The 57,671-nt window shown below is 38.3% G+C and carries 55 protein-coding genes and 3 tRNA genes (2 of these 58 cut by a window edge); 25 read left to right on the top strand and 33 right to left on the bottom strand.

Annotated elements, in window-relative coordinates; genetic code table 11:
* From L4F91_RS07780 to L4F91_RS07800, 5 genes are all read right to left on the bottom strand, one after another.
* A protein-coding gene (locus L4F91_RS07780; RefSeq protein ID WP_250349901.1) for a hypothetical protein crosses the window boundary here: on the bottom strand, positions 1–329 show its 5' portion. Its footprint begins 346 nt before the window's first position; the window shows 329 of its 675 coding nt (coding positions 1–329); its start codon is at positions 327–329; its stop codon lies off the left edge, out of view.
* A gap of 122 nt (positions 330–451) precedes the next feature.
* Complete coding sequence (locus L4F91_RS07785) at positions 452–1,099, bottom strand: DUF3560 domain-containing protein (protein ID WP_395895812.1); 648 nt, start codon at positions 1,097–1,099, stop codon at positions 452–454.
* Positions 1,100–1,732: 633 nt separating this feature from the next.
* On the bottom strand, positions 1,733–2,131 hold the full coding sequence (locus L4F91_RS07790) for a heme utilization protein (protein ID WP_250363256.1): 399 nt from the start codon (positions 2,129–2,131) through the stop codon (positions 1,733–1,735).
* An 80-nt stretch (positions 2,132–2,211) separates the two neighbouring features.
* On the bottom strand, positions 2,212–2,676 hold the full coding sequence (locus tag L4F91_RS07795; protein ID WP_395895814.1) for an STY4534 family ICE replication protein: 465 nt from the start codon (positions 2,674–2,676) through the stop codon (positions 2,212–2,214).
* Positions 2,677–3,430: 754 nt separating this feature from the next.
* Positions 3,431–5,461, bottom strand: a complete 2,031-nt coding sequence (locus tag L4F91_RS07800) for a DNA topoisomerase III (RefSeq protein WP_395895816.1) — start codon at positions 5,459–5,461, stop codon at positions 3,431–3,433.
* Between the two features lie 131 nt (positions 5,462–5,592).
* Between L4F91_RS07800 and L4F91_RS07805 the strand changes: the two genes are divergently transcribed.
* Complete coding sequence (locus tag L4F91_RS07805) at positions 5,593–6,219, top strand: plasmid fertility inhibition factor family protein (protein ID WP_395895818.1); 627 nt, start codon at positions 5,593–5,595, stop codon at positions 6,217–6,219.
* Here the strand turns inward: L4F91_RS07805 and L4F91_RS07810 are convergent.
* The 14 genes from L4F91_RS07810 to L4F91_RS07875 all read right to left on the bottom strand — a co-directional run bounded on the left by L4F91_RS07810 (position 6,197) and on the right by L4F91_RS07875 (position 16,250).
* The gene (locus L4F91_RS07810) at positions 6,197–6,490 is read right to left on the bottom strand and encodes a hypothetical protein (RefSeq protein ID WP_395895820.1); all 294 of its coding nucleotides are present in this window, start codon (positions 6,488–6,490) and stop codon (positions 6,197–6,199) included. The two genes, L4F91_RS07805 and L4F91_RS07810, sit on opposite strands and share 23 nt — an antisense overlap.
* Before the next feature lie 139 nt (positions 6,491–6,629).
* A complete protein-coding gene (locus L4F91_RS07815) occupies positions 6,630–7,109 on the bottom strand; it encodes a hypothetical protein (RefSeq protein ID WP_395895822.1) in 480 nt (159 codons plus the stop codon).
* Positions 7,110–7,139: 30 nt separating this feature from the next.
* Positions 7,140–7,652 (bottom strand): single-stranded DNA-binding protein, encoded by a 513-nt coding sequence (ssb, locus tag L4F91_RS07820; RefSeq protein WP_395895824.1) that lies wholly within the window; start codon positions 7,650–7,652, stop codon positions 7,140–7,142.
* Positions 7,653–7,852: 200 nt separating this feature from the next.
* Positions 7,853–8,194 (bottom strand): hypothetical protein, encoded by a 342-nt coding sequence (locus tag L4F91_RS07825; RefSeq protein ID WP_035689393.1) that lies wholly within the window; start codon positions 8,192–8,194, stop codon positions 7,853–7,855.
* 178 nt (positions 8,195–8,372) lie between these two features.
* A complete protein-coding gene (locus L4F91_RS07830) occupies positions 8,373–8,894 on the bottom strand; it encodes a DUF3158 family protein (protein ID WP_250349890.1) in 522 nt (173 codons plus the stop codon).
* A gap of 34 nt (positions 8,895–8,928) precedes the next feature.
* Entirely contained in the window at positions 8,929–9,681 is a 753-nt protein-coding gene (locus L4F91_RS07835) for a PFL_4669 family integrating conjugative element protein (RefSeq protein ID WP_250363264.1), read from the bottom strand.
* Positions 9,682–10,003: 322 nt separating this feature from the next.
* Positions 10,004–11,230: an STY4528 family pathogenicity island replication protein gene (locus L4F91_RS07840; protein ID WP_395895827.1), complete on the bottom strand. Its 1,227-nt coding sequence runs from the start codon at positions 11,228–11,230 to the stop codon at positions 10,004–10,006.
* 150 nt (positions 11,231–11,380) lie between these two features.
* Positions 11,381–11,932: a DUF2857 domain-containing protein gene (locus tag L4F91_RS07845; protein ID WP_395895829.1), complete on the bottom strand. Its 552-nt coding sequence runs from the start codon at positions 11,930–11,932 to the stop codon at positions 11,381–11,383.
* 10 nt (positions 11,933–11,942) lie between these two features.
* Positions 11,943–13,649 carry a ParB family protein gene (locus L4F91_RS07850; protein WP_395895831.1) on the bottom strand — a complete coding sequence of 569 codons (1,707 nt, stop codon included), beginning with the start codon at positions 13,647–13,649 and terminating at the stop codon, positions 11,943–11,945.
* Positions 13,639–15,015 (bottom strand): replicative DNA helicase, encoded by a 1,377-nt coding sequence (gene dnaB / locus L4F91_RS07855; protein ID WP_250349885.1) that lies wholly within the window; start codon positions 15,013–15,015, stop codon positions 13,639–13,641. The genes L4F91_RS07850 and dnaB overlap by 11 nt, the downstream gene beginning before the upstream one ends.
* Positions 15,008–15,850 carry a ParA family protein gene (locus tag L4F91_RS07860; RefSeq protein ID WP_250349884.1) on the bottom strand — a complete coding sequence of 281 codons (843 nt, stop codon included), beginning with the start codon at positions 15,848–15,850 and terminating at the stop codon, positions 15,008–15,010. Before L4F91_RS07860 ends, dnaB begins: the two co-directional genes overlap by 8 nt.
* A 123-nt stretch (positions 15,851–15,973) precedes the next feature.
* A tRNA-Leu gene (locus L4F91_RS07865) sits at positions 15,974–16,060 on the bottom strand.
* Between the two features lie 29 nt (positions 16,061–16,089).
* Positions 16,090–16,163: transfer RNA gene (locus L4F91_RS07870), tRNA-Cys, on the bottom strand.
* A gap of 11 nt (positions 16,164–16,174) precedes the next feature.
* Positions 16,175–16,250 (bottom strand) — tRNA-Gly (locus L4F91_RS07875).
* 324 nt (positions 16,251–16,574) lie between these two features.
* Between L4F91_RS07875 and L4F91_RS07880 the strand changes: the two genes are divergently transcribed.
* From L4F91_RS07880 to trxA, 3 genes are all read left to right on the top strand, one after another.
* Entirely contained in the window at positions 16,575–17,687 is a 1,113-nt protein-coding gene (locus L4F91_RS07880; RefSeq protein ID WP_265762701.1) for a methionine biosynthesis PLP-dependent protein, read from the top strand.
* A gap of 15 nt (positions 17,688–17,702) precedes the next feature.
* Entirely contained in the window at positions 17,703–18,698 is a 996-nt protein-coding gene (locus L4F91_RS07885; RefSeq protein WP_265777876.1) for a 2-hydroxyacid dehydrogenase, read from the top strand.
* Positions 18,699–18,806: 108 nt separating this feature from the next.
* A complete protein-coding gene (gene trxA, locus L4F91_RS07890) occupies positions 18,807–19,130 on the top strand; it encodes a thioredoxin (RefSeq protein ID WP_250349717.1) in 324 nt (107 codons plus the stop codon).
* 117 nt (positions 19,131–19,247) lie between these two features.
* On the opposite strand, the gene L4F91_RS07895 is transcribed toward trxA, so the two are convergent.
* Positions 19,248–20,963, bottom strand: coding sequence for a protein-disulfide reductase DsbD (locus tag L4F91_RS07895; RefSeq protein WP_395895834.1), 1,716 nt, complete (start codon positions 20,961–20,963; stop codon positions 19,248–19,250).
* A 239-nt stretch (positions 20,964–21,202) separates the two neighbouring features.
* Between L4F91_RS07895 and L4F91_RS07900 the strand changes: the two genes are divergently transcribed.
* From L4F91_RS07900 to L4F91_RS07925, 6 genes are all read left to right on the top strand, one after another.
* Complete coding sequence (locus L4F91_RS07900; RefSeq protein WP_103852717.1) at positions 21,203–21,469, top strand: type B 50S ribosomal protein L31; 267 nt, start codon at positions 21,203–21,205, stop codon at positions 21,467–21,469.
* Between the two features lie 9 nt (positions 21,470–21,478).
* Positions 21,479–21,622: a type B 50S ribosomal protein L36 gene (ykgO, locus tag L4F91_RS07905; RefSeq protein ID WP_017806982.1), complete on the top strand. Its 144-nt coding sequence runs from the start codon at positions 21,479–21,481 to the stop codon at positions 21,620–21,622.
* A gap of 224 nt (positions 21,623–21,846) precedes the next feature.
* Positions 21,847–22,560, top strand: coding sequence for a two-component system response regulator ArcA (arcA, locus tag L4F91_RS07910; protein WP_250349715.1), 714 nt, complete (start codon positions 21,847–21,849; stop codon positions 22,558–22,560).
* 140 nt (positions 22,561–22,700) lie between these two features.
* Complete coding sequence (gene lolB / locus L4F91_RS07915; protein WP_395895838.1) at positions 22,701–23,330, top strand: lipoprotein insertase outer membrane protein LolB; 630 nt, start codon at positions 22,701–22,703, stop codon at positions 23,328–23,330.
* Positions 23,330–24,223, top strand: coding sequence for a 4-(cytidine 5'-diphospho)-2-C-methyl-D-erythritol kinase (ispE, locus tag L4F91_RS07920; RefSeq protein ID WP_395895840.1), 894 nt, complete (start codon positions 23,330–23,332; stop codon positions 24,221–24,223). Before lolB ends, ispE begins: the two co-directional genes overlap by 1 nt.
* 51 nt (positions 24,224–24,274) lie before the next feature.
* The gene (locus L4F91_RS07925) at positions 24,275–25,222 is read left to right on the top strand and encodes a ribose-phosphate pyrophosphokinase (protein WP_250349712.1); all 948 of its coding nucleotides are present in this window, start codon (positions 24,275–24,277) and stop codon (positions 25,220–25,222) included.
* A gap of 118 nt (positions 25,223–25,340) precedes the next feature.
* Here the strand turns inward: L4F91_RS07925 and miaB are convergent, their stop codons facing one another.
* Positions 25,341–26,765 carry a tRNA (N6-isopentenyl adenosine(37)-C2)-methylthiotransferase MiaB gene (gene miaB, locus L4F91_RS07930; protein WP_250349711.1) on the bottom strand — a complete coding sequence of 475 codons (1,425 nt, stop codon included), beginning with the start codon at positions 26,763–26,765 and terminating at the stop codon, positions 25,341–25,343.
* Between the two features lie 200 nt (positions 26,766–26,965).
* Here miaB and L4F91_RS07935 point away from each other — a divergent pair, with 200 nt between their 5' ends.
* On the top strand, positions 26,966–28,138 hold the full coding sequence (locus tag L4F91_RS07935) for an FAD-dependent monooxygenase (protein WP_250349710.1): 1,173 nt from the start codon (positions 26,966–26,968) through the stop codon (positions 28,136–28,138).
* A gap of 46 nt (positions 28,139–28,184) precedes the next feature.
* Here L4F91_RS07935 and cpdA read toward each other — a convergent pair whose 3' ends face one another.
* The 9 genes from cpdA to thrA form a co-directional block, all read right to left on the bottom strand.
* Positions 28,185–29,015 (bottom strand): 3',5'-cyclic-AMP phosphodiesterase, encoded by an 831-nt coding sequence (gene cpdA / locus L4F91_RS07940; RefSeq protein ID WP_265762696.1) that lies wholly within the window; start codon positions 29,013–29,015, stop codon positions 28,185–28,187.
* 143 nt (positions 29,016–29,158) lie between these two features.
* Positions 29,159–29,788: an ADP-ribose diphosphatase gene (gene nudF / locus L4F91_RS07945; RefSeq protein WP_395895844.1), complete on the bottom strand. Its 630-nt coding sequence runs from the start codon at positions 29,786–29,788 to the stop codon at positions 29,159–29,161.
* A gap of 120 nt (positions 29,789–29,908) precedes the next feature.
* A complete protein-coding gene (gene psiE, locus L4F91_RS07950) occupies positions 29,909–30,316 on the bottom strand; it encodes a phosphate-starvation-inducible protein PsiE (protein ID WP_250363416.1) in 408 nt (135 codons plus the stop codon).
* Positions 30,317–30,326: 10 nt separating this feature from the next.
* Positions 30,327–31,013 carry a M15 family metallopeptidase gene (locus L4F91_RS07955; RefSeq protein ID WP_395895846.1) on the bottom strand — a complete coding sequence of 229 codons (687 nt, stop codon included), beginning with the start codon at positions 31,011–31,013 and terminating at the stop codon, positions 30,327–30,329.
* A gap of 9 nt (positions 31,014–31,022) precedes the next feature.
* Positions 31,023–32,159: a succinyl-diaminopimelate desuccinylase gene (gene dapE / locus L4F91_RS07960; protein ID WP_395895848.1), complete on the bottom strand. Its 1,137-nt coding sequence runs from the start codon at positions 32,157–32,159 to the stop codon at positions 31,023–31,025.
* Between the two features lie 13 nt (positions 32,160–32,172).
* Positions 32,173–32,520, bottom strand: a complete 348-nt coding sequence (locus tag L4F91_RS07965; RefSeq protein ID WP_395895850.1) for an ArsC family reductase — start codon at positions 32,518–32,520, stop codon at positions 32,173–32,175.
* 179 nt (positions 32,521–32,699) lie between these two features.
* Positions 32,700–33,974: a threonine synthase gene (thrC, locus tag L4F91_RS07970; RefSeq protein ID WP_395895852.1), complete on the bottom strand. Its 1,275-nt coding sequence runs from the start codon at positions 33,972–33,974 to the stop codon at positions 32,700–32,702.
* Positions 33,975–34,156: 182 nt separating this feature from the next.
* Complete coding sequence (gene thrB, locus L4F91_RS07975) at positions 34,157–35,101, bottom strand: homoserine kinase (RefSeq protein WP_395895853.1); 945 nt, start codon at positions 35,099–35,101, stop codon at positions 34,157–34,159.
* 9 nt (positions 35,102–35,110) lie between these two features.
* A complete protein-coding gene (gene thrA / locus L4F91_RS07980) occupies positions 35,111–37,558 on the bottom strand; it encodes a bifunctional aspartate kinase/homoserine dehydrogenase I (RefSeq protein ID WP_250363425.1) in 2,448 nt (815 codons plus the stop codon).
* A 290-nt stretch (positions 37,559–37,848) separates the two neighbouring features.
* Here thrA and L4F91_RS07985 point away from each other — a divergent pair, with 290 nt between their 5' ends.
* The 5 genes from L4F91_RS07985 to priC all read left to right on the top strand — a co-directional run bounded on the left by L4F91_RS07985 (position 37,849) and on the right by priC (position 41,839).
* Positions 37,849–38,550: a YggS family pyridoxal phosphate-dependent enzyme gene (locus L4F91_RS07985; protein ID WP_250363426.1), complete on the top strand. Its 702-nt coding sequence runs from the start codon at positions 37,849–37,851 to the stop codon at positions 38,548–38,550.
* A gap of 70 nt (positions 38,551–38,620) precedes the next feature.
* Positions 38,621–39,028, top strand: coding sequence for a lactoylglutathione lyase (gene gloA, locus L4F91_RS07990; RefSeq protein ID WP_250349699.1), 408 nt, complete (start codon positions 38,621–38,623; stop codon positions 39,026–39,028).
* 77 nt (positions 39,029–39,105) lie between these two features.
* Complete coding sequence (rnt, locus tag L4F91_RS07995) at positions 39,106–39,759, top strand: ribonuclease T (protein WP_250351661.1); 654 nt, start codon at positions 39,106–39,108, stop codon at positions 39,757–39,759.
* Between the two features lie 53 nt (positions 39,760–39,812).
* Complete coding sequence (locus L4F91_RS08000) at positions 39,813–41,171, top strand: Na+/H+ antiporter family protein (protein ID WP_250363427.1); 1,359 nt, start codon at positions 39,813–39,815, stop codon at positions 41,169–41,171.
* A 107-nt stretch (positions 41,172–41,278) separates the two neighbouring features.
* On the top strand, positions 41,279–41,839 hold the full coding sequence (gene priC / locus L4F91_RS08005; protein WP_250363428.1) for a primosomal replication protein PriC: 561 nt from the start codon (positions 41,279–41,281) through the stop codon (positions 41,837–41,839).
* A gap of 28 nt (positions 41,840–41,867) precedes the next feature.
* On the opposite strand, the gene L4F91_RS08010 is transcribed toward priC, so the two are convergent.
* Complete coding sequence (locus L4F91_RS08010) at positions 41,868–42,218, bottom strand: helix-turn-helix domain-containing protein (RefSeq protein WP_250349696.1); 351 nt, start codon at positions 42,216–42,218, stop codon at positions 41,868–41,870.
* Between the two features lie 288 nt (positions 42,219–42,506).
* On the opposite strand from L4F91_RS08010, the gene L4F91_RS08015 reads away from it, so the two are divergent.
* The 8 genes from L4F91_RS08015 (at position 42,507) to L4F91_RS08050 (ending at position 52,579) form a co-directional block, all read left to right on the top strand.
* Positions 42,507–43,412, top strand: a complete 906-nt coding sequence (locus L4F91_RS08015; RefSeq protein ID WP_250363429.1) for a YafY family protein — start codon at positions 42,507–42,509, stop codon at positions 43,410–43,412.
* A gap of 25 nt (positions 43,413–43,437) precedes the next feature.
* Positions 43,438–44,391 (top strand): dynamin family protein, encoded by a 954-nt coding sequence (locus tag L4F91_RS08020; RefSeq protein WP_395895857.1) that lies wholly within the window; start codon positions 43,438–43,440, stop codon positions 44,389–44,391.
* 120 nt (positions 44,392–44,511) lie between these two features.
* Positions 44,512–46,824, top strand: a complete 2,313-nt coding sequence (locus L4F91_RS08025; protein ID WP_395895859.1) for a dynamin family protein — start codon at positions 44,512–44,514, stop codon at positions 46,822–46,824.
* A gap of 116 nt (positions 46,825–46,940) precedes the next feature.
* Positions 46,941–47,573: a hypothetical protein gene (locus L4F91_RS08030; protein ID WP_395895861.1), complete on the top strand. Its 633-nt coding sequence runs from the start codon at positions 46,941–46,943 to the stop codon at positions 47,571–47,573.
* Positions 47,574–47,577: 4 nt separating this feature from the next.
* Positions 47,578–50,712, top strand: coding sequence for an ATPase, T2SS/T4P/T4SS family (locus tag L4F91_RS08035; RefSeq protein ID WP_395895863.1), 3,135 nt, complete (start codon positions 47,578–47,580; stop codon positions 50,710–50,712).
* Positions 50,713–50,788: 76 nt separating this feature from the next.
* Positions 50,789–51,439: an HNH/ENDO VII family nuclease gene (locus L4F91_RS08040; RefSeq protein WP_395895865.1), complete on the top strand. Its 651-nt coding sequence runs from the start codon at positions 50,789–50,791 to the stop codon at positions 51,437–51,439.
* Positions 51,440–51,441: 2 nt separating this feature from the next.
* Positions 51,442–51,849, top strand: a complete 408-nt coding sequence (locus tag L4F91_RS08045) for an SMI1/KNR4 family protein (protein WP_250349689.1) — start codon at positions 51,442–51,444, stop codon at positions 51,847–51,849.
* Between the two features lie 67 nt (positions 51,850–51,916).
* Positions 51,917–52,579 carry a hypothetical protein gene (locus L4F91_RS08050; protein ID WP_395895867.1) on the top strand — a complete coding sequence of 221 codons (663 nt, stop codon included), beginning with the start codon at positions 51,917–51,919 and terminating at the stop codon, positions 52,577–52,579.
* 74 nt (positions 52,580–52,653) lie between these two features.
* Here the strand turns inward: L4F91_RS08050 and fabB are convergent, their stop codons facing one another.
* A complete protein-coding gene (gene fabB, locus L4F91_RS08055) occupies positions 52,654–53,874 on the bottom strand; it encodes a beta-ketoacyl-ACP synthase I (RefSeq protein WP_395895869.1) in 1,221 nt (406 codons plus the stop codon).
* Positions 53,875–54,031: 157 nt separating this feature from the next.
* Between fabB and mnmC the strand changes: the two genes are divergently transcribed.
* Entirely contained in the window at positions 54,032–56,083 is a 2,052-nt protein-coding gene (gene mnmC / locus L4F91_RS08060) for a bifunctional tRNA (5-methylaminomethyl-2-thiouridine)(34)-methyltransferase MnmD/FAD-dependent 5-carboxymethylaminomethyl-2-thiouridine(34) oxidoreductase MnmC (RefSeq protein WP_250363434.1), read from the top strand.
* Positions 56,084–56,136: 53 nt separating this feature from the next.
* On the opposite strand, the gene metG is transcribed toward mnmC, so the two are convergent.
* Positions 56,137–57,671 carry the 3' portion of a methionine--tRNA ligase gene (gene metG / locus L4F91_RS08065; protein WP_395895871.1) on the bottom strand. It continues 517 nt past the right edge of the window, so only the last 1,535 of its 2,052 coding nucleotides appear in the window; the start codon falls outside the window, past its right edge — the gene reads right to left on this strand; it ends in the stop codon at positions 56,137–56,139.

Below are 57,671 nucleotides of genomic sequence, written 5' to 3' on the forward strand. Positions count from 1 at the left end.
AAGGCTAAAAGTGCGTGACTGCCATTTAACAATTGTTGACATTGTTGAATAAAGGCTGGGTTTTGCATTGTTTTTTGAAAACAAGCATGTTCTGGCTCAAACGCCTGAATACACGCAAAATCCATACTCATTGATTCATCACATTCAATCTCACGTTGACATTGTGATAATTGACGATAAAACCCTTTCACTGAGGACAGATGCGTCAACTCACTGACACGATCGCAGAGTTTATAGGTTAAATAGATGAATCGTTGCTGAATATTTTTTACGGTTTCATCGTAAATTTGAGCCGCTTCCAAAACTTGGTTTACCGTTAATGTTGTCATGGTGTTTCTCCTTAATTGATAAAAAAATGAAAGGGAAACGCCCCATAAGGGAATGTTTCCCCTATGGGTAGATAAAGTGCGGTCAATTTTCACCGCACTTTTAACGTTAAAGGTAAATGTGCTTAATCCCAAAGCAATGTCGCTAACTCCACTTTTTTCGCCAATTCATTGACTTTTTTCTTGGCGTAAGTGAGGGAATAACTATGTTCGCGTTTTTCTGGATTGTCTTTCAAATCTTGATGGTTTTCCTTAGCTTTAGCCAATTCAACCTGAAAATACGCAAGACTTTCTGGCATAGATAAATCAATGACTTCTGCACGCTCTCGCCAATAAGGGATTTTATCCTCATAACACTCGGCTTTTTGCATTTCTTCGACCGCTTTATCCATACGTTTGGCATTTCGCTCAATTAAGGCACGATGTCGTCTTTCGCTATGATGTCCCACTTTAATGGGTTCACCGAGGCTTAAAAACTCACGTCCTTCATTTGCAGCGTCACAATACTGTTCGCTACGCGTTTGAGCATTGTCTGCCACCGTTTGATAGTGTGCAGCTTTTTTAAGTGCATAGGTCTGACGGTTTAATCCATCACAACGCACGAAAGAATAAAAATAGAAGTCATCTTGTTGTTTCACAAGGTTGTAGATTTCTACTTTCGTTTCTTTCCCATATTTACTGGTTAGCGTGACAATATCCCCTCGTTGATGAGGTTCAGGGCATTTCGCCAAAAAGACATTTGGAACAAATTTTGCATACGTGTTAAGTGACATAAGATATTCTCCTAATAAAACAGGGAATATCTGCCCCACAAGGGAAAATATTCCCCTATGGGTATAAGTCGGAATCGACCTATTCAAAAATAGGTTGATTTAATGTGAATAAGGTTAACGGGTTTTTCGCGTTTTTTTGTTTTCAAACAAAATATCTCGATAATCCCAAGTTACCCAGGCAGCTAAGGTGATAGCGGGCACTAAAATTATTGCCATTGCTGCAATCAGCCATACATTCATATCGCCTCCTACGGTTGATTAGTCTTTCTATTTCTTTTATAGAAAGACTGTCGTGATTTCGGTGATATTGTATCGACTACATACTCTAGGTACAAGCCAATACCCCACGATAATATGCCAAATAGTGCAAGTAACAGAGACTCACTCAATCCAATATTATCATTTGGTAAAACCAATCCAACAAATCCGACACCAGTAATCGCCCCTGCCTTACGCAAATCTTCTCCGATACGACGCAGGGTTTTGAGATTCCATCGATGGTTAAATTGATGGTTTCGCTTAAAAGTAAACATATCGTTCACCGCCTTTCATAAAAAATTTAGGGAACGACACCACAAGGGACATCATCCCCTATGTGGGTTTGAGTGAGTGTTAAAACAGACCAATCAATGATTAATCATCGCGATAAATATCACCTGAAACCGTATTGACCGCTCCCTGTATCCGTTGTGCTTGCACATCACCATTCACGGTTTTAACACTACCAGACACATCGCCGTGTATAGACACATCACCATTGACCGTTTCAATGCGTTCGACATTACCTGTTACCGCAATATCGGTGACATTGCCTGCATCAATATGATTCACATTACCGAAGACTTCAATGTGTAAAACGGGTGCTTTTTCAAGCACAATCACCTGCCCATCAATGGTAAGCTGTGGTGCTTGAATTGACACTTGTCCATTCTCTATTGAGATGGTTTGTGATGAGACAACCATATTTTTCACATTGCCATGAGCAATCTGAGTGAAGACAGGTTTTCCGTTAACATAAATACCTTGTTTCATTGTATTCTCCTGCTAAAAAGAAAAATGAGGATAAAGAAAAAGACTGACAAATGTGCCAGTCTTTCCGTTGAGTATAATGATTAAGCTTGTGGTGCTGATAATTCTACGTTGGCATTTTCAACATGTTCTGTTTTTGCTTCAGTAGAACTAGAATATTTGAGTTCACCATCAATTTTAATCATTTTGATATTAATCAAGCGACCTTTCAATGCCACGCCTGTATCACCTTTCTTGTGATTTTTACCGTCTTTTTGATAGGTAAAAGTATCAAACCAAAGGTCTGACATCACAAAGGCGACCAGAACTTTTTTATTAGCATTTACAGCATCTTGACAACGTTTAACCAAATTTTCCGTATCTTTTCCAACAACATTACAGTTGAAAAAACGGTATTCAGGTTTAGAAGACTCTCCTACTAATGCAGCAATATCGCAAGAGTAGAAAGGCGTTCCTTTTTTCGGCTCAACTAAACGGATATTGTTCAAGTAGCCTAAACCTTGAGTATGAAGGTTAAAGAAATTTTTTTGTGTAGATGGGTTAGACATAATGTTTCTCCTAAAGTAAAAATAAAAAAGCGGAGAAACATCCTTACCCAACACGGGAAAAATGTTCCCCGCCAGGGTTAAACAGATGAGGCAGCATTCCTGTTTTTCACAGCGTCATCTTTCAGAATGCTGATGACATTTCGGCTGGTATTAACACAACTACCACTGCGGGCTAGTCCGTTGCTCTTTCAAGTGTTTGGCAACTTCTAAGGGCTACAACGTAGCGACTTAATGTCCACATTAAACCGCAAAATCGCCTCTCTCGTATAGAAAGAATTAAATATTAATAGAAAAGAATTTTGATCCAAAAGTAAATAAGCCATAAATGAACAATTCACTTATGGCTTATTTACTTTTTAAGATAACAATTTGAAAAAATTGTGTGAATGACAGACCAATATAAATGGATGATTGAAATCTTCCCATCTTCGTTACAATGTTTGATTTCCTATCGCATCTACCTGATTACATTGTGGTCTTTAATCAGTATAACAGAGGCATCTCAATCGATACAAAGGGCACCCAATTTTTCACCAGTGGGCTCTGGCTAGGATAAAGAAGCAACGTATTGCTAAGTCGTAATAACACTTAATAAAATGCGATAACGACTTAGCAATTACGCGATTGTCAATAAAAAGATAAAAATACACACTCCCAATATCACAGAACCCTTTTTCAGAGTGCTAAGGGTATTTCGGCACAACATTGATAACCGACAATGTTAAAACGGCTTACTTTTGGCTGCCATACTACCTTATTTGACGGACTGACGCAAATTTGCAAATTGTTGAGAAAGGTTAATCGATGTCGCTTTTCTGGCAGAGGATTTTTTCTTGGCGTTTGATTCAATATATTTACATTGTGGATAGCCCGTACAACCCCAGAAGTCCCCATTTTTCCCTTTCATTTTTCGAAGTCCCTTACCGCATTGTGGACATTTTTTAATGTCTATATTGCCCATTTTGATACCTTGATGCCCACAGGTTTGAATAAGATGACGAATAAACTGTTCTTGCTTTTGCATAAATCCCTGCAAGCTCATTTGGTTCTCAGCAATTTGGTTTAAGGCTTGTTCCCACAATGCCGTTAAACCAGGATCTTTTAATACCGTCGGTAAATTATCAATCAACATCACACCTGCCTCTGTCGCCACAATGGATTTCCCTTTCTTCTTGATATAACCGCGGTCATAAAGGGTTTTCATAATACTGGCTCGAGTGGCTTCTGTCCCCAGTCCTTCTGTTTCGCGTAACTGTTTCTTTAGCCGTTCATCGGTAACAAAGCGGGCGACATTCACCATTGCCGTGAGCAATGTGCCTTCTGTATAGTGTGCAGGTGGTGTGGTTTTAAGCGATTTTACTTCCGTATTCATCACCTTTAACATTTGCCCACTATTCAGTATTGGCAAACCTTGTTTCTCTCCCTGTGCTTCTTTAGAAGCACGAAACAACGCTTTCCAACCCGAAACCACAATCACTTGACCTTTGGCAATGAATTGATGCTCTCCACAAGATAGCTGAATCTGGGTTTTATCCACTTCAAAGTGCGGTAGAAATTGAGCGAGATAACGACGTCGAATTAAATCGTACACCTTAAATTCATTTTCATCCATTTTAGTAATATCAACAGGCTGTGTTGTGGGAATAATCCCATGGTGAGCGGTAATTTTTTTATCATTCCAAGCACGGGATTTTTGGTTCAAATTAAGCTGTGTTCGTAAAGGCTGTAACTTAGGATCTGACTGCATTAGGCTACTGATGACCTGAGGCACTTCAAGTAATTGTGCTTCAGGGAGATAACCGCAATCCGTACGCGGATAGGTGGTTGCTTTATGTTTTTCATAAAGGGATTGTGCAATATCAAGCACTTGTTGCGTTCCTAAATCATAGAGACGATTACATTCTGCCTGTAAATCACTTAATGCAAAAAGTAACGGTGGACTTTCTTTTTCCCGCTTTGTTTCTACATTCTTCACTTGCACTTGACCCGCCTGACGAATCTGTTGCTCTGCCTGCTGAACAACCTTTATCTCTAAACAACGCCCCTCTTCATCACAATATTTTTCAGGAACCAAAAGACTCGCCTCGAAAGACTGCGTATTGGCTCCACAGACTTGCACCATCAAGGCATAATGCGAGGTCGGGACAAAATGAGCAATTTCCTTATCTCGATTCACTACGAGAGCCAATGTAGGACTTTGCACTCGCCCCACCGAAAGCGGCGGACCTTGATAACCTTGTTGCTGTGCCAAAAGGGTAAACATTCGACTAAAATTCATTCCAATTAACCAATCTGCCCGACTACGGGCAAGCCCCGCATAATAAAGTGGCAAGGTTTCTTCATTAGTTTTAAGGTGGCTGAGGGCTTTACGCACACTAATTTCATCAAGTGCGGTGATCCATAGCCGCTGAATATGTCCACGATAGCCCGCAATGTCCAATAACTCACGGGCAATCGTTTCCCCTTCTCGATCAATATCAGTTGAAATCACCACCGTGCGTGCTTTTTTCAGCAATGCCATCACGGTTTTATATTCTTTTTTTGCATCAGGTTTAGGGGAAACTTGCCATTGGGAAGGGATAATTGGGAGGGTATCTAACCGCCACGCTTTAAGTGCAGGATCGTATTGTTCTGGCGAAAATTGTTCGACTAAATGCCCTCTTGCCCAAGTCACAACGATTGTGCCATCAGCGGTTGATAAATACCCTTCCCCTTTTTGTGTTGCACCAAGCACTTTTGCAATATCCCGTCCTTGACTGGGTTTTTCGCATAGAAATAATTTCATTAGTTCCTCTAATTATCTGGATATTCTTGACAATTTATTGTTCATAAATGACAATCCATTCACAAGACAGAACTCAACTATCAATTTAGAGAATTTATCAAATTAATATTCTATGAATGAGGCAATCAAAAATGGAACTGAAAAAATTTCTCTATCATAATATTTACATTGATCGTCCTACTTATCACCTCCAAAATTACCTCGTTTTTGAGCTGATAACAAATACGCAAAGATTTGTTTATATGAAGCACCCTATTTATCCCGATCCATGTAATGAAAAGTATATCGTTTTCGTTAAATCAACAAAATTTTTAAATATGTGGAGAAATATGCAATTTCCTCAAGAACCTAAACTTAGCTTTGGAAATGAGATAGATTGGCGTAATGACGATAAATTCCAGTATGCAGAAAAAGGGTTTAGCTATGGTCGTTCAAATCCAGTGCCACTTGCCGAGGTAAGCTGTGAGCAATACATAGAACAAGAACCTGTATATGTTAAACAATTTATTTGGTTTAATAAATTAATTGGATATACTCAAAATACTAAAGCTGCTTGCTCCTTTATAAATGGAATAACGCGAACCATTTGGTTGTTTGCCAATGGCGTACAGCAGTTTCCAGTATATACTTATAGTAAAGCAGAAGCTATTTTACTTGCAAAATATGCAGGTATATATTCAGAAGGATATTATGGGCTACTAGAGCTAAACAGAGAGCTGGAAAAACTAACTAATATTAATCTTTATGAGCAGCAATAGCTTTATTAACAATATGATTTAATCTATTTAACTCTGGATAATTCAAATCATTAATCATTGAACGGAATAACTCTAGACTTTCAATATCAATCCCGTTCTCTGTATAAGCTGAGATAATTAATGTAAGATTGCTCATCACATTAATTACCTCAGTGATTTTTATCGCATCTTGGGAATTTTTCAAAAGAAAATTTAGCTTCAAAGATAACTCACTGACAGCTAAGATAGTATCAAAAAGTAAATTAGTATCGATAAAATTAGATTGCTTCATTCCCATTTGCCTAAAAGATGATTTATTTTCAATAATATATAAGGGGGGATTAATTGCATCTCTTAATTCTTATTACATATCAAACAAAAAAGCCCAATCATCAAGACTGGGCAACACTGAGGTTTTAGAGCAAATAAACCTATTTAACCGCTTTTAAAATATCCGCTTTGATTTGATTAGCAAAGTCTTGAGAGCCTTTCACTTTCCAAGAAATAAGGGTATTTCTGCCCTCTTTTTCTAAGGTAACTGCGACATAATATCGCCCCTCTTTACCAAAAGAATCCGCCATTCGATAATAAACGCCAGGCGTTTTTTCATGAACATAGCCGCCTTCAGCAATTGCAGCTTTCTTCCAGGCACAGTTCTTATTTGATTCAGGATCGCATTTCAACATTTCTTCCATTGTTTCAAACCCTACATTACGCTTAATGCGTACATACAGGGTGTCAATATCTCGTTTTGACGTTAAGGTATCCGAGAATTGTTGTTTATCTGCATTGAGCGTACGATTAATTTCTCCTGCCCAATCGCCCACTTTTTGATTGAACGCAGAAAGTTCTGCACAACCTGAGATAATGCCCAATATAAAAAGTGCAGTCGTTATTTTTAATGTTTTCATTATATCAACTCCGATATTCATCATTGCAACTCAGAAAGGAATCTGATCATCGTCAAAGCCATCATCAGGGATAGGCGGTGGTACAGGCTGAGATGCTGAAGTTTGAGTTTGTGGTGTTTGGTAGGCAGGCTGACTCTGTTGCGCATATTGATTACGACCTTGTTGTGCCGCTCCAACTTGCGTTGCCTGCCCTGCTTGATAGCGCTCAGGACGGCTATCTAACATTTGAAGTACATCTCCTTGGATTTCTGTGGTGTATCGATCTTGCCCATTTTGGTCTTGCCATTTACGGGTTCTTAATCGCCCTTCTACATAGACTTTCGAGCCTTTGCGTAAATATTCTCCCACAATCTCAGCTTGACGACGATAAAACACAATCCGATGCCACTCGGTTAATTCACGTTTTTCACCTGTATTCTTATCTATCCAACTTTCACTGGTTGCGACACTAATATTGGCTACAGCCTCACCATTCGGCATTGTTCTTACTTCAGGATCTGCACCAAGGTTACCCACGATAATCACTTTATTAATCCCTGCCATAATGTTGTCCTCACAAATGATTGATAATTGACGTTATCTGTATTAAACGTGATTTTAGTCAGGAATAAAGGGGGTAATTCAATTTCAATTTTAAATAATTATTGAGCTGCTATGGTTTACTTTAATTGTGAATGAAATTTCTATCTTTGACATAACAACCTCCATTATAAATAACGTGTCAAATTAATTACCTAACTACTCTATTTTTTATCTACCAGATAAAAACCGATATAAGTACCATCTAGTATTTCATCTTTACACTTATCATTGCTTCTATTTAACTTTATTTCAATTGGTAAATTAAATTGCTCAACTAGGGAAAGAAATCTATTCTGACTTAAATAAAATGCAAAAACCTGTTTTCCATTTGAAAAATCATATATATCTGCACTATCCCCATAGTGGGAACTTAAGTAAGTATAAAGTGCCAAATTACGGCTTTCACCTAACAATAAGTCTTGTTGTATACTTTTTGAATCTTCCCACGATGTAATGCTGTACGTTATATCAATAAAATGATTAAAATCTATTTGATGCTCCATTACTAATACTCCTCTATTAATCAGTGATTGTTATCTATAACCTATCCAAAGGTAATGCCATTTTTCGTTAAGGTAAGGGGCTTGTCCCCTTACCTTTAAAAGGCCTTTTATATCCAGCGAGTACAAACCTTGAAAATCCAATGAGTACAAACTCAAAATCCAACCATTACAAACTTTTTTAATTAGGCGACATTTCACCTTGAGTGATATCTTCAACTTCGGTTAATTTATCAATGGTTGCGGATAATTGTCGCATCATCGAATTTAATACCGACATTTGCATATTTAACACCAAGCGTTCTTTTTCCATCTGAGCAATACGTTTTTTAATGCCATCAGATACCGAACTATCTTCAACAAGTCCTTTCCAAATCAACCCGCCTTTTTCAGCGGATTGATTCGCTTGTCCAATCGTGATACGCCAACGTAAAAAATGCCCACCTGAAGAAGAGGCTTTATCTTGTATTAAACGAAACCCTAAGGCTTTTGTAATCTCATTGCTTCTTAATTTTTTGACAATATCTTGATGTTGGCTGATTAAATGCTCTCTCACTTGATAAAGAGAGAGCTGTAATTGCTCACAATCCTCTACACTATTTACTTCGCTAAAAAATTGTTTCATTACTGAATTCAGTGGAGTTTGTACCGCGAGATCCCGATACATATTTTTAGGAATTAATTCATTTTTCATCTTTATCATTACCTAAACCTTGTGCCATTCTTATGATGTTTTTTTATTCTGAGCCATTCTCAACAAACTCATCTTGTTCTGGTTCAGCTTCAGATGACGAGGCATTTTTTATGACTGGAGCAAAATTTGCACGTTTTTCACCAGATAAAATTTCAGGGGATAATTCATATTTCATCCGTTTTATTGCAGCTTTATAACGTGCGTTATTTTCGATTGCATCGCGGCGGGTAATCCCTGAATGGCGATAATTTTCAACTAAGCCAAAACATTGACGTATGAGTTTTGCCCCAGCTTCAATCCAATCTGAAGCCTCGCTACGCGTCATTAAGGCAATATGAGATGCGGCCATTACCGCACAAGCGAGCTCATCAAATTTCAAAAAAAGGAAAATTAATTGATAGCCAAGTTGAGAATTAAAGGTCAGTGCATAACGTGCGGGCTCTACTGATACTGAATTTTCCATATGGAATGCCGCTGGGATTTGTTCACGATAAAGGTAATTTACCTTATCAACCAATTGCTGCATTTCCTGACGATAACCTAACACTTTGGTTTCAAACCGTAGTAGATAGTCATCCGCATAAGGATCATCATTCGTTGCCGCACGTTGAATTTGACTTAATAAACTCAAGCAATTCGGCATACTGATGATCCCTGCACGGGTAATTTTGCCTTGTTCATTCCGCACCGCAGCACGCCCCACCCATAATTTAGAAGCATGATGGGTATTGATAGTAATTTCAGGTGCACTGCGTAATGGTCCTGGTCGTTGATTTTGAAGATCGGTAGTTGTCATATAGATACTCCTTATTCTATGGTTGATTTTTGTACTTTGAAGAACCCTTCTTCACTGGTTGTTTTTTGTACTTTGTCCAGCCCTGGACAGTGATTAATTTTTATACATTGGAAAGTCCCTTTCCAGTGTTTATTTTTTATACTTTGGAAAGTCCCTTTCCAGTGTTCATTTTTTATACTTTGGAAAGTCCCTTTCCAGTGATTAATTTTTATACTTTGGAAAGTCCCTTTACAGCGGTTATTTTTTGTACTTTGAAGAACCCTTCTTTACTGGCTATTTTTTGTACTTTGAAGAACCCTTCTTCACTGATTATTTTTTGCACTTAATTCAACAATTGTGCTTTAAATTTCCGTATCATTTCCGCTCTAGCTTGACGTTGTTCAAGTGTTGGCACAGACGATATCGTTTGTTCTTGCTCTGGCACAATCACTTGTGGTTTTGATTGATTCACCACTGGCGTATGACATTGGCTTAAGTGTTGTTCAAGTAAATAGGGATTAAATTGCCCTAAATGGGCTTTTCTCACTAGGCTTAGCAAATACCCCTGTGGTTTCTTAATGGTTCCTTTTGCAAGGCGTTCACCCGCTTCAAACAAAATGGCTTGGCACAGTCCCAGATCAAGCCCTTCCATTGCTTTAGCCACCGTACGTTTCTCAAAGGGGGTTAAGTTGAGCGTCCAATCAATTTCCTCTGGCGTACCTGTACAGTATTTATTTATAAATACCGTACTGTACTTGTACGAGGTATCTACTGAGTTCCTTAATGGAACTGAGCCTAAAATCAATGACTTAGTCTGTTTTTCTTGGCTGAGTTCCCTATTGGAACTGGGCTCATTTTGACTGAGTTCCTTAATGGAACTCGGTAAATTGATCATTTTTTCACTGAGTTCCTTGCTGTTTTGACTGCGTTCCTTATTGGAACTCAGCAAATTCTGCTGCACAGTATCTAAATTTAAATGAGAAAAATCAGCCTCTTTTTCATTTCCGAGACGAGAACAATAATCTTGATAACGGGCTTGCATCCAATCAATATGTGAAACATAGTGCCATTGGGTTTTATCTGAAAGAATATTATCGACAATATGCGTCGCAACCCCTCTCACTATGACGTCTTTATGTTTTGTGGCTGAATGGAGCAAATGTAAATAATCTTCATTAAGTTGAATCGCATCTAATATAGGGATAGGCTCATCATGCAGTAAATAGACATTACCTTTTACTTGCCCTAATTCATTACGCACGGTTTCACAAAGGGTCAACCACCTTGTCAGGCGTAGCAGTAATAAGGTTTGACTGACGGTTTTACGCGATAGGCTCGCATTCAAGTAAGGCTTATCTGAAAGCAGTTTTCCTAACACCTCGTAAGACGGAAATAATCCCCCTTGAAACTCTCTAGCTTTATGCTTGATCAGTTGCCAAGCAAATTTGGCTCGTGGGGTTAAATAAGGATCATAAAGTAGCCGTGTTGGCACGGTTTCGTGCTGATTCCCAAAAAACAGTAATCCCTGCTCTGTTTTGGGCGATGTGGTGATTTGCTCAAAAATTGTCATGTTTAATTCTCCAAAACCTGTATTTAATTATTCCGATTGTTTTGGGTCTATATTTCGTTATAATGCTTCTGCATTTTATACAAGAAGAATGCCAAGGCGATTTTTCGCCAATCCCCAAACGTGCACTCACACATTTGGGGATTTTTTATTTTATTTTTTATTACGATACCAAGGCTCAACCGCACGCCAAATCGCCGTCAAATTAATTTGCGTTTCTTCCGCAAACAACATTAATAATTCCAGACCTTCCATTGATTCTAAACTCTGAATACTGCCTTTATGTTGACACCATAATTCCCATAAAAGCGTCTTTTGCTCATCAGTGGCCGTGGCTTTTCGTCCTGGCTCTTCACGAATACCTAGCAAACTGCGTCTTGCTGATACTTTCGTCGTACTCAAACCAAAGTAGGCATTCAACATTTGAATGGACGCTCCAAGGAGTAAGGCACGATCAATAATCATTCGTTCTTGTGAATTGACTTGTGCCATTTTAACCATTTTCCAAAATGCACTGTGATCAATATTGATCGCCGCAATTGGCACTTTAGATTGGGCAATATCGTACATTTCATCAATGCTTAACTGTTGGATTTCACTGAGTTCTGCCGTTGAAAAGCCAAGGTGATGGCAGGTATTCACATTGCCTTCGCGGATATTATTTACAATGTGGTCTAAAATCACTTTATTTAAATTATCAAGCATAACGCCTCCATTAAGCTGAAGCCCGCAAATAGCGAACAAGACGAATGAGTCGAAATAGTTTCACCAAGGTGACATCATCAATTTTAGGTTCTCGGTCTGCCGAACCTAACAATAATGCGGTATCAAAAAAACAGGCTTCCGAATAGGCTAGATTCTGTGTTTGTAACATACTGAGCAACTCATAAATGGTACGTTGAGTATCATCTTTTAAAGAATCTTCGACGGCTTTCATCTGAAAGCTGTAATCGACAGGCTCATTTACAACGTGTTCAACGAGTTCATCAAGCTCAAACTGCTCGGCAATATCTAAGGCAAGTGAATAGGCTTCCGCTTTATGTTGGCGACTTGGGTACACTTGCCAAATATCCGCAACAGGTTGACGACCAACACAAGCAAACTCTAGGCCATTTGCAATAGCTTGCTGCTCACGTTGAGCCTGAATGCTCATTCCTGGCGTAATGCTATAATTTTGGGCAAATTGCTGGGCGAGATCTTGGGTTGGTTCAGAACGAGAAACCTCATCGACTGTTTCGGTATTCACAATGTCATTGACGGCTTCAGTGTCTAAACTATCGTGGCTGGCATCTTCTACAAAAGTGCGGTCATTTTTTTCTGCGTTTTCGGCACGTTCATCAAAGATTGGTGTAATGGCACTTGCACTTTCTGATTCGGTCATCTCAACGTCTTGAACAGGTTCAGAAAGGGATTTTTCCAATTGCTGTTGCTGAAATCTCGCCACATCTTCTTCACTATGCTGAATTTGTGCATCAATTTCTTGCTGCTTTTTCGCTAATTTTTGGAATTTACGCTCATCAAGATCCACTTCCACATAGAGCATTTCATAGCTGACTTTACCCTCAAGGGCATCCGTCATCTCATTAATTAAGGCATCTTGAAAGGTCTTCACATTGAATGGGTGATCATCATTACAACGAGAAAGACTATTTTTCCAAATAGCTTCAAACGTGATTTCTGTATCAAATTGATATTGTTGCCAAACCTCAAGAGCGTTATTGCGAATGGCTAGCAACTTATCTATTGGGCTATGACCTAATCCATTAAACAATACATCAGGAATAAAAGGGTACAGATAATTTATACACCGTTCCATCTTTGTTACTAAAACATGCGATATAATGTAACCGTCATTTTCTAAAACATCTGATAATTCTCTAGACGAAAGCTGTTTTCCTAACTTTTTCTCGTAATACTCCTTCGCCTGCTGAATCCCTAACGCTTTCTCTATAAAGGTTAAATCTGCACGGGTATCATTTTCAATTAAATGACCGATCAGCAAATCGAGTTCGGCTTCCACACTGTCCGCTGTCTCCCCTTTCCAAGGTTTATATAGGCATTCAATCGCCCAAAAACGCTGATCTTGGGTTTCACTAAATAGCTCTTTTAAGGCTTGAATCCGCGTATTCCCCCCGTCTGCGATGATATAAAACGGCTCACCTGGACGTTGGGTAATATTAGGCTTATGATCGAGTCCGCGACGTCGAATAGATTCTTTGATCATCTCAAAGTTAGGATTACGGGTTTTGCGTGGATTATGCTCATAAGGGCGTAATTTATCCAAAGTTACCGTAATATACTGAGAGGTTGTCGGGTAATGCGTTGCAGCCGCCCCTACATAAGAAGGCGAGGTATTCACCATTGGTGCAACATTTAAATTCCGTGCCACGGCATCTGATAATTTTTTGTTCTTAGTATTCATCGTAATATCCACCTAAATTCATTTCATTTTCAAATAAACTAAACTCACCATAAAAACGGCATTTCACGCTCCCTAATGGTCCATTACGTTGTTTGCCGATAATGATTTCAGCTAGCCCCCGATCAACACTTTCTGGGTGATAGACTTCATCACGATAGATAAATAGGATCACATCAGCATCTTGCTCTAACGAGCCAGATTCGCGTAAATCCGCATTGACAGGGCGTTTATTGGTGCGTTGTTCTAAACTACGATTGAGTTGTGAAAGGGCATAAACAGGACGCCCTAATTCTTTGGCTAAGGCTTTCAATGCTCCTGAAATTTGCGTGATTTCAAGATGTCGGTTCTCTACTCTGCCTGTGCCTCGCATTAATTGGAGATAATCAATGAACACCGCCGCAGGCAAACCATATTGGCGGCTATATTGACGTACTTTACTGCGTAATCGAGGGATCGTTAATGCTCCCTCATCATCAATAATTAAACGTTTGCTCCAGTCTTTTTGAATACGCCCCACAGCCTCAGAAAGTTTGCCCCAATCTTCTTCCTCAAGCTCAGTTGCTCGACGAATCTTTTGCAAACTTACTCGTGATTTCATTGCCATAAAACGTTGTAATAACTGGTCAGCTGGCATTTCCTGACTGAAATAAAACACGGGCTGATCCGTCAGCTTATCCAGAATACTTGCAGTGGCCGTGAGAGAAAGTGCCGTTTTTCCCATCGCAGGGCGAGCAGCGATGATAATCAGTTCCCCCGCTTGCCCGCCAGTGGTCAATTCATCAATTTGTTGAATACCTAATGGTGTGCCTGTAACAGGATCCGCACTTAAGGTAGATTGCTCCATCTTATCGAACATTTGCGAAAAAATGTCCGCTAATTGCACCGCACTTTTATCTGTTTGATTTAACGAAATTTTCGTATATCGCTGTTCAATCTGCTCGGCAAGTGCTGCCAAATTTTCCGCATTCTTAGGCTCCTTCATTTCACTTAAAATAAACTGCCCCAAGGCTAAAAATTGGCGTTGCCGACTATATTGTTTGACCAGCTCTGCATAAGCTACAATGTTGGCAACGGATGGCGTGTTATTGGCTATTTCAGCTAAATAGGCAATCCCCCCGACATCTTCCAGCCTGCCTTTTTCTTTGCAAGATTCCGATACCGTGAGTATATCAATGGCTTTATTTTGGTTAACCAGTGACGCAATAGTTTCAAAAATATAGCGATGCTCGACAATATAGAAATCTTCAGGGGTGAGAATGATCGCCACATCATCAAAGCAATCCGCATTAATCAATAACCCGCCAATGACGGAATATTCTGCCTCAAGCGAATAAAGCTCAGCGGGGGATTTTTTCGTTTTACGCATTATGTCCTCCTAAACCTTGCTCAAATTGATGGGCAAATTGAGGTAACAAATGCATACACAGTGCCTGAATTACGGCATACTCTGCTTTGCTATGTCGATAGACGGGCAATGAATAGGTTGCCGCCTCACGGTAAGCGACTTTGTCAGGAATATGAAAATCAAGGAGGGTTTTATCAGCACTTAAGTTTTGCTCAAAAAGCTGTTTTAGCTGACTAAGCACAAATTTCACATCATTGGTATGATCGACACAGTTAGGCACCGCTTTGAGCGGCGGGAGCGAAAACCCAAATGCCTCAAAGGTCTGCAATTCTTGGTACATACCTATCGTGCCGCGAAGAAATTCTTTTGCGGATAAAATATGTGGCAAGATAGGACAAAATAATAAATCGGCAGCAAGTACAGACATATCTACCGTAATATCTCGCGTTCCGCGTGTATCCACAACAATCACATCATAGCCTTTGAGTTTTTTCAGCAGAAAGCTAAACCGTATTGCACCATCAGGGGCATTGCGTAGCATCTGGCTAACATTATTTGTGGGATCGTTGGATTGAATTAAATCTAAATTTGGCAGGGTTGTTTTTGAAATAATATGGGCGGGATCGACATCTTGATAGGTCAAAAACTCATGGATACCACCTGGTGCGACATAATCTAAAGCAAAATAAGCACTGAGTGTCGGTTGCGTATCGGTATCAATTAATAAGGTCTTTAACCCGTGATCTGCACAAAATGCACCAATATTCGCCGCATTTGTACTTTTTGCTGAACCGCCTTTGGTTGAGGCTATGGTAATGATGAATGGTTTTTTGGTAAAAAATTGATTAGTGTTCATAATCATACTCACTTATACAAGAAAAATGGATAAGAAAGTATTGACTGAAATTAATTACATAGAAGAGAGTATCTAGAATTGATCAAATCTTACTTTAAACTCTACTTAAGAGTTGATTTCAAATGGTGCCCGAGGGCGGACTTGAACCGCCACGACTCGAAAGTCGAGGGATTTTAAATCCCTTGTGTCTACCGATTTCACCACTCGGGCTGAGTGATATGCTGACTGCGGTTGAAATATGGAGGCGTGTCCCGGAGTCGAACCGAGCTACATGGATTTGCAATCCAGTGCATAACCGCTTTGCTAACACGCCGTAGCGTAAATTGGAGCGGGAAACGAGGCTCGAACTCGCGACCCCGACCTTGGCAAGGTCGTGCTCTACCAACTGAGCTATTCCCGCTTTCGCTGCAACACATTCGCTGTCAGTGGCGTGCATTTTACTAACTTCTTGAACGCTGTCAATTAAAAATATGAAAAAACATTATTGATTGATGAAAAAAAATGCAAAGCTAACAAACTTGTTTTAAAACAAAGCGATTTATGGATAATTTTAGATCGTTTTTAATCCTTGTGTCTTATCAGCAAACTAAATTTAAAATCTACTTTAAACAGGCGATCCTTTATGCCAAAATGGCACTATTCTATTTATCAAGACTGCACAAAATTGTTTTCTTTATGAATACAAAGTGCGGTGCAATTTTTTGTAATTTTTACGAGGAAGAATATGACACAACAATATAAGATTGAAACATTACTCGCGCAAGCAGGCAATCGCACAGATGAAAGAACCGGTGCCGTTTCCACGCCAATTTTCCTTTCCACTGCCTATGGCCATCACGGTATTGGCGAAAGTACCGGTTATGATTATACCCGAACAAAAAACCCAACCCGTACCGTTTTAGAAGAAACTATTGCAAAATTAGAAGGCGGTGAAAGGGGCTTTGCTTGCGCCTCAGGTATGGCTGCCATTCAGTTAATTATGCAGTTATTTGCTTCTCCAGATGAATGGATTGTCTCTAGTGATGTGTATGGCGGTACTTATCGTTTATTAGATTTCGCCTATAAAAATACGCACGGCGTGAAACCTGTTTATGTCAATACAGCCTCTCTTGATGCCATTGAGCAGGCCATTACGCCAAACACCAAAGCGATTTTTGTGGAAACCCCTTCAAATCCGTTAATGGAAGAATGCGATGTGCCAGCTATTGCTAAATTGGCGAAAAAACATAATTTGTTACTTATTGTTGATAATACATTCTTAACGCCAGTACTCTTCCGTCCTTTAGAATGTGGCGCTGATATCGTAATCCACAGTGGCACAAAATATCTTGCAGGGCATAATGATGCGTTAGTGGGCTTAGTCGTTGCCAATGGGCAAGAATTATGTGATCGTTTATTCTATATCCAAAATGGGGCGGGCGCTGTGCTTTCACCATTTGATAGTTTCTTAACCATTCGCGGAATGAAAACCTTAGCATTACGTATGGAACGCCATCAAAAAAATGCACAAGAATTAGCGAAATTTCTCGCAAGCCAACCCCAAGTGAAGGATGTACTTTATCCAAATAAAGGCGGAATGCTCTCTTTCCGTTTGCAAGAAGAGTCTTGGGTAAATCCATTCTTAAAAGCAATTAAGCTCATTACTTTTGCTGAAAGCCTTGGCGGTACAGAAAGTTTCATCACCTACCCTGCAACCCAAACGCATATGGATATTCCAGAAGCAGAACGTATTGCCCGCGGTGTGTGTAATTGCCTGCTACGTTTCTCGGTGGGATTGGAAGATGTGGAAGATCTCAAAGCTGATCTATTGCAAGCCTTCGCCCAATTAAACTCATAAAACGGAGAAAAGATAATGAAAGTCGCTGTTTATAGTACCAAAAGCTACGATCGTAAATATTTAGAATTGGTCAATGTGAAATACGGCTTCGAGCTGGAATTTTTTGATTTTATGCTCACAGAATCGACAGCGAAAATGGCGGAACATTGCGATGTGGTGTGTATTTTCGTGAATGACGATGGCAGTCGAAAAGTATTAGAAAAACTCGCCGCACTTGGCGTAAAAATGGTGGCGTTGCGTTGTGCTGGTTTTAATAATGTCGATCTCAAAGCAGCACAAGAATTAGGCATTCAAGTGGTTCGTGTGCCAGCCTATTCACCAGAGGCGGTGGCTGAGCATACCGTTGGTTTAATGCTAACGCTAAACCGTAAAATTCATCGTGCTTATCAAAGAACAAGAGAAGCGAATTTCTCTCTTGAGGGTTTAACCGGCTTTAATATGCACGGACGCACCGTTGGCGTGATTGGTACAGGAAAAATCGGCATTGCGGTAATGCGTATTTTAAAAGGATTTGGTATGCATATTTTGGCTTACGATCCATTTAAAAATCCTATTGCAGAAGAATTAGGCGCAGAATATGTTGAATTAGATGAATTGTATGCAAAATCACATATTATCACTTTGCACTGCCCTGCTACGCCAGAAAATTATCATCTACTCAATCGTGATGCCTTTGCTAAAATGCGTGATGGGGTGATGATTATCAATACAAGTCGTGGAACATTGATTGATACACTAGCCGCAATAGATGCGTTAAAACAGCGTAAAATTGGCGCATTAGGAATGGATGTGTACGAAAATGAACGTGAGCTATTCTTTGAAGATAAATCAAACGAAGTGATTCAAGATGATGTCTTCCGACGTTTATCATCGTGCCATAATGTACTTTTGACAGGGCATCAAGCATTTCTTACCGAAGAAGCGCTAACCAGTATTTCTAATGTTACCTTAGAGAATATTTATACCTTGCAAACAGGTAAGCCTTGCCCTAACCTAGTGTTACCTTCTTAACTTTTAACAATTGAACTGATTAGTGTGAGCAACTTGATTTTATGCTATGATGCCCACACTTTAGCAATCACGCCAATATGGCTAGAAACAAAAAATAAGGAAAATAAAATGAGTGAAGTATTACATACTACTGACGCCACTTTCGAGGCAGATGTTTTAAGATCTGATGTCCCTGTATTATTAGATTTTTGGGCGCCTTGGTGTGGTCCTTGCCGTATGGTTGGTCCTATTCTTGATGAATTAGCTGCAGAACTTGGTGATAAAGTCAAAATCGTAAAAATTAACATTGACGAAAACCAAGCAACCCCTGCCCAATTTGGCGTTCGCAGTATTCCAACATTATTAATGTTTAAAGAAGGAAAAGCTGTCGCAACACAAGTAGGTGCATTACCAAAAAATCAATTAGCGGCATTTATTGCACAAAATAGTTAATTTCCTCTAAAAAATAACCTCATCAAATGATGAGGTTATTTTCACTTCAATAGTAGAAATTTTACATTCTCTCTCTTGCTTAACTTGGCAAAGTTCCCCAAATTACACAAAATTTATCTACTTCAAACGCTCTTTCAACCAATGAAAAAATGTATCGCCATTCATAAATCCTGTAATTCGAGCGGATTCAATTTCATTACCTTGCTGATCAAAAAAGATAAGGGTTGGTAACCCTAGCACATTTAATTTTTCCATTAATACTTTGTTTTCATCGCTATTTTTTGTCATATCAACTTGTAACAATAAAATATTGTCAAACGCCTGCTGAACCTTGGGATCAGAAAAAGTGTATTTTTCAAATTCCTTGCACGCCACACACCAGTCAGCGTACAAATCAAGCATAGCAAAAGTGCGGTCGTTTTTTTGCAAGATTTTTTGCAGCTCTTCATAAGTACTTACTTTTTGAAAAGTATTTTGATGAGTGTTTGTTACTTGCACTAAATCAGGTTCAGCCCACAGCCACCCTTGCAAGGGCTTAACCAACATCATTGCTAAGATGAAAAAGCCAATACGCAACACCCAGCCAATGCCTCGCCCCTGTATTTGCAAGCCTGCCCATAAGCAGAAAGACACACCAAGCAACGCCCATAAGCGGTTTTCCCAGATTTCGGGCAAAATGCGAGAAAGCAGGAAAACTGGCAAAGCAAGCATAACAAAGCCGAAAATCACTTTCACTTTGTCTAACCAATCACCCGATTTTGGCAAGATTCGGTTGCCGAAAACCGTGGCTAGAATCAATGGCACGCCCATTCCTAAGGCAAGTAAATAAAGGGTAATCGCCCCCGTAAATAAATCACCGCTTTGCGCGACATAAAGTAATGCCCCCGATAATGGCGCGGAAGTGCAAGGTGATGCCACAAGTCCTGCGATCATTCCCATTACAAAAACGCCACCAAACGCGCCCCCCTTTTGTTTTTGGCTTAATAAGGTCAGCTTTGTTTGCAATGATGAAGGCAATTGTAAGGTGAATACACCAAACATTGATAAGGCAAGCAAAATAAAAATCAACGATAAACCGATTAGCACATAAGGACTTTGCAGTGCAATTTGAAACGGCAAGCCTATCGCAGCCACCGCTAAACCAAGCAAGGTGTAAGTCAATGCCATTCCTTGCACATAAGCCAAACTCAAGCCTAAGGCACGCATGGTGCTTGGGCGTTGCCCGCTACCAATCACCACCGCGGAGAGCAACGGTAACATTGGCAATACACAAGGGGTAAATGCCAAACCAACGCCTAATAAAAAAAAGCCAAACACAGCATATTTGCTTTCAAAGAGACGTTGCGCCAAAGATTGCTGTTCATTTAATGCTGGCATAAGTGCGGTGCTTTTTGGCGAAGATTTTTCTACCGAATCTAATGATGAAGGCTGCCATTGCACAATTTTGGTTTCTGGCGGGTAACAAAACCCTTTGGTGCAACCTTGGTAGGTCACGCTAACTGTGTGTGGTGTTGTTGATGAAATCGGCACAGTTAAAGCTAAATGATTACGGTAAATTTCCGTTTCACCAAAAAATTCATCTTGATATTTTTCTGCGGGTGGAAACGTTAAATGTGCGACTTTTTGTTCCGCTTGTTCAACTGAAATTTCTTTTTTATAAAGATAATAATCGGGTGCAATTTGCCATATTAACTGCAAATTCTCCCCATTAGATTGGGTAGAAAATTGAAACGCCTCATCCGCGTGCAAAAATCGCGGTTTGCTATCAAACAGCCCTGCCTGTGCCACAAGTGCGGTACAAAAACAAAACAAAAAGGTAAAAATCTTTTTCATTCTCGCTTACTACCCTGATTAAATATTAAAACATAAAGCTCATTTGTGTGGGCTTATTCTAGCACAGTATCAACAGGCTAGATGGATAAAAAGTCTTGAGTTCTTTCACTTTATCTTATTTTCTTCGCTTACCTTCACCTTACTTAATTCTTAAAGAAAAATAAGAGTTGATAATCGTTATTATTTGATATAGTATGCCCACCTTAGTTATTTCGCAATAAAAAATAAGAGGCTATCAAATGAAAAAAGGAATTCATCCTGAAAATTACCGTACGGTACTTTTTTATGACAGTAACGCCAAACAAGGCTTTTTAATTCGTTCTTGTGCCAGAACTACACAAACGATGAAATGGGAAGATGGCAAAGAGTATCCCGTATTTATGTGTGATACCTCCTCTGCCTCTCACCCATTTTATACTGGCAAAACAAGACAAATTAATAATGAAGGCAGAGCAAGTAGCTTCCTGAACAGATATAGCAAATTCGGCTCACTCAAATCAAAATAAGGAGACATTATGCAAGTCCTTTCCTCATTAAAAACCGCAAAAACACGCCATCCTAAATGTAAAGTGGTTCGCAGACACGGTGTTGTTTATGTCATTTGCAAAGAAAACCCTCGCTTTAAAGCACGACAAGGTGGAAAAAAGAAAAAGCGTTAATTATTTGTAACATTATTTATCCATATCGCCCTCTAAGTTTGCTAGAGGGCGTTTTTTTCTTATCGCCTTAAATCCATTAAACCTATGATTTAGATCATAAAATTAAACAGAATTCACCACTTATACTTGTTACAATAATGTTGCAATTATACAATGGCGAACTTAGAATACCTCAGAATTATTAGTTTAAATCGCCAATAAAAATTGGAAAGGAAGACGTTAATATGGTTACAGCAAAAGTTTTAATCGTTGAAGATGAAGCCATTACAAGGAACACGCTAAAAAGCATTTTTGAAGCAGAAGGATATGACGTATTTGAAGCCAATGACGGCGTACAAATGCACAACATTCTTTCCAGCCAAGAAATTAATCTTGTCATTATGGACATTAATTTACCCGGCAAAAATGGACTAATGCTCGCACGAGAATTGCGTGAAACAACCAACACCGCATTAATGTTCCTCACAGGGCGTGATAATGAAGTGGATAAAATCTTAGGCTTAGAAATTGGCGCGGATGATTACATCACCAAGCCATTTAATCCAAGAGAATTAACGATTCGTGCGAGAAATTTATTACAACGCACTATGGCTGAAAACACCAAACACACCTTGCAACAAGTGGAACAATATCGTTTTAATGGCTGGACGTTAGATCTCAACAGCCGCACATTGATTAATCCAGAAGGTGAAGAATACAAACTACCGCGTAGTGAATTCCGTGCGATGTTACAATTTTGCGAAAACCCGGGGAAAATTCAATCTCGTGAAGAATTATTGAAAAAAATGACTGGGCGTGAACTAAAACCACAAGATAGAACCGTGGATGTAACCATTCGCCGCATTCGTAAGCATTTTGAAGATCACCCTGATACCCCAGAACTTATCTCCACCATTCACGGTGAAGGATATCGTTTTTGTGGGGAAATTGAGGCATAAGATAAGCGAATTTTTTAAGTGCGGTATAAAAAATAAAAATTTTTCCACCGCACTCATTTTTGCTTTCTCTTCAAACGGCTTGCCTTTACTAATTTCCACTAACCCCTTAAAATGCTCCAAAATTTTTCTGGTATCACATAATGAACTCCTTAAAAACCCTTTTTATTCCTTTAATTATCAGTTTGTTACTGGCTGGCTGTGCGCTTGATATTGATGAGAACCGTCCAACCAATGTGCAATATATTGAAAAAAACGACCGCACTTGGCAGCAACATTTGCAACAAATTCAACAAATCCAAGCCTATCACGCAGAAGGGCAAATTGGTTATATCAGCACCAAACAGCGCTTTTCTACCACCTTTGATTGGCAATATCAAACCCCCACCGCCTATACACTGGTACTTTCTTCCGCCCTAAGCCGCGCAAAACTTACCTTCAAAATGCACACGCAAGGTTTAACCATTTCTGATGAAAAAGGCAATCAGCGTTCTGCAAAAGATGCGCAACGATTATTACGTGAAATTATCGGAATGGATATTCCTCTCACCCAACTGGCCACTTGGCTAAAAGGGGAACCAAACAATCAGCAAGATTACAACGTAGGGACAAACCATTTGCTGGCGAACTTCACTTATCGCATAAATGATGAACAATGGACGGTAGATTATTTAAATTATCACCAAGAACGCTCGCCCGCCTTGCCACGAGATATTTTGCTAAAAAACGCCCAACAAACCTTAAAAATTCGCGTTAATCATTGGAAATACTAATGAAAAATTATCATTTTTCCACCGCACTTTTAAATCCACCAAAAAATGGACGATACCGCTTTCCTAGCCCTGCAAAATTAAATTTGTTTCTTTATATTAATGGACGCTTGGAAAATGGTTACCACGAATTGCAAACCCTGTTCCAATTTCTGGATTTTGGCGATTGGCTAGACATTGAGGTAAGGGAGGATTCACAGATTCTTCTCTCGCCAGAGATACCTCAATTAAAACAAGAAGAGAATCTCATTTATCGTGCCGCGCGTTTACTCCAACAGCATACAGGTTGCCAACTAGGCGCGAAGATTCACTTGGATAAAATCTTGCCAATGGGAGGCGGCGTTGGCGGAGGCTCATCAAATGCGGCGACGACACTGGTAGCACTTAATGCGTTGTGGAATACCCAATGTTCTCTTAAAGACTTAGCAGAATTAGGCTTACAACTGGGAGCGGATGTACCAATTTTTGTTCACGGCAAAGCGGCTTTTGCTGAAGGAGTAGGAGAAAAAATTGATTATTGTCATCCACCAGAAAAATGGTATGTGGTGCTAAAACCTGAGGTTTCTATTTCAACAGGGCTTATTTTTCAAGATCCTCATTTGCCACGCAACACCCCAAAAAAGCCTCTTTCACAACTTTTAGCTGAAAATTATACAAACGATTGCGAAAAAATTGTGCGAGATCATTATCCAGAGGTTGAAGAACTACTAGGCTGGTTGTTACAATATGCCCCCGCAAGACTAACGGGAACAGGGGCTTGTGTTTTCGCAGAATTTGACGATGCTCAATCTGCTCAAGCAGTATTTCTAAATAAGCCAAAAGACTGTTTTGGTTTTGTTGCACAAGGAGTGAATGTTTCGCCATTGCATCAAGTGATGAAACATTTATTCAAATAAGATCAATATGTTACACATTCTTCCATCTAAAATTCTGAGGTTAATTTTACAATGCCTGACATAAAACTTTTCGCTGGTAATGCAACGCCAGAACTAGCAAAACGAATTTCTGAACGCTTATATCTCTCACTGGGTGATGCCACTGTGGGACGTTTTAGTGATGGAGAAATTCAAGTTCAGATCAATGAAAACGTGCGTGGTAGTGATGTTTTCATTATTCAATCAACCTGCGCGCCAACAAATGATAACCTAATGGAATTACTTGTGATGGTTGATGCCTTACGCCGTGCATCAGCAGGCCGTATCACTGCGGTAATCCCTTATTTCGGCTATGCGCGTCAAGATCGCCGTGTACGCTCTGCTCGTGTTCCAATCACAGCAAAAGTCGTGGCAGATTTCTTATCAAGCGTTGGGGTGGATCGCGTTTTAACTTGTGATCTTCACGCAGAACAAATTCAAGGTTTCTTTGATGTCCCTGTGGATAACGTATTTGGTTCTCCAGTGTTAATTCACGATATTTTAAAGAAAACCGATCTTGAAAATCCAATCGTTGTTTCGCCTGATATTGGCGGTGTGGTTCGCGCTCGTGCAGTTGCTAAATTGCTCAACGATACCGATATGGCAATCATTGATAAACGTCGTCCAAAAGCGAATGTCGCACAAGTAATGCATATTATTGGTGATGTGGCTGGACGTGATTGTATTCTTGTTGATGATATGATCGATACAGGGGGAACACTATGCAAAGCAGCAGAAGCCTTAAAAGAACGTGGTGCGAGACGTGTCTTTGCTTACGCAACCCACGCAGTATTCTCTGGGTCAGCCGCGAAGAACCTTGCCAGTGATGCCCTTGATGAAATCGTCGTAACCGATACAATCCCACTTATTCCTGAAATCAAAGCGTTAGGTAAAGTGCGGGTGCTTACGCTTTCAAGTATGCTTGCTGAAGCCATTCGCCGTATTAGTAACGAAGAATCGATCTCTGCAATGTTTAGCTAGTTGCATAGATACACAAAACAGAAACAACAAAACAAAAAGCTGATTACATTGTAATCAGCTTTTTTTCATCAAGATCTCAGTGCTTAAAAATTGACATTATCCCCACAGGTTCAGCAAGTTAGCCTTGATAATGCCCTACACCGAGTTCATCTTCCTTGCGCGTGCGGTTAATCACGGCTTGTGGGGATTGCACGACACGCAAACCCATTTGATCTTCGGTGCGCACAACATCACCACGCAGAGAGTTGGTGAATACATCGGTGATTTTAATATCAACAAACTTACCAATCATATCTGGTGTTCCGATAAAATTCACAATCCGATTTGTTTCAGTTCGACCAGTCAATTCCATAATATCTTTTTTAGAGGGGCCTTCCACTAACACGCGCTGTTCTGTGCCAAGCATTGCCCGGCTAAATTGTGCCGCTTGATTGTTAATGCGTTGTTGTAGCACATATAAGCGTTGTTTTTTCTCCTCTTCGCTCACATCATCAGGAATATCCGCTGCAGGTGTTCCCGGACGTGCAGAATAGATGAAGCTAAAGCTCATATCGAAATTTACTTGTGCAATCAGATTCATTGTATCTTCAAAATCTTGCTCTGTTTCGCCGGGGAAACCAACAATAAAGTCAGAGCTAATCTGAATATCCGGGCGTACTTTGCGTAATTTGCGAATAATGGATTTATATTCCAATGCCGTATGCCCACGCTTCATTTGATTTAGAATACGATCTGAACCACTTTGTACAGGTAAATGTAAAAAGCTAACTAATTCAGGGGTATCCGCATAAACCTCAATAATATCATCCGTAAATTCAATCGGGTGGCTCGTGGTAAAACGCACACGATCAATGCCATCAATCGCCGCCACTAAACGCAATAATTCAGCAAAAGAACAAATCCCCCCATCGTGCGTTGGCCCGCGGTACGCATTCACATTTTGCCCTAATAAATTCACTTCACGTACGCCTTGTTCGGCTAGCTGTGCGATCTCAAATAGCACATCATCTAGCGGACGGCTCACTTCTTCGCCACGGGTATAAGGCACAACACAGAAAGTGCAATATTTATTACAGCCTTCCATAATAGACACAAAGGCCGTTGGCCCTTCAGCACGCGGTTCTGGTAAACGGTCAAATTTTTCAATTTCAGGGAAACTCACGTCCACCACGGAACTTTTCCCTCCACGAATCTGATTGATCATTTCAGGCAGGCGGTGCAAGGTTTGTGGGCCAAAGACAATATCAACATAAGGCGCACGGCTACGAATATGATCGCCTTCTTGTGAAGCCACACACCCCCCTACGCCAATCACTAACGCAGGATTTGTTTTCTTTAATTCTTTCCAACGTCCTAACTGATGAAACACTTTTTCCTGCGCTTTTTCACGAATAGAACAGGTGTTTAACAGCAACACATCCGCTTCTTCAGGAATCTCGGTTAATTCCAAACCGTGCGTACTATTTAATAAATCTGCCATTTTTGAGCTATCATACTCATTCATCTGACAGCCCCACGTTTTAATATGTAATTTTTGCGTCATAATTTGCTTTAAAATCGTTTAACCTGTAAAAATCAACTGGCTATTTTACCGACTTGTGCGAATGGTGGCTAGTTAAAATAATCTTTTCTTTTGAATTTTACTCATAAAAGGTAAACTAACGGGCAATGAAAAAGGTCTGTGCGGTATAAAAATAACGAAAAAAACCACCGCACTTTTAGCTAGGATAAAAAGAGGCAAAAATGGATACACAACGCGATGTGATTATTGTTGGTGGTGGAATGGTAGGCGCCGCTTGCGCCGTGGGATTAGGGCAACAAGGATTAAATGTGCAACTGATTGAAAGCGCCCCATTGCCAACCTTTTGTGCAAACTCGCCTTATGATTTACGCATTTCCGCCATTAGTCTTGCCTCAGTGCAATTATTGCAACAATTACAAAGCTGGCAATATATCGAAAAAATGCGTCTTTGTCCCTATCGAGCCTTAGAAACGTGGGAAATTGATGGCTTTTCGACCTACTTTCATTGCGAAGAATTAGCGCATTCCGAACTCGGTTATATGGTAGAAAATAATGTTATCCAGCTTGGTTTATGGCAAGCCTTTTCATCACTTGAAAACGTGAAAAGTCGCTTACAAGCGAAAATAGAACGTGCAGAAAAGTGCGGTGAAAATTGGCAGATTTTTTTAACCAATGGCGAACAGTATTCCGCCCCTTTAGTGATTGCCGCAGACGGGGCGAACTCGCAACTTCGTCAAATAGCTGGCATTGGTGTAACCGGCTGGCAATATCGGCAAGATTGTTTATTGATTTTAGTGGATACGGAATTGCCACAACAAGATACCACTTGGCAGCAATTTTTCCCTTCAGGCCCGAGAGCCTTTTTACCCCTCGAGGGGCAACAAGCTTGTCTTGTGTGGTATGACAGTCCTGAAAAAATCAACCAGTTGAAACAATTATCCAAAGAAAAATTAGCCCAAGCCATTGAACAAGCCTTCCCTGCTCGATTAGGTCGCATTAAGGTGCAACAAACGGGCAGTTTTGCGCTCACCCGCCGCCACGCTCAACACTATTATCGTCAAGGCATTGTCCTCGTAGGGGATGCTGCCCACACGATAAATCCATTGGCTGGACAAGGCGTAAACTTAGGCTTTAAAGATGTCAAAGCCCTATTACAAGTCATTGAAAGTGCGCGACAAAATCAACAAAATTTGGCTTCTGATGAAGTATTAAAACGCTATCAAAATTTGCGTATGAAAGATAATTTACTGATGCAATCCGCGATGGATTTATTTTATAAAGGTTTTAAAACCGAGTTATTGCCAGTTAAAGTAGCCCGTAACTTAGCCTTATTCCTTGCAGGAAAAGCTACGCCACTAAAAAAACAAGCATTGAAGTATGCCTTGGGGTTGTAATAGTAAGTGTAAAATGCGGTGAAAAATCACCGCACTTTATCTTTATTTATTCATAGCCTTCACCTAACAGATTCGGCAAAAATTGAGCTTGTTGGATTCGTTTGACACGTGTTTCAATACGTCCATCACTATACAATTCAATTTCACGCCAGCCCGGTTGTAGCGTATCCAAGGCAAAGCTATTGCTATCAGGCTTAAATTGGATACAGGTAGATGGCGTTGCCATTACTTTGTAGCTTTTCCATTCGCTATCTACCGCTTGGTGAATATGACCATATAAAATGCCTTTCACATTATTAAATGGCGATAACGCATAGGCTAAATCTAAAGAATTGCGTAAATTATGCTGATCTAGCCAAGCAGAGTTGGTTGATAAAATATGATGATGTAGCACCACCAAAGAATAACGTTCAGGATAATCTTTTAGCTTGGACAACAACCAATCAATTTGATATTGTCCTAACTGTCCGTGAGGCACACCAAAAACTTGGCTATCAAGCATTAAAATTTGCCAATGTTCGCCAATTAACAAATGTTTGAATGGGTTAATATTGCCATGAGTATGATTCAAAATATCAAACATTTTTGGCTGAAAATCGTGATTGCCGGGGATCCAAAACACCATTTTCTCAAGTGTTTGCACCATTTTACAGAAACGGAGATACCCCTCACTACTGCTATCTTGTACTAAATCCCCTGTTGCAAGGACAAGTTCATAATTAAAATTGCTTTGTTTAATTTCACTTAATACTTGGCTGAAACTGGCTTGTGTATTAATACCAAGCAACTCACCACTTTCATCCTTAAACAAATGAGGATCTGTAATCTGCACCAAACGGACAACTTCTTCTTCCGTTGGGTATGTATAAGTATTCATAAAAATACCCTCTCCTCTTGTTAATTTATAATAATACATCGCTATACGTTACAAACTTCAAAAAAATTTGCATTACCTAAATCTGAAAAATGTTAACTGGATCATAGTTTATGGCTAAATTTCTGATGAAAATTCGATTCAGCTCACATTTTTTTCCATTGTTTCTGTAAATCAAGGTAATTTAGTTGTAGCCATAATAAGCCTGTAACCGCAAGTCCATTATCAATCTTACCATTGCAAATCCATTCATAAGCGGTTTGACGGGGGATCACGTGAACACGAATATCTTCATTTTCATCTGCCAATCCATGAATGCCTTGTGCCTTACCACTATCTACCTTGCCTACAAATAAATGAATACGCTCTACAATGCCACCGGGGCTATCCCAAAACTGCATCACTTCACGTAAATGTTCTACTTGTACGCCTGCTTCTTCTTGGCTTTCTCGTTGGGCAACTTCATTAGGCAACTCACCTTCTTCAACCATACCTGCAATGAGTTCTAATAACCAAGGAGATTGACTAAGCTGTGGATTATAAGCCCCTATGCGTACTTGCTCCACCATCACCACGCTATCCACATCAGGGTCATAAGCGATCACCACAGAGGCCGCACCTTTTACGAGCAATTCACGGGTTACCACCCCACTTTCACCACCAGCAAAAAGTTTATGCTTAAAATAGACCTTCTTTAAATTAAAAAAACCGTCATAAAGCGGTTCTTCCTTGATAATTTGAATATCTTGCTGAGTAAATTGTTGCAAATCAGACATAAACAATCCTCGTTATAAGTTGTTTGCTAAGAATACGCCAGTTTTTTACAAAAAAAAATGTAATTCTTCTTACTTTTGTTGAAAAATTTGACCTTGTTCACAAAATTTTTTCTTAATAGGCTAACTTTTTCTCAATCGATCTGAACTGACTAAAAATAATGCCACAACCATTAGCAAAATCGATCCAGAAAAGAGTAATGTATTCACTGGGCTAGAATGATCGACAATAATTAATCGCACCATTGCGGTAATTCCGATATATAAAAAATAGCGTAACGGAAAATGATAGTCAGTTTTAAAATATTTCACGATCAGGGCAAGAAACTCAAAATATAAAAAATACACAACGATTTTTTCGACCAACAAATAGGAGGCTTCTTCTGAATGCTCAAATAGCACTAATGCTAAGCCATAGGTTTCTTTGGCAAGAAAAATTACCAAAATTAAGGCAAGAATTAATAAGGAAATGTTTAATGTCCACTGTAAAAGCGAAGAAATTGCTTGTGGAAAATAATTTTTTTCATTCATCGTGATTCAATCAAATAAAAAAGTGAGTAAAAATTTGTGGTAGGCGTTCAATCAGTAAAGCTTTTCCTGCCACCTCTTCATCTTGCCAAGCTTGCAATAATATTTCAGGGCTAAACATTTGGCGAGCCTGCTCGGCTAAAGGTAAATAGCTAATATGCCAAGGTTCATCGCCAATCTGCAGACGTGCTGGCATATTAAAAAAAGGGAAATAAAAATCAAAGGTTTGTACATTTTCTTGTAACCATTGACTCAGTTCCGCAAAATATCCCCCTTGTTCATATTCCCAAGGCTCTAATTGTAACTGCTGATGTTGGGGTAATAAATGAGGATCAAAAACATCAATTTCAGTTCCCCAATGATGCCGACTTCCGCCCGGTAATGCTGACCAGCGTAAAATGGCTTGACACTTTTGCCAATCAGAATAATTCGCTAGCGCTAAGGCTTCCCCCTGATCATTATGCACCTTTCGTTTTCCTTCAAATTTTTCATTCCAAATTCCCTGTTGTCGCTGAAAATCCCGAAAACTACTGGCAGGCTGTAAATTAAAGCCATTTTTAACCGCACTTTGCTGTAATGCTTGAAAGGCCTTTACAGCATCAGGCTGAAGGAAATGTTGAAGCGAAAACGGACAAGGTAAAGAAACTAAATGCTCACGAGATTTTCCCGTGAGCATCGCAGATGTTAATGTTTTTGCCATAAATTCTCCTTATTCCGCATTTAGCAAATTGATGAGCATTTGCTGATACACATCACCTAATGTGGCAAGATCTTGGCAACTTACACATTCATTGACTTTATGAATCGTGGCATTTAATGGCCCAAGTTCCACCACTTCGGCGCCCATTAAGGCGATAAAACGTCCATCGGAGGTGCCACCTCCCGTTTCAAGTGCGGGGGTAATTTTGGCAATTTTTTCTAAGCTATCCACGACAGCATTCACTAATTTACCCGGCTTGGTTAAAAAAGGTTTACCCGATAAATTCCACTCAATGCGATAATCAAGTTGATGCTTTTCTAGCATTTGCTTTACGGTTTGCTTAATTAGCTCGTCCGTTACTTCAGTGCAATAGCGTAAATTAAACTGCACATAAAGCTCGCCGGGGATCACATTATTACTGCCTGTTCCTGCTTGAATATTGGCGATTTGTAAGCTAGTTGGCGGGAAAAATTCATTACCCTGATCCCATTGGTAAGTGGTTAATGCTTTTAAAAAATCAACGGCTTTATGCACGGGGTTATCCGCTAAATGAGGATACGCAACGTGTCCTTGTACACCTTGAATATAAAGGTTACCTGTAATCGAACCACGGCGACCATTTTTTACTACATCACCTAATTTTTCAGCACTTGAAGGCTCGCCAACTAAACAATAATCAATCAGTTCACCTCGTTCCATCAGAGTTTCCACCACGCGTACTGTACCATCTTTTGCCGCTGCTTCTTCATCAGACGTAATTAGCAATGCAATCGTCCCGGGGTGATTTGGATTGGCTTTCACATATTGCTCTGCTGCCACCACCATTGCGGCTAATGAGCCTTTCATATCAGCTGCACCACGTCCATAAAGCATATCATCAACAACTTGTGCGGAGAAAGGGGGATAATCCCATTGCGTTTCATCACCCACTGGCACCACATCAGTATGCCCTGCAAAGGCAACCACAGGGCTTGTTGAACCGTGTTTTGCCCATAGATTTAATGTATCATTAAAAGGTAGCCATTCAATCTCAAAGCCCAATGCTTCTAAGCGCGTAGCAATAAGTTGCTGACAACCTCGGTCATCTGGACTAATAGAAGGACGTTGGATCAACTGCTGTGCTAAAGTAACGATTGTGTTTTTCATTATTTAACCTTTCTTATTTACCAAAAGCCTTTGCGTATGCCGCAACGTCAAAACCGATTAACGCAATGTTATCTTGTAAAATAATCGGACGTTTAATTAGCGTAGGCTGCTCTGCTAATACCTTAAGTGCGGTGCTTTTTGATAGATTTTTTTTCACCTCATCCGCTAAATTACGCCAAGTAGTACTGCGTTTATTCAGCAAATTTTCCCAACCAAATTGGCTTTCTGCTTTTTCCAACCAAGCCTGTTCTAATCCATCTACACGATAATCGTGTAAACGATGTTCAATCCCATTATCTATCAACCATTTCAAGGCTTTTTTCACTGTATCGCAGTTTTTTATACCATAAACTGTAATCATTTTTTGTCCTATGTCCTTTTTATTAGCTAACGGGCGGACACACAGGCCCGCCCTTACATATTAATTATTCATTTATCAAAATATTCTTTGTAACAAAATTCTGTTTAGCAAACCTTAATCAAACGAATGTTACCACGCAAAATCTCGCCTAGGGGCGGACCTATCTGCCCTTAAAAGTATTATTTCAACAAATATGCTCTTAATGTCGCAAAATCATTGTCCATTTCATCAGAAAGTAATGGCAATTTATTGTGTTTATCCAAGGCTTCAGGTAATGGAAGTTCAAGGGATAAAATTCGTTCGACACTTTCTTTGAATTTTGCTGGATGTGCGGTACAAAGGAATAACCCCGTTTCTCCCGGTTGTAAATCTTGTTTCAATACGCCATAGGCAATTGCACCGTGTGGTTCACATAAATAGCCTTGGTTATTCATTGCACGTAATGTTTGTTCGGTCTGTTCATCATTCATTGCAACAGAATGAAGATCAGATAATCCCCAATGATTGCGTTTAAATAACTCTTCTACACGTGGCCAGTTATTCGGGCGACTCACATCCATCGCATTGGATAAGGTTGCAACGGTGTCATTTGGCGCCCATTCGCCAGTGCGTAAATAACGTGGTACCGTGTCGTTCGCATTAGTTGCGGCGATAAAACGTTTAATTGGTAATCCCATTGTTTTAGCGATTAATCCTGCTGTAAGGTTACCAAAATTGCCACTTGGTACAGAAACCACAAGATTTTCACGCGCTGCTTTAGGAAGCTGCGCCACCGCTTCAAAATAATAACAAACTTGTGCCAATAAACGACTAATATTAATTGAGTTGGCTGAATTTAAACCAATCGCTTGACGCAGTTCCGCATCATCAAATGCTTGTTTTACTAAGGCTTGGCAAGCATCAAAATCACCATTAATGGCGATAGTACGAATATTTCCACCTAGGGTACAGAATAATTTTTCTTGTAGTGGGCTGATTTTTCCTTTTGGATATAAAATCACCACATCAATATTTTCTAAACCATAGAACGCGTGCGCCACTGCTGCCCCTGTATCGCCTGATGTTGCCGTTAAAATGGTGATTTTGCCATCTCCACGCACAGTCGCGAGCGCTTGTGCCATAAAGCGTCCACCAAAATCTTTAAATGCAAGGGTAGGTCCATGAAATAATTCTAAAGCATAAATATGATCTTCAACTTTTTCTACTGGTGCAGGAAAAGTAAAGGCATTTTTAACCATTTGGGCCAATTTATCCGCTGGAATTTCATCACCAATTAACGCCCCTAGAATTTTTTGACTACGCTCAACAAGCGGTAAATCAAGTAAAGCATCAATATTCTCTAGGTGTGGAATAATTTGCGGAAAAAATAAGCCTTGATCTTTGCCTAATCCTTGACGAACCGCCTGTGCGAAATTCACTTGTTCTTCGGGGTGTTTGATGTTGTATAAATTCATAATTAATCCGTTTGAGTTTTGATTTTGTCTAAAATTTTTTCTCTTTGATAATTGATAACAGGTTTCGCTGGTTAAGCAATTTAGTTTCTTTTGCTTACCCAAAAGAAAGTAAGCAAAGAAAAGGGAACCTGTCCAAACCTCTTTTCTCGTTTTATTGCCATTTGGGCAATTTATCTGGGCGTTTAGCCCAATTCCCTTGCGCCCTGATTATCTACCTTACAAACATGGACGAAGCCTTCGTTGTTTTGTAAATAATGGTTTTCTAAATAATTGGCTACTTTACTTGCTGTTCCTAAATCAGGGGCAATAGCAAACATTGTTGGCCCTGATCCAGAAATGCCAGAAGCTAGTGCGCCTAAATCACGTACCGCTTGTTTTACTTCCGCAAAATTAGGTAATAATGCTTCACGATAAGGTTCTGCAATCACATCTTTCATCATATACGCAGCGAGTGCTTCTTGCTGTGTATGACAAGCGTGAACAAAACTACCTAAATGACGACCGTGCGTAATCACATCTTGACGTGTGTAGCTCTTCGGTAAAATCGCGCGTGCTTCAGAGGTTGAAACTTCAATACCCGGGTAGGCCAACACCCAATACCAATTGTCAAAAAAAGGTAATTGCTGACAAATATTGCCGAGAGATTGTACCATTAATTGCACCCCACCTAAATAACAAGGGGCAACATTATCATAATGAATTGAACCTGAAATACGCCCTTCCAGTTCCCCCATCATTTCTAAAAGTTCCATTTTAGAAAAAGGCTCATTATGAAATTTATTTAATGCCACCAACGCCGCCACAATAGAACAAGCACTTGAGCCTAAACCTGAGCCAATTGGCATATTTTTTTCCAATGTTAGGCGTAATGGCTTGATTGTGCCATTGCGTAGTTTTAACCGTTCACTAAATAATACATAAGCTTGATAGACAATATTTTTTTGCGGTTCTTTTGGCAATTTACGCACAAAATACCCCGCACTTTCTAATTCAAAGCCTTGCTTGATTTCTTCTATTTGTACGACATCACCCAGTAATGAGCCATCAATAGGTGATACAGCCGCACCCAAAGTATCAAACCCGACACTAATATTCGCACTTGAAGCTGGGGCGTAAATTCGTAACATAAATGCTCCTTAATGATGTAATGTTCTTAAAATATCCGCAAAAATACCGGCTGCAGTAACGGCATTCCCCGCCCCATAACCACGTAATAATAATGGAATAGGTTGATAATAACGGGTGTAAAATGCAAGGGCATTTTCGCCATTTTTCACTTTATATAGCGGATCATCTTGCCCTACTGCCACAATAGACACTTTACATTTTCCGTTTTCAATTTGTCCGACATAACGCAAGACTTTACCCTCTGCTTTTGCTTTTTCTACACGATCATTAAACTCGGCATCAAGCTGTGGTAACATTGCCATAAATTCATTCACCGATTTACCTTCCGCAAATCCTTTTGGTAACACGCCTTCTACCTCTACATCGGTTAATTCCAATTGCATTCCTGCTTCACGTGCTAAAATAAGCAATTTACGTGCCACATCTTGCCCTGATAAATCATCTCGTGGATCGGGTTCAGTAAAGCCTTTTTCTCGTGCGAGTGTGGTTACTTCAGATAATGACAAACCTTCTTCTAACTTACCAAAAATAAAGGAAAGTGAGCCTGATAAAATACCGCTAAAACGAATTAACTCATCACCTGCTGCGAGTAAATTTTGCAGATTTTCAATCACAGGTAAACCAGCCCCAACATTTGTTTCATATAAAAATTTATGCTGGCTTTGGCGTGCGTTCTCACGCATTAAATGATAATAGGCAAGTTCTCTTGTGTTGGCTTTTTTATTTGGTGTAACCACGTGGAAGCCTTCACTTAATGCCCGTGCATAAAGCCCAGCCACACTTTCAGCAGAAGTACAATCAACAAAAACCGGATTCACCACGTGATGTAATTTAATAAAAGAAAGTAACACATCAAAATCAGAAGGCTGTGTCGCATTTTCGAGATCCTCTTGCCAATGGGCTAAATTTAGCCCATTTGCATCAAGTAACATTTTATTTGAATTTGCAATAGCGCAAACTCGAATCTCAATGTCCTTCTTTGCTAAATAATCACGCTGATTTTTTACTTGTTCAATTAATTCACTTCCCACACCGCCGACACCGACAAGAAAAATATCTACCACTTTTTTATTGTTAAAAAGTGCTTGGTGAGTTGCTTTTACCGCTTCAATCGCTTTATTTTGCGGAACAACAGCAGAAATTGACCGCTCAGAAGAGCCTTGTGCGATTGCAACAATACTGATATTCGCTTGAGCTAGGGCAGAAAAGAAACGCGCGGCAATCCCTTTCGCCTGTCGCATTCCTTCGCCCACGACAGAAATAATCGAAAGATCTTTAATCACCTCAATCTCTTCAAGATCTTGATTTTTAAGTTCTTGGGCAAATTCCACTTCTAAGGCATTTTTAGCAATATCAACCGCTTTTACCGGCACACAGAAACTAATGCTATATTCAGAAGACGACTGAGTAATCAAAATAACCGACACTTTTGCTTTAGACATTGTTGAGAACACGCGCGCTGCCATTCCCACCATTCCTTGCATTCCCGGCCCTGATACATTGAACATCGCTAAATTATCTAAATTCGTGATCCCTTTTACTTGTAATTGTTCAGATTGTGCATTGCCATCAATAATTGACCCTTTGGCTTCAGGGTTACCGGTATTTTTAATTAAACAAGGGATATTGGCTTGGACAAGTGGCCCGATAGTCCGTGGGTGGATCACTTTTGCACCGAAGTAAGAAAGTTCCATTGCCTCACGATAAGAAAGGCTTGGCAATAGGCGTGCATCAGGAACCAAACGAGGATCGCAAGTAAACACGCCATCTACATCCGTCCAAATTTCACAAACAGAAGCATTCAAACACGCGGCTAAACAGGCAGCAGAATAATCCGACCCATTACGCCCTAATAGTACAAGTTCCCCCTTATCATTACCTGCGGTAAACCCTGCCATTAATACAACATTTTTCTTTGGAATACGAGTGGCATCAATACGTTTGGTCGATTCCTCAATATCCACAGAGGATTCTAAATAACTTCCTTGTGCCAATAATTTTTCCACCGGATTAATCACCGTTACTTCGTAACCACGTGCTTCAAACCACGCTTTCATCATTGCAATAGATAATTTTTCACCACGGCAATCAATGGTTGCTTTTACCGCATCGTCTAACACGCCTTTGGCACGAATTTCGGCTAATAATTCTGCAATTTGTGCAAATTCTGCATCAATCACGGCCTTACAACCGGCAAGATCAAACTTCTCATTTTCTGCATATAACCCATTAATAATGGTATAGAAAATTTCACGTGCTTGATTAAAATCGGTATCGGTAGGAAGGTTTTGGCTGGCTTTTTCAGAAAGGGCAACAAGATAATTTGTAATCTTCGCAGGCGCAGATAATACCCCTGCCGCTTGCTCTTCTAAATGAGCTTTTTCAATCAATCGGGCTGCTTGCGAAAAGCGTTCTGGATTGGCAAGCGATGTGCCACCGAATTTTAAAACGCGCATAGAAATCTCCTAAAAATAATGTTGTGAAAGTTAAAATACTTATAAAAAAACCCGCACTTTAGAATGCGGGTTTCTTGTGTTCCTGTGTTTAACGCACTACCCCGCCCCATTCATTGTAATAATGGTAATCATCGTGGTGGTAAGCATTGTGATAGTACGTTGCATTGTCAATTTTTTCTTAATAAAAAATGTGCTGTTAGAAATACCGAAATTTTCACGCCTTGTCAAATAGAAAATGAATAATATAGAATATTTCCTTAATGTTTATAAAAAATAGGTTATTCCCGACAATGGATATTCAACATAATTTGCAACAGGTACAACAACATATTCAGCACGCTTGCCAACAAGCACAACGTCATTCAGCAGAAATTACCCTCCTTGCTGTGAGCAAAACCAAACCGGTCGAAGCCATTCTTACGGCTTATCAAGCTGGACAACGTCAATTTGGTGAAAATTATGTCCAAGAAGGGGTAGAAAAAATTCAACAGCTTGCTGACAACCATTTAGATCTAGAATGGCATTTTATTGGCCCATTGCAATCAAACAAAACACGTCTTGTTGCGGAACACTTTGATTGGATGCAAACCCTTGATCGTAGCAAAATTGCAGATCGTTTAAATGAACAGCGTCCTCATTATAAAAAACCACTGAATGTCCTTATTCAGATAAATATCAGTGATGAAAAAAGCAAATCAGGTATTCAGCCTACGGAAATTTTGCCTCTCGCAGAGCATATCAAAAACTTACCGCACTTATGTTTACGAGGGTTAATGGCAATTCCCGCACCGACCACCGATATTGCACAGCAAAAACACTCCTTTCAACAAATGCAACAGTTATTCCAGCAATTACAGCAGGCGTTGCCTGAATGTCAAATTGATACCCTTTCGATGGGAATGTCTGATGATCTGCATTGTGCCATTGAATATGGCGCAACAATGGTTCGTGTCGGAACGGCAATTTTTGGGGCAAGAGATTATAAAGCCTAAACTGTATAATGCTTTTTTATTCACGCTATGGCATAATGCCTGTTCGTTTAAGCAAATAAGGGGATAAATAATGCGAATTTTACATACAATGTTACGCGTGGGCGATTTAGATCGTTCAATCAAATTTTATCAAGATGTATTAGGTATGCGTTTGCTACGTACCAGTGAGAATCCCGAATATAAATATACCCTTGCATTCCTTGGCTATGGTGATGAAGAGACGTCTTCCGTTCTTGAGCTGACTTATAACTGGGGCGTCAATGAATACGAGCTAGGTAATGCCTATGGCCATATTGCTATTGGTGTTGATGACATTTATGCTACTTGTGAAGCCGTGCGTCAAGCTGGCGGTAAAGTAACCCGTGAACCCGGCCCTGTAAAAGGCGGGAAAACCGTGATCGCGTTTGTTGAAGATCCCGATGGTTATAAAATTGAATTTATCGAAAATAAAAACGCTCAAGCTGGCTTAGGCAATTAACCCCTTAAGAGTTATACAAAGTGCGGTGAAAATTTCACTTAAATTTTACACCGCACTTTCTATTAATAAATAATATGATGACTGATACTCCCACAGAACCGATAAACTATAATTTATTAAAGCACCGCTTTCGTGGTTATCTCCCTGTTGTGATTGATGTAGAAACCGCAGGCTTTAATCCACAAACAGATGCGTTATTAGAATTAGCCGCGATTACACTAAAAATGGACGATGAGGGGTTACTGATCCCTGATCAAAAATGTCATTTTCATATTAAGCCGTTTGAAGGGGCGAATATTAACCCAGACTCATTAAAATTTAATGGCATTGATATTGATAACCCATTGCGAGGGGCAATTTCTGAAAATATCGCAATCAGTGAATTATTCAAAATGGTTCGTCAAGCACAAAAACAAGCAGAATGCCAACGTGCAATTATTGTGGCGCATAATGCCACCTTTGACCAAAGTTTTCTGATGGCAGCGGCAGAACGTGTAAAGGCAAAGCGTAACCCTTTTCACCCTTTCGCAATGTTTGATACCGCAACCTTAAGTGGTTTTATGTTTGGACAAACTGTTTTGGTAAAAGCTTGCCAAGCGGCAAATATCCCCTTTGATCATAAACAAGCACATTCAGCTTTATATGATACAGAACGCACAACGGAATTATTCTGTTATATGGTCAATCACCTTAAACAACTTGGTGGTTTCCCTCACCACATCACAGAATAAGTGCGGTAATTTTTTTATTTATTTTTTCTATTATTTTAAATAAGGACTATGCAATGTTACTCTCTAACCCTGTTGTTATCTCGATCATTGTATTGCTTGCATTAAGCCTATTGCGTATCAATGTGGTTATCGCCTTGATTATTTCCGCATTAACGGCTGGTTTATGCAGTAATCTTGATCTTAGCCAAACAATTCAAACCTTCACAGGTGGCTTAGGTGGCGGTGCCGAAGTGGCAATGAACTATGCTATTTTAGGTGCTTTTGCTGTTGCAATCTCGAAATCGGGCATCACCGATCTCCTTGCCTTTAAAGTTATCCAAAAATTAGGCCATTCGCCAACAGGGCTTTCAATGGCAGGCTTTAAATATTTTATTTTAGCCGTGCTTGTAATTTTCTCTATTTCATCACAAAACTTATTGCCTGTGCATATTGCCTTTATTCCCATTGTTATCCCTCCACTTTTAGCTATTTTCAATAAACTTAAGCTAGATCGCCGTGCGGTTGCTTGCGTGCTAACCTTTGGTTTAACCGCAACCTATATGCTTTTACCGGTGGGATTTGGGAAAATCTTTATTGAAAGTATTTTAGTAAAAAATATTAATCAGGTTGGCGAACCACTAGGCTTACACACTAGTGTTGGCGAAGTCTCTCTTGCTATGGGCTTACCTGTTATCGGAATGATCTTAGGCTTGCTCACGGCGGTATTTATTACTTATCGCAAACCGAGAGAATATGCGGTGGCAGACAAAACACTTAGCACCGCTGAAATTGAACAGCATATTGCAAATATTAAACCTTTCCACGTCATCGCAAGCCTCATTGCGATTGTGGTTACCTTTGGCTTACAGTTGTTTACCGATTCCACCATCATTGGCGGTTTAGCTGGTTTAATCATTTTTGCCCTATGTGGTATTTTCAAACTCAAAGAAAGTAACGATATTTTCCAACAAGGCTTACGCCTTATGGCAATGATTGGCTTTGTGATGATTGCAGCCTCAGGTTTCGCAGCGGTAATCAATGCCACAGGTGGCGTAACTGAATTAGTTCAAACCTTCAGCCAAGGTTTAGGGGCAAACAATAAAGGATTAGCCGCATTCTTAATGTTAATCGTTGGATTATTTATCACAATGGGCATTGGCTCATCTTTCTCAACGGTACCAATTATTACCTCAATCTATGTGCCACTTTGCTTAACCCTTGGCTTCAGCCCACTTGCAACAGTCTCTATTGTTGGTGTCGCTGCGGCACTTGGTGATGCAGGCTCACCGGCTTCGGATTCTACATTAGGCCCAACATCAGGCTTAAATATGGACGGCAAACACGATCACATTTGGGATTCCGTTGTCCCTACCTTTATTCACTACAATATCCCACTCATTATTTTTGGTTGGATTGCGGCAATGTATTTATAAGTTATGTTATACACAAAATAAGCAGTAAAAGGACATCACAAGATGTCCTTTTTTATGCGATAATTTTCCACTGTGTAAATCTCACTAAATCAATATTGAACAGAAAGATGAACAAAACCCAACTTATTCAAGCATTACGCCAAAAAATAGCACAATGCTACCAACAATATCCCGTATCAGACACACAAAAAATCTATGCAAAATTTGACCGCACTTTATTTAGTGAAGATTTTCAACATTTCAAATTTTATCGCACAGAATTAAACAACACACTCGCCCAAATAGAACGTTTGCAAGAAAACGAACACACTCAGTGTCAATTTTATACTGAAAAACTGCTCGCCCAGCTACAAGCCTTATTAGATGCCCTCAAACAACACAAAAGAAGAGATAAAAAAACCTTTACTAATCCTTCTCCACAATCGGCTCAAAATAAACAACAGCACGCCATCCATCGCCTTCCACCAAGAGAACGATTAGCTAAATATTACGAAGCCTTACAAGCATTAAACCAAAAAATCGCTCACCAGCAAGATCAATATATCCAAACACAAAACGAATTAAAAAAACAACAGCTTCAGCAACTTATCCGCCACACAGAACAACGCCGTACCCGTTGTTTAGAAGCGATTGAATTATTAGAAGAGCATTTAGATAATACGCAATAGAAAATATAGCCGTATCAAAACACAGGCTTTATTTTTCAGAATAGGCTTTCCATTTTAACATTCGCTCAATAATTGTGATTAATTCTGCGCGTTCATAACTGTCTAAACCGTGCAATAATTGTTCTAATTGTCTTGCTTGATCCATTGAACGATTACTACTACTTGTTAATAAATCCGCAATTTCACAATGAAAGATTTCTGATAATTCTAATAAACGCAAAATATTAGGTACAGACTTGCCTCGCTCCATTCTTGACACCGCATCATTACTAATATCTAAAATTTCTGCCAACTGTGCTTGGGTTAATCCTACCGCTTGACGATATTTTGCAATCGCTTGACCTATTGTAAGTAATAGCTGTTCATCTTTATCAAGCATTGTTCTCTCTCCTTATAATGAAGAGAGAATAATAGATATTGACTTCTATACATAAATAGCGGAACATACTTACATTAGATCTTTAACATCTAATATTATATTTATTACAAATCTATTTTTGAGCGAAAAGCGAAAAGCGAAAAGCGAAAAGCGAAAAGCGAAAAGCGAAAAGCGAAAAGCGAAAAGCGAAAAGCGAAAAAATTTTTATTGGACGACACAACCTGACGCAAGTCTTTTTTTAACTTAATTTAGAATAACTTTTAATGAATAGCCCATAAGTGAAAAGTTATGAAGAAAACGCATCAGCTTGCACAACGCTTAAGCATAATTTTATCCCAGCTCAATTTGGGAAAACGTCTTGATATTAATGAGTTAGCAGAGGATTTTGATGTATCAATCAGAACCTTACAACGTGATATCAACGAACGCCTTAATTTTCTTCCTTGGGCAGAGCTAGGGCCAAGATTTTATAAACTAGACCGTCAAAAATTGGATATTCTCACCGAAGAAGATATCCAACGTTTTGCCCTTTTCGCCAGTATCTCCAATCTTTTTCCAAGTGTCGATAAGGCCTTTTACCAAGAAAAATTAACTCAGTCAGTGCAAGTTAAAGGTTTTCAATATGAAGATGTATCACATCTTCAAGCACAATTTAATCAATTAAAACAAGCCATTAGCAACAATAATTTTATTTCATTTAAATATTGTAAACTCACCACTCAGCAAACAAATTTTTACCAAATTGCGCCCTACTCACTGACTAACAAAAATGGAATCTGGTATCTAATTGGCACCGATCAACATCAAGACAACAAACAAAAAACCTTTTGCTTTACTCAAATTAGTCAGCTAGAGGTACTTGCAGAAACCTTTACCCCAAATCAGCAATTTATCGAAGAAATTAAAAGGAATGATTCACTCTCGCACGGAAATATGATTGCTGAAGTTGTCATTCAAGTTTCAGCTTTTGCTTCACCTTTTTTCCTGCGTCGTAACTTACTCCCGAATCAAAAATTGGTGCATAAGCTAGAAAATGGTGAGTTACTGCTTGCTGCTCAAAATGTAAACCCATTAGATATTTTACCGATTGTGCAATATTGGATTCCTCATCTTGTGATCATCAGCCCACAAAACTTACAAATAGAATTGCAAAATAACTTAGCACAATACTTAAATAAAATGGAAAGTAAATAGGAAATATAAATATAGGAATAAGGAAATGAAAAGGAATCTATTTGAAGTAATCGTAGTTGGCACAATGAGTGCAGGAAAATCGACATTTATCAATGCCCTTATTGGTACGGAATTATTACATTCAGCTAATCAAGCTACAACAGCAACCATTACACGTATCCACGATAAAGATAATAAAAGTTTTTTTTCAGGTTCTGCTTATAATTATGATGGTAAGCTAGTTGAAAAATCTCGTAATATCAATGCAGAAATTTTAAAAAAATGGAACAAAGCTCCTGAAATAAAAAAAATTGATATTGATGGTGATATCCAAACTATTAAAAATACTCGTGCCGAATTAGTAATCTATGATTTACCCGGTCCCAATAATAGTCAAAATGATAATCACGAGTTATTAACAATGGAAGTCATTAATGACAAGGAATATGGATTGATTCTTTATTTATTAAATGCCACACAGTTCGGTATCAATGATGACCGATTATTATTAGAAAAAATCTATAATACAATAAAACAAGATACTAAAAAAGAAATTATTTTTATCTTAAATAAAGCAGATGAAATTGATACAGAAAAAGAATTAAGCATTGTTCAACTAATTAAGAATGTTGAACAATACTTAAACGAGATTGGATTTAAATCCCCAAACATTATCACAATCTCAGCAAAACAGGCGTTACTATTTCAAAAACTACTAAATAGCGATGTTTTTTCTAGAAGTGAAAAGTATGATTTATCTGTTTTACTCGAATCCCCAGAGTTTTTATTTAAAGGTGCATCAAGCCTATCAAGAAAAAATAAAAAATTAGCTCAATCATTTATACAGACTAATCTCTCTAAAGAAGATAATGAGATTTTAGCAAATAACAAATCAATAAAAGAGGTTAAAGAATATTATTATAATACTGGATTTGGTGAGATTTGTTATTTATTACAGAATAAAATAGATCATACATTTAATAAAATAAAAAAAGTTTAGAAAGATTTTTTCTTATCTAATAAACAAGAGTAAATCTATTTTTATACTAACAAGCTTAAATTGGCTTTGTTAAAATGCAAAACTTTGATTAATCAACTTAAGTAAATAAAAGGAAAAATTATGAACTCCATTTATATCGAACATAATCCGTTTACAATAAAAACAACATTTCTTATTAATGATGAAAAACCTGACGAACAGATTTTCCTAAATAATTATGTAAATCGAAGAATTCAACTTTGGATTGAAGGATTCTTTAAAAAAGTGGGAGATGAATTATTCAATGGCACTAACTTTAAAGTTATTTTTAAAGGACTTGAAAATGATGCTGTTGATGTAAAAACAGATATTGAAAAAACCAACTCAAATATTAAATTTGAATGGATTAAAGTTGCTGATAGTGATAACCGTTTAAATGATATTAAGCATCTAATTCATAAAGCTGAAAAACATCCACTGTTTTCAGAACAAATGAAGCAACCTAAAACCCAAGAAAATTTAGAGAAAGCATTAAGTAATGATTTTGATATTTATGTTGCAGCTACAATGTCTGCAGGTAAATCTACCTTCTTAAATTCATTATTAGGGAGCGAACTACTTCCCGCGGCAAATGAAGCAACAACCGCAATTATTGCTGAAATCACCGATAATAAAGAATTAGATAAAGGTGTGTTTAAAGGGCGACGTATTGATAAAGCAGGAAATTGTGTAGAAAAATCTGATGAGGTTACTCTTAATATATTAAAGGATTGGAATAGTACCGAACTTCATAAAGATACCGCTATTATTAAACTAGAAGGAAATGTGCTTGGTATAAATGCAAGAGAGAACATTCGTTTAATTTTAACAGACACTCCCGGTCCAAATAATAGCCAAGATAAAGATCACGAGATCGTAACATTTAGAAAAATTCAAGATAATACTAAAAAGCCATTAATTTGTTACTTGTTAAATGCTACACAAATCGGTATTAATGATGATAAACAGACATTAACTATGATTGCAGAAACAATGAAACAAGGTGGGGTACAGAATAAAGATCGTTTCTTATTCTTATTAAATAAAGCAGATTCTTTTGATGAAGAGAAAGGCGAAAGTATTCAATCTATTTTAGAAAAATGCAAAGACTATATAAAAAGTTTTGGTATTGCTGATCCTTTAATTTTCCCAATTAGTGCCAGAAATGCTTCTTTACTTAGAAAACGTCAATTTAATTTTACCTTGAGTCGTGCCGAAATGAGCGACTTGAGAAACTGGGAGTTTCGTGCCTTAGATGATAAAGAAGATAATTATATTGGCATTGACTTCACCAAATATATGCCATTAAGTACGCCGGTGAAACAAAAATTACAGAATGAAGAGAATATCGCATTATTACACACTGGTATCCCAGCCATTGAAGCAGTAATCGATAACTATATTGATAAATATAGCATACCTGAACGTGTTTTCCGTGCTTATGATGCCCTTAAAAATGTAACAAATATCGCAAGAAATAAAGAAGATCTTATAAAAAACTTGGAATCATATCAGGAGCAAAGAGAAAAGATAAAAGACGCTCTACAATGCTTAAAAGATGCTAAAAAAATAAGAGAAAGCACCAAAAAAGATTTAGATAAACTAATAGATCAAGCTGAAAAAGATCCTAATAAACTTTCACTAGCTAAGCCATTAAATAAAATCAATGAACTAGAAGCACAGATTCGTGAAATGATCGAGCTTGAGGGGGAAACATTTAAATCTGATAAAAATAGAAGTAAGTATAAAACAGATAATGGGATTAACGAAGTCATTAAACAAATTAGTAATAAATTTGAACATCAAAAAGCGGAATTAATTTCAAAATCTGAAAATTTAATCTTAAATGCCCAAGATAAAACTCAGGAGGCATTGATAGAAATTTATAAAGAATATCTTGAGACTTTCTTCAGCAATATTAATATACCTAAGGTTCCACGAGCTAACCTAAAAAAAGCAATGTCTAACATTGGTTACAACTTTGGTTTAGAAAAATTACAATCTGCTAAAAAAATAACACAAACAGAAGAGGTACGAGTCGGAGAAAGATCAAGATTTGTACTTTGGAATCCATTCACTTGGTGGGCCGATCCTGAATATATTTACGAAGAAATAGAGATTTTTGATGCGGATGCTACCTGGAACGAGGTTATATCTCCTATGCTTGATAACGAATTTAACCAATTTTTTAACTTGGTAGTCAATAAAATTAGAACAGATATTAGAGAGCAAATTAACACTTTTAGTAAGTTTATTAGTGAAGAGTTTGCTAAACAAATGACTAACATCAGTCAAGATATGGAAGCCAAAATGAGAGATGATAAAAATCTTAAAGAGGCAATTCAAGAAGCAGAAAAAAATCTGGAAAAAATTAAAGCATTTGAAAAAGAAATTGATGATGTTATTGCTTTATAAAGGATAGATATAAAAGAAACGATTTATTTAAATAAAGAATATTTTTCTAGATAAAATTTGACCGCACTTAAAAAAATATGCGGTCAATTTTAAACAACTAAATGAGAGAAAAAACAATGGATACACAAAAAAGACCAAACCTTACAGGCTTTATTCCTGTTAAATATTTAAAAAATGCATTAGATAAAAATGATTTATCTGATATTCGTTCTGCATTAATGACGATTTTGAAGAATTTTTCGCTTCCTATCGAAACGGTACTAGCATCAATTTATTATGTTTATGAGAAAAATAACGCAGTATTTGAAGAGGCTGAAGAAAGTATCTATGTTTCACCAATTAGCGATGATGAAAATGATTGGAATAAAAATTATTTTTACCAACAGCAAGTTTTCTTAAATCGTAATTTTACTTTAGAGCGTATTCTACACTTACTAAACGTGCGTGAGACGTTGATGAAAAAAGGCGATCCTGATTTCCAAATGTCCAATAGATCACAATCTAGCATAAATAGAGCAGAAATGAGTACAACACTGAAAATAAATACATCTGAATCAAAAGGGAATAATGGCTCACAAACATTTAATAAAACACAATCAGATATCAAGAGAAAAGAGAATAGAAAAACGGCTAACTCATTGTATGAACCTAAGAACAACAATGATTTTATAAAAACTGTTTGTTTAATTGGTGGAGTCGTATTAGTTGTAGCTACAGCCTTATTCTTATATCTAAAAAACGGAGATTAAATCAATGTCTGATAAAGTTAAACTGGCCGAACTTAGCCAAAAAACACAATCCTCATTAGATAGTACATATCAATTATTAAATAAACAATATTTGGCAACATTAAACAATGAGGAATTACTCCCTTTAGTGCATAATGAAAGTATTCATCTTGCAACTGATATACGCATTTTCCGTATTGAACGTATTATTTTAGAAAATAAACAATCAATGCTAGAAAGTTTAACTGCAACCTATGCTACATTAGGTACAGCCGGACATTCTGTCTTTCTATTTCTAAATAGTGATGGTAAAGAGACAACCATTTATCTAGGAACAAAAGGTAAAGCCAAAAAATCTTTAGGAAATGCAGCAGGAAAATTACTGAAAGAAACAATTAATGGACATTTCTCAGGCACTCAATTAGTTTCATTAAATGGTAACGAAATTGAAGAATTAGTAAATAAATTAGATGAAAGTGATAAAAATATTACTGCTGTAACCAGTGTTCCATCCTTATCTACCGATGAACGTGAATACTTTATGCAGGGATTAGAGCATTTTATTGATGCTGCTGAAGGACGCATATATCAAGCATTAATTCTTGCAGAACCTGTAAACACTATGGAATTAGATTTAATTCAACAAGGGTATGAAGGAGTAGCAACCCAGCTTTCTCCATTATTAAAAACAACCTTATCTTATGGTGAAAATGAAAGTGATAGTGTAGGACTTAGTATTAGTGAGAACATTAGTCAATCACTTGGTAAAAGTTTAGGTCTCACTGAAACCAGAGGAACAAGTGAATCGCACTCTGAATCAACTGGTACAAGTGTTGCATATTCAATGGGGGGAAATTACTCTAGAAGTATAACTGGCGGAGTAAGTATCGACTTTGCATCAATATCATCAACTTCATCAATTGGCGTTTTTGCCAGTAAAACAAATACTAAGAGTACGACATTTACCACAACAACAGGAAGCAATGAAAGCCAAAGTCAGTCCCAAACTACCTCAACGACTGATAGTTACGGAACAACAACAGGAAGAAATGTAAATCGCACGCTTGGTACAAGTAAGCAACGTTCGATTGAATTTACGAATAAAACCATTGAACTATTGTTGAAAAAGGTGGATCACAACTTAGAGCGTATTGATGAAGCACGACGTTATGGCGGATGGAATTCTGCTGCTTATTTTATTAGTGAGGATTTAGCCACTTCACAAGCACTTGCCAGTATGTTTTTTAGCTTAATGCGTGGTAATACATCAAGTGCAGAAGATTTTGCCTTTACAATATGGAATAAACAAGATCCAAACAAAACGAAAGAAGTACTTACATGGCTGAAGAATTTTTCTCATCCAAGAGTGTCAGGGAATTTTGTAAAAGGTGTTGATATTCCATTTTTTACGCCCGCGGTCTTAGTTTCAGGAAAAGAAATGGCCATTCAACTAGGTTTACCACGTCGCTCTACATCTACGGTTTCCGTATTAGAAGGAAAATCTTTCGGAAGAAAAATTCAAGTCATAGATGCTGTAGGAAGTGTAAATTCTTCTAATAAAGATAAGCCAAAAGTCGAATTAGGTAAGATTTTCCATTTGTGGTCAGAAAAAGCACAAGTAGTTAATTTAGATTTGCAAACTCTATCTAGTCATATTTTTGTTACAGGTTCCACTGGCTCTGGAAAAAGTAATACCGTCTATCAATTACTTGATCAATTCAATAAAAATGAAGTGAAGTTTATGGTCATTGAGCCAGCCAAAGGGGAATACAAAAATGTATTTGGACATCGTGAAGATGTTGCTGTTTTCGGCACAAATCCAAAACAAGCCAAATTACTAAAAATTAATCCATTCAAATTCCCAGCTGAAGTACATATTTTAGAACATATTGATCGTTTAATTGAGATCTTTAATGTTTGTTGGCCAATGTATGCTGCGATGCCGGCAGTACTTAAAGATGCAATACTTTCAGCTTATGAAGCTAGCGGTTGGAATTTAATTTCTTCTACAACAAGAACACCAAATCGTTTTCCTAGTTTTGTTGATTTGCTACATCAATTAGAAATTGTGATTGAAAAATCAAATTATTCAAGCGAAATGAAGAGTAATTATAGTGGTGCATTAGCAACTCGAATTAAATCATTAACAAATGGTTTAAATGGTCAAATTTTTAACGCTGATGAATTAGATAATTCATTACTCTTTGATGAAAATGTCATTATTGATTTAAGCCGTGTCGGTTCACAAGAAACAAAATCGCTGATTATGGGAATCTTAATAATGAGATTAAGTGAACATAGAATAGCTACAGCAACAGGAATGAATGAACCTCTAAAACACATTACAGTTTTAGAAGAAGCCCACAATATCTTAAAACGCACTTCAACGGAACAAAGTTCAGAGGGTTCTAATGTTACTGGTAAATCGGTTGAAATGCTTTCAAATGCGATTGCTGAAATGCGAACTTATGGAGAAGGTTTTATCATTGCAGATCAATCACCAAATGCAGTGGATATTTCTGCAATCCGAAACACTAATACGAAAATTATTATGCGTTTACCAGACGAATCAGATCGCCGTTTAGCCGGAAAAGCTGCTGGAGTTAATGATGAACAATTAGAAGAAATAGCTAAATTACCAAAAGGTATCGCTGTTGTTTATCAAAATAACTGGCTTGAGCCAATCCTATGTAAAATTGCGTATTTTGATAGTGAAGAAAAACCTTATCAATATGTTGCCAATGAAGAAGATGAAAAGAAAATCTTCAATGAACATTTAATCCGTTTCTTATTACATAAACAGCTAGAAAATGAAAGCCAATTTGATATTAATGTATTAAAAAAAGGGGTAAATCGGTTTAGTTCATCAGCTCGTAAAAGCTCATATTTACACAAATTAATTCAACATTATGAACAAAAAGGCAATTCTCCATTTTGGGACTGTCCGGATAAGACATTTAAAATTCTACTAGATTTTTTTGATTTACAAAATGGAGTAACTCAACGAATCAAAGAACTTCAATCTAGACAAGATAATATTCAAGAAAAAGAGGTTAATGAATTAATTCAACTTATTATTGAGAATTTACATCATAACTTTGAAAACACGAGGAATATTGAAGGATTTATACATAATACAATCAGAAAAAATCTACTATAAGTCATATATTAAATTCTCATTCAGCTGAGAATACCTAACAGAATATAAAATAACTTTATAAAGACTAGGAGTTTATATGCTCAATAAATTAGAAACACAAGAAACACCGTCGATAGACACAAAAGAGGTCAATAGCAAAGAGTTACCAGTATGGGCTGATGATAAAATTACTATTGAAGATATTTTTGATGAAGCTAATATAACTGACAAAGTCGCTACTGACACTAAAGATCCTTCTAACTCAGAAAATGTTATGGATTGTTTAGCTAAAGAGCATTTTACGCCAGTGAAAGAAGAAACCATTGAAAAACTCACATTAATCTGGCCTTCCGAAATAGTTGATATGATAAAATCAGAAGAAGAGGCTGATATTTATCAAGGGGCAAGCTTAATGCCAAAAGAAATTAATGGGAAATTTGTTCTATGCAAAGAAGATATTGATCTTAATCAAAAAGATGAATTAGGGAGAACTAACCTAGGTAGAATGCAACAAGGACTTGCACCTTTAGATAAAGGTGGTAAACCAATTGAGCTTCATCATATTGGACAAAATCAAAATTCACCTCTCGCTGAATTAACTTCAAGAGAACATAGAGGACCAGGTAACCACACTATATTGCATGATGTGAAAAAAGAATCTGAAATAGATCGTGAGAGTTTTAAAAAAGAAAAAGAAGAACACTGGAAAGAACGTGCTGCTGAAATTATAGAAAAACAAGGAGTATAACAATGAAAGAATTAGCAAATAAATTTGTAGCAAAAGGTGCTATTATTCGCCCAGCTAATGAAAACGAAATTTTATCAGCTGAAAGACAGTTAGGTATAAAATTTTCATCTGAATATAGAGATTTTTTATCTAGTTTTGGTATATTAAGTTACAACAGTGATGAAATATATGGATTGGGAGTTTCAACTGATTACTATCTTAATATTCTTAACTTACTCAAAGAATTTAAAGAATATAATGTAAACATTCCTAACAATTATATTCCTTTATTAGACATTGGAGATGGTCAATATTATATTTATGATAATAACGATGGTAAAATATATGTATGGTCGGCATCCAGTAACTCTATTATAAAAAACAAACAAAATTCATTAACAGAATTCTTATTAGATATATTAGAACAATAACCGTATGCTAATATCTTAATATATGCTATCCTACTAATTATAAATTATATTTAGTGAGGATAGCTTTATGAGAGATATATTAACTCTTACCACTTATTTTAAACAAAATAAAGATTCCCAAAACTACTCCGACAACTTTAAACTCCGTATCCACCGCGCATTAAGTTGGTTGAAGCAGGCTGAAACCACTGAAGATTTAGATACTAAATTTATTTTTCTTTGGATAGCATTTAATTCTGCCTATGCTAAAGAAATTAAGAATTTAGAAAATAAAGAGCGGGTTAATTTAAATGAGTTTTTATTACGAATTTGTAGTTTAGATGAAGAGCAAACTATTTATACTCTAGTATGGAAGAATTTTTCCCAGCCTATTCGTTTACTTACAAATAATCACTTTATTTTTCAGCCATTTTGGCGTTTTCATAATGGCGATATTACCGAACGGCAATACCTTAAAGAAGAGAAAAATGAACAAAGACATTTGCTTTCTGCATTAGAAAAACAAAATACACCTCAAATTTTGTCTATACTGTTTGGCCGTCTTTATACGCTAAGAAATCAGATTATTCACGGTGGTGCAACTTTTAATAGTTCTGTTAACCGTGAGCAATTAAAGGTAAGTTGCCAACTTCTTTCTTTATTTTTACCTACAATGCTTGAAATTATGATGAATAACTACGATAAATTAGATTGGGGTAAACCGTTTTATCCATTAGTAAAAAATAAATAAAAAATATCACTCATCATACAAAAAAATAAAGCAGGTATTTAACCTGCTTTATTTTTATGTCTTTTTAATGAATATTATTTTGTATAACGTCTAAAAACTAAGGTTGCATTTGTGCCACCAAAACCAAAGCTGTTTGACATCACGGTATTTAAGCCCGCGTTTTCTTTGGTTTTTGTTACGATATTCATCCCTTCAGCTTGTGGATCAAGGGTTTCAATGTTAATGCTTGGGGCAATAAAATCGTTATCTAACATTAATAATGTGTAGATGGCTTCGTGCGCACCTGCAGCACCTAAGGAGTGTCCTGTCATTGATTTTGTAGACGAAATCGCAGGTTGGCTTTCACCGAATACGTTTTTAATTGCACCAAGTTCTTTCACATCACCAACGGGTGTTGACGTGCCGTGTACGTTGATGTAATCAATCGGAGTATCTACGGTTGCCATTGCTTGTTTCATACAACGCTCTGCCCCTTCTCCACTCGGCGCGACCATATCATAACCATCTGAAGTGGCGCCATAGCCTACGATTTCTGCATAAATTTTTGCACCACGAGCAAGGGCGTGTTCTAATTCTTCAACGACAACCACCGCGCCACCACCTGCGATAACAAAACCATCACGGTTTGCATCATAAGCGCGAGAAGCTTTCTCTGGCGTATCATTATATTTTGTCGAAACCGCGCCCATTGCATCAAACTCTGTTGCACATTCCCAAGAAAGTTCCTCAGCACCACCTGCAAATACGATATCTTGTTTGCCTAATTGGATTAATTCTAGTGCGTGTCCAATACAATGTGCTGAAGTCGCACAAGCTGAACTAATGCTGTAATTGACACCACGAATTTTATAAGGAGTCGCTAAACAAGCTGAAACGCTTGATGCCATTGTTTTGGTTACCGCATAAGGCCCAACGGCTTTTACACCACGAGGCCCACGCACAGCATCACAAGCGATTAATTGGTTATGTGCCGAACCTGTTCCAGCACCAATGACCAAGCCTGTACGATCGTTAGAAACCTGTTCTTCTGTTAATCCGGCATCTTCAATGGCTTCTTTCATTGAAAGATACGCATAAGCGGCTGCATCGCCCATAAAACGGTAAACTTTACGGTCAATTAATTCTGAAGGAGTAATTTTAAGTGTTCCTGCGATATGGCTACGCATACCCATTTCGACAAATTCTGGCACTAATTCAATGCCTGATTTGCCCACTTTTAATGAAGCTAACACTTCTTCTTTATTGTTACCGATACTAGAAATGACGCCGAAACCAGTAATTACCGCTCTTTTCATAAATTATTCCTTTTGGGTTGAAAGAGTAAATAGATTTGTCGGTCGCTAACTTACTACGAAATGAAAATATTGCAAGCATTTCTTTGAAGGTTCGACCAATCCAGAAAATTCCGTTATTATAGCAAACTCAATCAGTACAACAAAGATAACCACACCGATGTTTAAACTTAATCACGCCGAGATTTATTTTAACCAAGAAAAAACGCCTGTTTCCGCTACATTTGATGATGTTTATTTCTCTAATCAAGATGGATTAGCAGAAAGTCGCTATGTTTTTCAAGAAGGAAATCAATTATGGCAACGTTGGCAAGATTTTGAACAATCTCATTTTGTGATCGGAGAAACAGGCTTTGGTACAGGGCTGAATTTTTTTGCCGTAACCACGCTCTTTCGCCAATTTAGACAAGCTCATCCCCATAGCCCATTAAAACGTCTGTTCTTTATTTCTTTTGAAAAATATCCATTGAATCAAACGCAGTTAGCCGAAACGCACCTGCCTTATGCGGAGTTTACTGAGTTAAGCCAGCAACTTTGCCAACACTGGCAACCAATGATTAATGGCTGCCAGCGTTTTCATTTTAATGAAAGCACATTAGATGTTTGGTTTGGCGATATCGCAGACAACTTACCGCAACTTGGTGATTATATGCAAAATCGTATTGATGCGTGGTTTTTAGATGGCTTTTCTCCGAGTAAAAACCCGCAAATGTGGAACGCACAACTTTATACTGCAATGTTCAATTATTGCAAAACGAATGGAACATTTGCCACCTTTACGGCAGCCAGTGCGGTGCGAAAAGGGTTAGAAAATGCAGGGTTTTGCGTACATAAACGCAAAGGCTATGGTAAAAAGCGTGAATGTTTAGCTGGCGTAAAACCAGAAAATGACAAAAAAAATCACCGCACTTTGGCAATCTTAACCCCTTGGTATTTGGCTCAATCAGCTCCGCTGAGCAAACCGCGCCCTAGCAAAGTAGATCAACAAGATATTGCCATTATCGGCGGGGGAATTGCTTCCGCCTTTACTGCGCTGTCTTTATTACAACGAGGCGCAAACATCACCTTATATTGCGAAGATGAACAAACCGCCCTCAATGCTTCTGGCAATAAACAAGGGGCATTTTATCCACAACTGAGTGATGATGATAAACGTAATATTCGTTTTTATATCCACGCATTTTTATATGGGCAGCAGCAATTACATTGGGCTATTAAACAGGGAATTGAATTTGAACACGCTTTTTGTGGCGTTGCCCTCTGTGCTTATGATCATAAAAGTGCGGTGAAATTAGATAAAATTTCTGCGTTAGATTTGCCTGAAACCTTATTCCAACCACTTTCCCAAACTGAATTAAGCGAAAAAGTCGGTTTACCACTGCCTTGTGGTGGGGCATTTCTTCCACAAGGGGCTTGGCTTGCTCCTCGTCAATTAGTGCAAAATTTATTTAGCTATCTAGCCGAACAGGGCGTAAGCATAAAAACATCGCAAAAAATTACCGCACTTTCACTGCAAGATGAAAATTGGCAATTGACCAATGCACAGGGTGAAACCTTTTCTCATCACATTGTCATTATTGCCAATGGACATCAGCTAAAAAACTTTCATCAAACGAAAGAATTGCCGGTTTATCCCGTGCGTGGGCAAGTGAGCCAAATTCCCACAACACCACAATTAAAGCAACTTAATGCCGTGCTTTGCTATGACGGTTATCTCACTCCCGCCGATCAACATCAAACGAGCCATTGCATTGGGGCGAGCCACGTTCGCGATAATCAAGATCGTCAATTCAGCTCACAAGAACAGCAACAAAATCAATATAAAATTCAACATAATCTTGCGGGGGCTGAATGGGTGAACGCGATCGATACATCTGACAATCTTGCGCGTGTTGGCGTGCGTTGTGCGGTGCGAGATCGTATTCCAATGGTCGGTAACGTGCCAGATTTTACTCAGCAAGTAGCAGACTACAATAATTTGTTCAATCTTCGCCGCCGCAAACAGCCCATTCCACCAGCCGCAATACATCGTAATCTTTATTTAATCGGGGCATTAGGCTCAAGGGGATTAACTTCCGCCCCTTTACTTGGCGAAGTCCTTGCATCATTAATTTACGGCGAACCCTTGCCATTAAGTGAAGATATTTTGCATCAACTCAGCCCAAATCGTAGTTGGATAAGGAAATTGCTAAAAGGCACGCCCGTTGCATAAACAAAAAAGGCGAACCTGATGTTCGCCTTTTCGCTATTTCCTCTTACGCTTGATTACTTCACGCGCGCCCCTGCTTTTGCACCAGAATCAACATCAAGTAAGAATAAATCTGCGCCGCCACTGCCCGCAGAAAGAATCATTCCTTCTGACATACCAAATTTCATTTTACGCGGTGCGAGGTTGGCAACCATAATCACCATACGCCCCTCTAATTCTTCAGGTTTATTGTAAGCCGCCTTAATCCCAGAGAAAACTTGGCGTTGTTCAACGCCTAAATCTAAGATAAATTTCAATAATTTGTTACTTTCAGGCACGGCTTCACATTTTAGCACTTTGGCAACGCGCAAATCTAATTTGGCAAAATCATCAATGCTGATCGTGTCTTCAAAAGGCTCAATATATTGTAAATTTTCCACCGAACTTTTCTCACTATGGGATTGTGGAAGTAATTGTGCATTTTCAGCTTTAGATGCCTCAATCATTTGTTCAATTTGTTTCATCTCTAAACGAGAGAACAATGCCTTAAATGGTGCAATTTTATGCGCGAGCAAAGGTGTTGCAAGGTTGTCCCAAGTAATTTCGGCTTGTAAAAAGGCTTCGGCACGCTCTGCCAATTTCGGTAACACCGGTTTTAAATACCCCATTAATACACGGAAAAGTTGGATACCCATTGAACAAACTTGCTGTAATTCTTGCTCTCGCCCTTCTTCTTTGGCAATAACCCAAGGTGCTTTTTCATCAATATATTTATTCGCTTTATCCGTTAATGTCATAATTTCGCGGATCGCTTTACCAAATTCGCGATTTTCATAATAGGCTGCAATTTGTTCAGATTGTGCGGTAAATTCAGCAAATAATTGTGGATCTTGCAAGGTTGCAGCAAGCTCGCCATCAAAACGTTTTTGAATAAACCCTGCATTGCGTGAAGCAAGATTAACTAATTTATTCACCACATCGGTGTTTACTCGTTGAACAAAATCCTCTAAATTGAGATCAAGATCGTCAATTCTATTCCCCAATTTCGCCGCATAATAATAGCGTAAATACTCTGGATCTAAATGTTTTAAGTAAGTTGCCGCTTGGATAAATGTGCCACGAGATTTCGACATTTTTTCGCCATTTACGGTAACATAGCCGTGAACAAAAATATTATCTGGCTTACGCAATTCTGCCCCTTCTAACATCGCGGGCCAAAACAAGGAGTGAAAATACATAATATCTTTACCAATAAAATGATAAAGCTCCGTTTGGCTGTCTTGTCGCCAAAAATCGTTAAAGTCTAAATCCCCTTTACGCTCACAGAGGTTTTTAAACGATGCCATATAACCAATTGGCGCATCAAGCCAAACATAGAAATATTTGTTTTCTGTATCAGGAATTTTAAAGCCAAAATAAGGGGCATCACGAGAAATATCCCACTGTTGTAAACCCGCTTCAAACCATTCTTGCATTTTGTTCGCCACTTCCTGTTGCAAGGATCCAGAGCGAATCCACTCTTTCAACATTGCTTCAAAACTTGGTAAATCAAAGAAAAAATGCTCACTCTCTTTCAACACTGGCGTTGCACCTGAAACCGTAGAGCGTGGAT

This window comes from Avibacterium sp. 20-126, assembly GCF_044358625.1.
In the GTDB taxonomy this organism is placed as follows: Bacteria; Pseudomonadota; Gammaproteobacteria; order Enterobacterales; family Pasteurellaceae; genus Avibacterium.

What these genes read in the sequence shown, in the direction of transcription:
- L4F91_RS07880 (WP_265762701.1), top strand. Translation starts at nt 16,575, where the DNA reads ATGACACAACAATATAAGATTGAAACATTACTCGCGCAAGCAGGCAAT.
- dnaB (WP_250349885.1), bottom strand. Translation starts at nt 15,015, where the DNA reads ATGCGTAAAACGAAAAAATCCCCCGCTGAGCTTTATTCGCTTGAGGCA.
- ykgO (WP_017806982.1), top strand. Translation starts at nt 21,479, where the DNA reads ATGCAAGTCCTTTCCTCATTAAAAACCGCAAAAACACGCCATCCTAAA.
- gloA (WP_250349699.1), top strand. Translation starts at nt 38,621, where the DNA reads ATGCGAATTTTACATACAATGTTACGCGTGGGCGATTTAGATCGTTCA.
- L4F91_RS07965 (WP_395895850.1), bottom strand. Translation starts at nt 32,520, where the DNA reads ATGATTACAGTTTATGGTATAAAAAACTGCGATACAGTGAAAAAAGCC.
- L4F91_RS07885 (WP_265777876.1), top strand. Translation starts at nt 17,703, where the DNA reads ATGAAAGTCGCTGTTTATAGTACCAAAAGCTACGATCGTAAATATTTA.
- cpdA (WP_265762696.1), bottom strand. Translation starts at nt 29,015, where the DNA reads ATGAATACTTATACATACCCAACGGAAGAAGAAGTTGTCCGTTTGGTG.
- L4F91_RS07805 (WP_395895818.1), top strand. Translation starts at nt 5,593, where the DNA reads ATGGAACTGAAAAAATTTCTCTATCATAATATTTACATTGATCGTCCT.
- miaB (WP_250349711.1), bottom strand. Translation starts at nt 26,765, where the DNA reads ATGACGCAAAAATTACATATTAAAACGTGGGGCTGTCAGATGAATGAG.
- thrA (WP_250363425.1), bottom strand. Translation starts at nt 37,558, where the DNA reads ATGCGCGTTTTAAAATTCGGTGGCACATCGCTTGCCAATCCAGAACGC.
- nudF (WP_395895844.1), bottom strand. Translation starts at nt 29,788, where the DNA reads ATGTCTGATTTGCAACAATTTACTCAGCAAGATATTCAAATTATCAAG.
- L4F91_RS07935 (WP_250349710.1), top strand. Translation starts at nt 26,966, where the DNA reads ATGGATACACAACGCGATGTGATTATTGTTGGTGGTGGAATGGTAGGC.
- L4F91_RS07810 (WP_395895820.1), bottom strand. Translation starts at nt 6,490, where the DNA reads ATGAAGCAATCTAATTTTATCGATACTAATTTACTTTTTGATACTATC.
- L4F91_RS07815 (WP_395895822.1), bottom strand. Translation starts at nt 7,109, where the DNA reads ATGAAAACATTAAAAATAACGACTGCACTTTTTATATTGGGCATTATC.
- ssb (WP_395895824.1), bottom strand. Translation starts at nt 7,652, where the DNA reads ATGGCAGGGATTAATAAAGTGATTATCGTGGGTAACCTTGGTGCAGAT.
- L4F91_RS08030 (WP_395895861.1), top strand. Translation starts at nt 46,941, where the DNA reads ATGGATACACAAAAAAGACCAAACCTTACAGGCTTTATTCCTGTTAAA.
- dapE (WP_395895848.1), bottom strand. Translation starts at nt 32,159, where the DNA reads ATGAAAAACACAATCGTTACTTTAGCACAGCAGTTGATCCAACGTCCT.
- L4F91_RS07850 (WP_395895831.1), bottom strand. Translation starts at nt 13,649, where the DNA reads ATGAATACTAAGAACAAAAAATTATCAGATGCCGTGGCACGGAATTTA.
- L4F91_RS07900 (WP_103852717.1), top strand. Translation starts at nt 21,203, where the DNA reads ATGAAAAAAGGAATTCATCCTGAAAATTACCGTACGGTACTTTTTTAT.
- L4F91_RS07840 (WP_395895827.1), bottom strand. Translation starts at nt 11,230, where the DNA reads ATGACAATTTTTGAGCAAATCACCACATCGCCCAAAACAGAGCAGGGA.
- L4F91_RS07925 (WP_250349712.1), top strand. Translation starts at nt 24,275, where the DNA reads ATGCCTGACATAAAACTTTTCGCTGGTAATGCAACGCCAGAACTAGCA.
- L4F91_RS07860 (WP_250349884.1), bottom strand. Translation starts at nt 15,850, where the DNA reads ATGAACACTAATCAATTTTTTACCAAAAAACCATTCATCATTACCATA.
- L4F91_RS08000 (WP_250363427.1), top strand. Translation starts at nt 39,813, where the DNA reads ATGTTACTCTCTAACCCTGTTGTTATCTCGATCATTGTATTGCTTGCA.
- L4F91_RS08050 (WP_395895867.1), top strand. Translation starts at nt 51,917, where the DNA reads ATGAGAGATATATTAACTCTTACCACTTATTTTAAACAAAATAAAGAT.
- L4F91_RS07895 (WP_395895834.1), bottom strand. Translation starts at nt 20,963, where the DNA reads ATGAAAAAGATTTTTACCTTTTTGTTTTGTTTTTGTACCGCACTTGTG.
- rnt (WP_250351661.1), top strand. Translation starts at nt 39,106, where the DNA reads ATGACTGATACTCCCACAGAACCGATAAACTATAATTTATTAAAGCAC.
- L4F91_RS08045 (WP_250349689.1), top strand. Translation starts at nt 51,442, where the DNA reads ATGAAAGAATTAGCAAATAAATTTGTAGCAAAAGGTGCTATTATTCGC.
- psiE (WP_250363416.1), bottom strand. Translation starts at nt 30,316, where the DNA reads ATGAATGAAAAAAATTATTTTCCACAAGCAATTTCTTCGCTTTTACAG.
- L4F91_RS07830 (WP_250349890.1), bottom strand. Translation starts at nt 8,894, where the DNA reads ATGATAAAGATGAAAAATGAATTAATTCCTAAAAATATGTATCGGGAT.
- ispE (WP_395895840.1), top strand. Translation starts at nt 23,330, where the DNA reads ATGAAAAATTATCATTTTTCCACCGCACTTTTAAATCCACCAAAAAAT.
- L4F91_RS08025 (WP_395895859.1), top strand. Translation starts at nt 44,512, where the DNA reads ATGAACTCCATTTATATCGAACATAATCCGTTTACAATAAAAACAACA.
- L4F91_RS08010 (WP_250349696.1), bottom strand. Translation starts at nt 42,218, where the DNA reads ATGCTTGATAAAGATGAACAGCTATTACTTACAATAGGTCAAGCGATT.
- L4F91_RS07790 (WP_250363256.1), bottom strand. Translation starts at nt 2,131, where the DNA reads ATGAAACAAGGTATTTATGTTAACGGAAAACCTGTCTTCACTCAGATT.
- lolB (WP_395895838.1), top strand. Translation starts at nt 22,701, where the DNA reads ATGAACTCCTTAAAAACCCTTTTTATTCCTTTAATTATCAGTTTGTTA.
- L4F91_RS07800 (WP_395895816.1), bottom strand. Translation starts at nt 5,461, where the DNA reads ATGAAATTATTTCTATGCGAAAAACCCAGTCAAGGACGGGATATTGCA.
- thrC (WP_395895852.1), bottom strand. Translation starts at nt 33,974, where the DNA reads ATGAATTTATACAACATCAAACACCCCGAAGAACAAGTGAATTTCGCA.
- L4F91_RS08020 (WP_395895857.1), top strand. Translation starts at nt 43,438, where the DNA reads ATGAAAAGGAATCTATTTGAAGTAATCGTAGTTGGCACAATGAGTGCA.
- L4F91_RS07835 (WP_250363264.1), bottom strand. Translation starts at nt 9,681, where the DNA reads ATGACAACTACCGATCTTCAAAATCAACGACCAGGACCATTACGCAGT.
- L4F91_RS08035 (WP_395895863.1), top strand. Translation starts at nt 47,578, where the DNA reads ATGTCTGATAAAGTTAAACTGGCCGAACTTAGCCAAAAAACACAATCC.
- arcA (WP_250349715.1), top strand. Translation starts at nt 21,847, where the DNA reads ATGGTTACAGCAAAAGTTTTAATCGTTGAAGATGAAGCCATTACAAGG.
- L4F91_RS08015 (WP_250363429.1), top strand. Translation starts at nt 42,507, where the DNA reads ATGAAGAAAACGCATCAGCTTGCACAACGCTTAAGCATAATTTTATCC.
- L4F91_RS07955 (WP_395895846.1), bottom strand. Translation starts at nt 31,013, where the DNA reads ATGGCAAAAACATTAACATCTGCGATGCTCACGGGAAAATCTCGTGAG.
- thrB (WP_395895853.1), bottom strand. Translation starts at nt 35,101, where the DNA reads ATGTTACGAATTTACGCCCCAGCTTCAAGTGCGAATATTAGTGTCGGG.
- L4F91_RS07785 (WP_395895812.1), bottom strand. Translation starts at nt 1,099, where the DNA reads ATGTCACTTAACACGTATGCAAAATTTGTTCCAAATGTCTTTTTGGCG.
- L4F91_RS07825 (WP_035689393.1), bottom strand. Translation starts at nt 8,194, where the DNA reads ATGGAGCATCAAATAGATTTTAATCATTTTATTGATATAACGTACAGC.
- trxA (WP_250349717.1), top strand. Translation starts at nt 18,807, where the DNA reads ATGAGTGAAGTATTACATACTACTGACGCCACTTTCGAGGCAGATGTT.
- L4F91_RS07795 (WP_395895814.1), bottom strand. Translation starts at nt 2,676, where the DNA reads ATGTCTAACCCATCTACACAAAAAAATTTCTTTAACCTTCATACTCAA.
- priC (WP_250363428.1), top strand. Translation starts at nt 41,279, where the DNA reads ATGAACAAAACCCAACTTATTCAAGCATTACGCCAAAAAATAGCACAA.
- L4F91_RS08040 (WP_395895865.1), top strand. Translation starts at nt 50,789, where the DNA reads ATGCTCAATAAATTAGAAACACAAGAAACACCGTCGATAGACACAAAA.
- L4F91_RS07985 (WP_250363426.1), top strand. Translation starts at nt 37,849, where the DNA reads ATGGATATTCAACATAATTTGCAACAGGTACAACAACATATTCAGCAC.
- fabB (WP_395895869.1), bottom strand. Translation starts at nt 53,874, where the DNA reads ATGAAAAGAGCGGTAATTACTGGTTTCGGCGTCATTTCTAGTATCGGT.
- mnmC (WP_250363434.1), top strand. Translation starts at nt 54,032, where the DNA reads ATGTTTAAACTTAATCACGCCGAGATTTATTTTAACCAAGAAAAAACG.
- L4F91_RS07845 (WP_395895829.1), bottom strand. Translation starts at nt 11,932, where the DNA reads ATGCTTGATAATTTAAATAAAGTGATTTTAGACCACATTGTAAATAAT.